This window comes from Thermoanaerobacter siderophilus SR4 (assembly GCF_000262445.1).
GTDB classification, from domain to species: domain Bacteria; phylum Bacillota; class Thermoanaerobacteria; order Thermoanaerobacterales; family Thermoanaerobacteraceae; genus Thermoanaerobacter; species Thermoanaerobacter ethanolicus.
The window spans coordinates 254186-311856 of record NZ_CM001486.1 but is presented as its reverse complement, the minus strand read 5'-3'; the positions used below and the strand labels follow the sequence as shown (position 1 = coordinate 311856).

51 protein-coding genes, 8 pseudogenes and 2 riboswitches (2 of these 61 running past the window's edge) are annotated in these 57671 nt (G+C 34.1%); of the genes and pseudogenes, 43 read left to right on the top strand and 16 right to left on the bottom strand.

Annotation, left to right across the window (positions count from 1 at the left end; genetic code table 11):
- Positions 1–1120, top strand: the 3' portion of a protein-coding gene (locus THESIDRAFT1_RS01545; protein WP_006569297.1) for a MalY/PatB family protein. 53 nt of this gene lie to the left of the window's left edge; 1120 of the gene's 1173 nt are visible here — the last part of the coding sequence; the start codon falls outside the window, past its left edge; its stop codon occupies positions 1118–1120.
- Between the two features lie 62 nt (positions 1121–1182).
- Here THESIDRAFT1_RS01545 and THESIDRAFT1_RS01540 read toward each other — a convergent pair whose 3' ends face one another.
- From THESIDRAFT1_RS01540 to THESIDRAFT1_RS01530, 3 genes are read right to left on the bottom strand one after another with little or no spacing between them, the layout of a single operon-like run.
- Positions 1183–1845 carry a peroxiredoxin gene (locus THESIDRAFT1_RS01540; protein WP_003869087.1) on the bottom strand — a complete coding sequence of 221 codons (663 nt, stop codon included), beginning with the start codon at positions 1843–1845 and terminating at the stop codon, positions 1183–1185.
- Positions 1846–1847: 2 nt separating this feature from the next.
- A complete protein-coding gene (locus THESIDRAFT1_RS01535; RefSeq protein ID WP_006569296.1) occupies positions 1848–2282 on the bottom strand; it encodes a Fur family transcriptional regulator in 435 nt (144 codons plus the stop codon).
- Positions 2283–2298: 16 nt separating this feature from the next.
- Positions 2299–2475 (bottom strand): MarR family transcriptional regulator, encoded by a 177-nt coding sequence (locus THESIDRAFT1_RS01530; protein ID WP_003867080.1) that lies wholly within the window; start codon positions 2473–2475, stop codon positions 2299–2301.
- A gap of 322 nt (positions 2476–2797) precedes the next feature.
- Between THESIDRAFT1_RS01530 and galT the strand changes: the two genes are divergently transcribed.
- The 5 genes and pseudogenes from galT (at position 2798) to THESIDRAFT1_RS01505 (ending at position 8313) form a co-directional block, all read left to right on the top strand.
- A complete protein-coding gene (gene galT / locus THESIDRAFT1_RS01525; RefSeq protein ID WP_006569295.1) occupies positions 2798–3769 on the top strand; it encodes a galactose-1-phosphate uridylyltransferase in 972 nt (323 codons plus the stop codon).
- Between the two features lie 24 nt (positions 3770–3793).
- A pseudogene (locus THESIDRAFT1_RS01520) lies at positions 3794–5370 on the top strand (hypothetical protein).
- Positions 5363–6529, top strand: coding sequence for a glycogen synthase (gene glgA, locus THESIDRAFT1_RS01515; protein WP_006569293.1), 1167 nt, complete (start codon positions 5363–5365; stop codon positions 6527–6529). The pseudogene THESIDRAFT1_RS01520 and the gene glgA overlap by 8 nt, the downstream one beginning before the upstream one ends.
- A gap of 81 nt (positions 6530–6610) precedes the next feature.
- Positions 6611–7231: a DedA family protein gene (locus THESIDRAFT1_RS01510; RefSeq protein WP_003869092.1), complete on the top strand. Its 621-nt coding sequence runs from the start codon at positions 6611–6613 to the stop codon at positions 7229–7231.
- Positions 7204–8313 carry a GNAT family N-acetyltransferase gene (locus tag THESIDRAFT1_RS01505; RefSeq protein WP_006569292.1) on the top strand — a complete coding sequence of 370 codons (1110 nt, stop codon included), beginning with the start codon at positions 7204–7206 and terminating at the stop codon, positions 8311–8313. The genes THESIDRAFT1_RS01510 and THESIDRAFT1_RS01505 overlap by 28 nt, the downstream gene beginning before the upstream one ends.
- 35 nt (positions 8314–8348) lie before the next feature.
- Here the strand turns inward: THESIDRAFT1_RS01505 and THESIDRAFT1_RS01500 are convergent, their stop codons facing one another.
- A complete protein-coding gene (locus THESIDRAFT1_RS01500; protein ID WP_006569291.1) occupies positions 8349–9095 on the bottom strand; it encodes a DUF881 domain-containing protein in 747 nt (248 codons plus the stop codon).
- A 172-nt stretch (positions 9096–9267) separates the two neighbouring features.
- On the bottom strand, positions 9268–9804 hold the full coding sequence (locus THESIDRAFT1_RS01495) for a hypothetical protein (protein WP_004400263.1): 537 nt from the start codon (positions 9802–9804) through the stop codon (positions 9268–9270).
- A 151-nt stretch (positions 9805–9955) separates the two neighbouring features.
- On the opposite strand from THESIDRAFT1_RS01495, the gene THESIDRAFT1_RS01490 reads away from it, so the two are divergent.
- The 4 genes from THESIDRAFT1_RS01490 to THESIDRAFT1_RS01475 all read left to right on the top strand — a co-directional run bounded on the left by THESIDRAFT1_RS01490 (position 9956) and on the right by THESIDRAFT1_RS01475 (position 13608).
- Entirely contained in the window at positions 9956–10891 is a 936-nt protein-coding gene (locus THESIDRAFT1_RS01490; RefSeq protein WP_006569290.1) for an L-lactate dehydrogenase, read from the top strand.
- A gap of 86 nt (positions 10892–10977) precedes the next feature.
- Complete coding sequence (locus THESIDRAFT1_RS01485) at positions 10978–11436, top strand: ferritin family protein (protein WP_019907263.1); 459 nt, start codon at positions 10978–10980, stop codon at positions 11434–11436.
- 1 nt (position 11437) lies between these two features.
- Complete coding sequence (locus THESIDRAFT1_RS01480) at positions 11438–12538, top strand: NAD(P)/FAD-dependent oxidoreductase (RefSeq protein WP_003870796.1); 1101 nt, start codon at positions 11438–11440, stop codon at positions 12536–12538.
- A 2-nt stretch (positions 12539–12540) separates the two neighbouring features.
- A complete protein-coding gene (locus tag THESIDRAFT1_RS01475; RefSeq protein WP_006569289.1) occupies positions 12541–13608 on the top strand; it encodes an NAD(P)/FAD-dependent oxidoreductase in 1068 nt (355 codons plus the stop codon).
- Between the two features lie 12 nt (positions 13609–13620).
- Here THESIDRAFT1_RS01475 and THESIDRAFT1_RS01470 read toward each other — a convergent pair whose 3' ends face one another.
- Complete coding sequence (locus THESIDRAFT1_RS01470; protein WP_003870798.1) at positions 13621–14049, bottom strand: PPC domain-containing DNA-binding protein; 429 nt, start codon at positions 14047–14049, stop codon at positions 13621–13623.
- 218 nt (positions 14050–14267) lie between these two features.
- On the opposite strand from THESIDRAFT1_RS01470, the gene THESIDRAFT1_RS01465 reads away from it, so the two are divergent.
- Positions 14268–14576 (top strand): nucleotidyltransferase domain-containing protein, encoded by a 309-nt coding sequence (locus tag THESIDRAFT1_RS01465; RefSeq protein WP_006569288.1) that lies wholly within the window; start codon positions 14268–14270, stop codon positions 14574–14576.
- Positions 14569–14964, top strand: coding sequence for a HEPN domain-containing protein (locus tag THESIDRAFT1_RS01460; RefSeq protein WP_006569287.1), 396 nt, complete (start codon positions 14569–14571; stop codon positions 14962–14964). The genes THESIDRAFT1_RS01465 and THESIDRAFT1_RS01460 overlap by 8 nt, the downstream gene beginning before the upstream one ends.
- Positions 14965–15273: 309 nt before the next feature.
- Here the strand turns inward: THESIDRAFT1_RS01460 and THESIDRAFT1_RS01455 are convergent, their stop codons facing one another.
- Complete coding sequence (locus THESIDRAFT1_RS01455; RefSeq protein ID WP_006569286.1) at positions 15274–17409, bottom strand: sodium-translocating pyrophosphatase; 2136 nt, start codon at positions 17407–17409, stop codon at positions 15274–15276.
- Between the two features lie 253 nt (positions 17410–17662).
- On the opposite strand from THESIDRAFT1_RS01455, the gene fbp reads away from it, so the two are divergent.
- The 8 genes from fbp to THESIDRAFT1_RS01415 all read left to right on the top strand — a co-directional run bounded on the left by fbp (position 17663) and on the right by THESIDRAFT1_RS01415 (position 28208).
- Positions 17663–18748 carry a fructose-1,6-bisphosphate aldolase/phosphatase gene (gene fbp / locus THESIDRAFT1_RS01450; RefSeq protein WP_006569285.1) on the top strand — a complete coding sequence of 362 codons (1086 nt, stop codon included), beginning with the start codon at positions 17663–17665 and terminating at the stop codon, positions 18746–18748.
- A gap of 193 nt (positions 18749–18941) precedes the next feature.
- Positions 18942–19949, top strand: coding sequence for a sugar-binding protein (locus tag THESIDRAFT1_RS01445; protein ID WP_039929451.1), 1008 nt, complete (start codon positions 18942–18944; stop codon positions 19947–19949).
- A gap of 9 nt (positions 19950–19958) precedes the next feature.
- Positions 19959–21467 (top strand): sensor histidine kinase, encoded by a 1509-nt coding sequence (locus THESIDRAFT1_RS01440; protein ID WP_003870804.1) that lies wholly within the window; start codon positions 19959–19961, stop codon positions 21465–21467.
- A complete protein-coding gene (locus tag THESIDRAFT1_RS01435; protein ID WP_006569283.1) occupies positions 21460–23073 on the top strand; it encodes a response regulator transcription factor in 1614 nt (537 codons plus the stop codon). Before THESIDRAFT1_RS01440 ends, THESIDRAFT1_RS01435 begins: the two co-directional genes overlap by 8 nt.
- Positions 23063–24142 (top strand): sugar ABC transporter substrate-binding protein, encoded by a 1080-nt coding sequence (locus THESIDRAFT1_RS01430; protein WP_003870806.1) that lies wholly within the window; start codon positions 23063–23065, stop codon positions 24140–24142. Before THESIDRAFT1_RS01435 ends, THESIDRAFT1_RS01430 begins: the two co-directional genes overlap by 11 nt.
- A gap of 174 nt (positions 24143–24316) precedes the next feature.
- Positions 24317–25462, top strand: coding sequence for a sugar ABC transporter substrate-binding protein (locus THESIDRAFT1_RS01425; protein ID WP_003870807.1), 1146 nt, complete (start codon positions 24317–24319; stop codon positions 25460–25462).
- A 17-nt stretch (positions 25463–25479) separates the two neighbouring features.
- Positions 25480–27003 carry a sugar ABC transporter ATP-binding protein gene (locus tag THESIDRAFT1_RS01420; RefSeq protein WP_004400238.1) on the top strand — a complete coding sequence of 508 codons (1524 nt, stop codon included), beginning with the start codon at positions 25480–25482 and terminating at the stop codon, positions 27001–27003.
- A gap of 14 nt (positions 27004–27017) precedes the next feature.
- On the top strand, positions 27018–28208 hold the full coding sequence (locus THESIDRAFT1_RS01415) for a sugar ABC transporter permease (RefSeq protein ID WP_003870809.1): 1191 nt from the start codon (positions 27018–27020) through the stop codon (positions 28206–28208).
- Positions 28209–28262: 54 nt separating this feature from the next.
- On the opposite strand, the pseudogene gcvPB reads toward THESIDRAFT1_RS01415, so the two are convergent.
- From gcvPB to gcvT, 4 genes and pseudogenes are all read right to left on the bottom strand, one after another.
- Positions 28263–29716 (bottom strand): annotated as a pseudogene (gene gcvPB / locus THESIDRAFT1_RS01410) (aminomethyl-transferring glycine dehydrogenase subunit GcvPB).
- A complete protein-coding gene (gcvPA, locus tag THESIDRAFT1_RS01405) occupies positions 29713–31056 on the bottom strand; it encodes an aminomethyl-transferring glycine dehydrogenase subunit GcvPA (protein ID WP_006569281.1) in 1344 nt (447 codons plus the stop codon). Before gcvPA ends, gcvPB begins: the two are co-directional and overlap by 4 nt.
- 4 nt (positions 31057–31060) lie before the next feature.
- Positions 31061–31441 (bottom strand): glycine cleavage system protein GcvH, encoded by a 381-nt coding sequence (gene gcvH, locus THESIDRAFT1_RS01400; protein WP_003870812.1) that lies wholly within the window; start codon positions 31439–31441, stop codon positions 31061–31063.
- A gap of 12 nt (positions 31442–31453) precedes the next feature.
- Positions 31454–32560 carry a glycine cleavage system aminomethyltransferase GcvT gene (gene gcvT / locus THESIDRAFT1_RS01395; RefSeq protein ID WP_006569280.1) on the bottom strand — a complete coding sequence of 369 codons (1107 nt, stop codon included), beginning with the start codon at positions 32558–32560 and terminating at the stop codon, positions 31454–31456.
- 74 nt (positions 32561–32634) lie between these two features.
- Positions 32635–32706, bottom strand: a riboswitch (glycine riboswitch).
- 2 nt (positions 32707–32708) lie between these two features.
- Positions 32709–32814: riboswitch (glycine riboswitch) on the bottom strand.
- 93 nt (positions 32815–32907) lie between these two features.
- Between gcvT and lplA the strand changes: the two are divergent.
- The 13 genes and pseudogenes from lplA (at position 32908) to THESIDRAFT1_RS01330 (ending at position 46066) form a co-directional block, all read left to right on the top strand.
- A pseudogene (gene lplA, locus THESIDRAFT1_RS01390) lies at positions 32908–33887 on the top strand (lipoate--protein ligase).
- A gap of 190 nt (positions 33888–34077) precedes the next feature.
- Positions 34078–35733 (top strand): dihydrolipoyl dehydrogenase, encoded by a 1656-nt coding sequence (lpdA, locus tag THESIDRAFT1_RS01385; RefSeq protein ID WP_006569279.1) that lies wholly within the window; start codon positions 34078–34080, stop codon positions 35731–35733.
- Between the two features lie 64 nt (positions 35734–35797).
- The gene (locus tag THESIDRAFT1_RS01380; protein ID WP_004400225.1) at positions 35798–36130 is read left to right on the top strand and encodes a carboxymuconolactone decarboxylase family protein; all 333 of its coding nucleotides are present in this window, start codon (positions 35798–35800) and stop codon (positions 36128–36130) included.
- 41 nt (positions 36131–36171) lie between these two features.
- The gene (locus tag THESIDRAFT1_RS01375) at positions 36172–36615 is read left to right on the top strand and encodes an OsmC family protein (protein WP_003870816.1); all 444 of its coding nucleotides are present in this window, start codon (positions 36172–36174) and stop codon (positions 36613–36615) included.
- A 110-nt stretch (positions 36616–36725) separates the two neighbouring features.
- Positions 36726–37892: a pyridoxal phosphate-dependent aminotransferase gene (locus THESIDRAFT1_RS01370; RefSeq protein WP_006569278.1), complete on the top strand. Its 1167-nt coding sequence runs from the start codon at positions 36726–36728 to the stop codon at positions 37890–37892.
- A gap of 143 nt (positions 37893–38035) precedes the next feature.
- On the top strand, positions 38036–40183 hold the full coding sequence (locus THESIDRAFT1_RS01365; protein ID WP_039929078.1) for a BglG family transcription antiterminator: 2148 nt from the start codon (positions 38036–38038) through the stop codon (positions 40181–40183).
- The gene (locus THESIDRAFT1_RS01360; RefSeq protein WP_003871552.1) at positions 40176–40766 is read left to right on the top strand and encodes a D-sedoheptulose-7-phosphate isomerase; all 591 of its coding nucleotides are present in this window, start codon (positions 40176–40178) and stop codon (positions 40764–40766) included. The genes THESIDRAFT1_RS01365 and THESIDRAFT1_RS01360 overlap by 8 nt, the downstream gene beginning before the upstream one ends.
- Positions 40763–41037: pseudogene (locus THESIDRAFT1_RS14705) on the top strand (PTS sugar transporter subunit IIB). Before THESIDRAFT1_RS01360 ends, THESIDRAFT1_RS14705 begins: the two are co-directional and overlap by 4 nt.
- Before the next feature lie 12 nt (positions 41038–41049).
- On the top strand, positions 41050–42396 hold the full coding sequence (locus THESIDRAFT1_RS01350; protein ID WP_006569275.1) for a PTS ascorbate transporter subunit IIC: 1347 nt from the start codon (positions 41050–41052) through the stop codon (positions 42394–42396).
- Between the two features lie 104 nt (positions 42397–42500).
- A pseudogene (locus tag THESIDRAFT1_RS01345) lies at positions 42501–43316 on the top strand (transketolase); the annotation flags it as partial.
- Positions 43317–44248: pseudogene (locus THESIDRAFT1_RS01340) on the top strand (transketolase family protein).
- Between the two features lie 55 nt (positions 44249–44303).
- Positions 44304–45134, top strand: coding sequence for a class II fructose-bisphosphate aldolase (locus THESIDRAFT1_RS01335; protein ID WP_006569272.1), 831 nt, complete (start codon positions 44304–44306; stop codon positions 45132–45134).
- A 26-nt stretch (positions 45135–45160) separates the two neighbouring features.
- Positions 45161–46066, top strand: a complete 906-nt coding sequence (locus THESIDRAFT1_RS01330) for an ATP-dependent 6-phosphofructokinase (protein WP_006569271.1) — start codon at positions 45161–45163, stop codon at positions 46064–46066.
- A 321-nt stretch (positions 46067–46387) separates the two neighbouring features.
- Here the strand turns inward: THESIDRAFT1_RS01330 and THESIDRAFT1_RS01325 are convergent.
- Positions 46388–47066, bottom strand: a pseudogene (locus THESIDRAFT1_RS01325) (transposase); the annotation flags it as partial.
- A 243-nt stretch (positions 47067–47309) separates the two neighbouring features.
- Here THESIDRAFT1_RS01325 and THESIDRAFT1_RS01320 point away from each other — a divergent pair.
- The 8 genes from THESIDRAFT1_RS01320 to THESIDRAFT1_RS01290 all read left to right on the top strand — a co-directional run bounded on the left by THESIDRAFT1_RS01320 (position 47310) and on the right by THESIDRAFT1_RS01290 (position 52714).
- The gene (locus tag THESIDRAFT1_RS01320; RefSeq protein WP_039929076.1) at positions 47310–48134 is read left to right on the top strand and encodes an SDR family oxidoreductase; all 825 of its coding nucleotides are present in this window, start codon (positions 47310–47312) and stop codon (positions 48132–48134) included.
- Positions 48135–48268: 134 nt separating this feature from the next.
- The gene (locus THESIDRAFT1_RS01315; RefSeq protein WP_006569270.1) at positions 48269–49228 is read left to right on the top strand and encodes a sugar-binding transcriptional regulator; all 960 of its coding nucleotides are present in this window, start codon (positions 48269–48271) and stop codon (positions 49226–49228) included.
- Between the two features lie 50 nt (positions 49229–49278).
- Positions 49279–49662: a transcriptional regulator GutM gene (locus THESIDRAFT1_RS01310; protein WP_003871420.1), complete on the top strand. Its 384-nt coding sequence runs from the start codon at positions 49279–49281 to the stop codon at positions 49660–49662.
- A 70-nt stretch (positions 49663–49732) separates the two neighbouring features.
- Positions 49733–50281, top strand: a complete 549-nt coding sequence (gene srlA / locus THESIDRAFT1_RS01305) for a PTS glucitol/sorbitol transporter subunit IIC (protein ID WP_003871419.1) — start codon at positions 49733–49735, stop codon at positions 50279–50281.
- Positions 50282–50430: 149 nt separating this feature from the next.
- The gene (gene srlE / locus THESIDRAFT1_RS01300; protein WP_003871418.1) at positions 50431–51435 is read left to right on the top strand and encodes a PTS glucitol/sorbitol transporter subunit IIB; all 1005 of its coding nucleotides are present in this window, start codon (positions 50431–50433) and stop codon (positions 51433–51435) included.
- A gap of 93 nt (positions 51436–51528) precedes the next feature.
- The gene (locus THESIDRAFT1_RS01295; protein ID WP_003871454.1) at positions 51529–51909 is read left to right on the top strand and encodes a PTS glucitol/sorbitol transporter subunit IIA; all 381 of its coding nucleotides are present in this window, start codon (positions 51529–51531) and stop codon (positions 51907–51909) included.
- A gap of 137 nt (positions 51910–52046) precedes the next feature.
- A complete protein-coding gene (locus THESIDRAFT1_RS15030) occupies positions 52047–52175 on the top strand; it encodes a transaldolase family protein (RefSeq protein ID WP_279625013.1) in 129 nt (42 codons plus the stop codon).
- Positions 52172–52714: a transaldolase family protein gene (locus tag THESIDRAFT1_RS01290; protein ID WP_279625012.1), complete on the top strand. Its 543-nt coding sequence runs from the start codon at positions 52172–52174 to the stop codon at positions 52712–52714. Before THESIDRAFT1_RS15030 ends, THESIDRAFT1_RS01290 begins: the two co-directional genes overlap by 4 nt.
- A 448-nt stretch (positions 52715–53162) precedes the next feature.
- Here THESIDRAFT1_RS01290 and THESIDRAFT1_RS14865 read toward each other — a convergent pair.
- Positions 53163–53669, bottom strand: a pseudogene (locus tag THESIDRAFT1_RS14865) (transposase); the annotation flags it as partial.
- Between the two features lie 404 nt (positions 53670–54073).
- Between THESIDRAFT1_RS14865 and THESIDRAFT1_RS13450 the strand changes: the two are divergent.
- Positions 54074–54238 (top strand): PTS sugar transporter subunit IIB, encoded by a 165-nt coding sequence (locus THESIDRAFT1_RS13450; RefSeq protein ID WP_208854062.1) that lies wholly within the window; start codon positions 54074–54076, stop codon positions 54236–54238.
- Between the two features lie 15 nt (positions 54239–54253).
- A complete protein-coding gene (locus THESIDRAFT1_RS01280) occupies positions 54254–54757 on the top strand; it encodes a PTS sugar transporter subunit IIA (RefSeq protein WP_006569268.1) in 504 nt (167 codons plus the stop codon).
- Positions 54758–54852: 95 nt separating this feature from the next.
- Here the strand turns inward: THESIDRAFT1_RS01280 and THESIDRAFT1_RS01275 are convergent, their stop codons facing one another.
- The 3 genes in view from THESIDRAFT1_RS01275 to THESIDRAFT1_RS01265 are tightly spaced (at most 15 nt apart) and all read right to left on the bottom strand, a layout consistent with a single transcriptional unit that may run on beyond the window.
- On the bottom strand, positions 54853–55305 hold the full coding sequence (locus tag THESIDRAFT1_RS01275) for an aconitase X swivel domain-containing protein (protein ID WP_244262701.1): 453 nt from the start codon (positions 55303–55305) through the stop codon (positions 54853–54855).
- Positions 55306–55309: 4 nt separating this feature from the next.
- A complete protein-coding gene (locus tag THESIDRAFT1_RS01270; RefSeq protein WP_006569267.1) occupies positions 55310–56599 on the bottom strand; it encodes an aconitase X in 1290 nt (429 codons plus the stop codon).
- Positions 56600–56614: 15 nt separating this feature from the next.
- On the bottom strand, positions 56615–57671 hold the 3' portion of the coding sequence (locus tag THESIDRAFT1_RS01265) for an oxidoreductase (protein ID WP_003869929.1). The gene runs 947 nt beyond the window's last position; the window shows 1057 of its 2004 coding nt (coding positions 948–2004); the start codon falls outside the window, past its right edge; the stop codon is at positions 56615–56617.

Sequence of the window (57671 nt, the reverse complement as noted above, 5' to 3'; positions counted from 1 at the left end):
ATGGGGAAATTTAAAAGAGACTTTTGGTGAGGAAGACATTTTGCCAATGTGGGTTGCGGATATGGATTTTAAAGCCCCTACTGAAGTTATAGAAGCATTTAAGGAAAGAGTCCAACATGGAGTATTTGGATATACATGGATACAAGATTCTTTTTACGATGCGATTATAAATTGGGTCAAAAGAAGGTTTAATTGGGATATAAAAAAAGAATGGATTTTATTTATTCCTGGAGTGATTCCAGGGCTTAGTATTGGAGTTAGAGAATTGACAAATGAAGGAGAAAAAGTTTTAATACAGCCGCCAGTATATCCACCATTTTATGAAGTTATCAACAATAATAACAGAGTTATAAATAAAAATCCTTTAAAACATAATGGGAAAAAGTTTGTTATGGATTATGAAGATTTGGAAAAGAAAATAGATGAAGAAACAAAATTAATGATACTTTGCAATCCTCATAATCCTGTCGGAAGGGTGTGGACAAAAGAAGAACTTGAAATATTAGGATATATATGTGTCAAAAATGATTTAACAATTATATGCGATGAGATACACAGTGATTTTATTCTAAAAGGTTATAAACATACACCTCTTGCGACAATTTCCAAAGAATTAGAACAAAGGACTATAACTCTTATGGCCCCCAGCAAAACTTTTAATATTCCGGGACTTGCTACAGCATTTGCCATCATTCCAAATCCAGATTTAAGAAATAAATATCAAAAGGCTATTAAAGCCTTGAGAATAGATAATATAACTATTTTTGGAGCTTTGGGATTAGAGACGGCATACAATAAAGGGGAAGAATGGTTGGAAGAGTTGCTAAGATATATTGAATATAATATAGATTTTGCTATAGATTATATCCATAAGAATATACCTGAGGTGGAAGTAGATAGACCAGAAGGCACGTACTTACTTTGGCTTAATTTTAAAAAATTAAATAAAACTTCTGATGAGATATACAAAGCTTTAATAGAAGTAGGTAAAGTAGCATTAAATGATGGAAGGCAATACGGAGAAGAAGGAGATGGATTTTTTAGGCTTAATGCAGGTTGTCCAAGAGCCATATTAGAAGAAGGTTTAAAAAGAATAGAAAAAGCAGTAAAAAGCTTATAAATTTAAGCGGGTCTATTAAAAGACCCGCTTTGTCGAAAAGAAGGGATATTTTATGAGTGACCTTATTTCAAAGGCTTGTGTACAAACCACCAGTCAAAAGCTTCAATTTCTTTTGATTTAATCTTTTCTTTTCTTTCATTTGCAGAAGCTTCATCAGTGGATGGTGGGACTATTACATGGTCTTTAATTAAGTAGTTATTTGGCCATTTTTCAGGGAGTGCCACGCCGTATTGGTCTGCTGTTTGCAATGCTTTTAATGCTCTTAATATTTCATCTACATTTCTTCCAACTTCTTGTGGATAATACATTATAAGTCTTATTGTTCCTTTGTCGTCTACTATAAATACTGCTCTTACAGTATTGGTGCCTTTGCCTGGATGAATCATTCCTAATTGGTTAGAGACTTTTCCTAAGTCATCAGCTATGACTGGGAAAGGAATAGCTATGTTTGTGTTGTCCTTTATCCACTCTACCCATTTTATGTGGGAGAAAACTTGGTCAACTGATAGACCTATTAATTCAGTGTTTAATTCTTTAAAGTCATTAGCTTTCCTTGCAAATTCTACAAATTCTGTTGTGCAAACTGGTGTAAAGTCTGCTGGGTGGCTAAAAAGCACAAACCATTTTCCCGCGTAATCCTCAGGCAGTCTCTTTACTCCGTGAGTGGTCACTACCTCCATAGATGGGAATTTTTCTCCTAACAATTTCATTCTAATTTCCTCCATTTTTAAACCTCCTTATTTTTCTCATTACATTTTTTGCATATGCCATAAACATTTATGTCAACATTTCTAATTATAAAGCCTTTTAATTCTTCTACATTTATAATTTCCTCTGATACGGGAAAATCGTATACGTTGCCACATATTTCACATTTAAGGTGTCCGTGAAAGTAAGTGTTTATATCATATCGCAATTCTTTTTCTTTCAAAGATAAAGCATTTACAACTCCTTTTTCCATAAACAATTCCAATGTGTTGTAAACACTGGTTTTTGAAAAGGTTGGTATTTCGCCTATCAAGTATTGATAAATGTCATCAGCTGTTGGGTGTATTCTATTGTTTAAAAGGTATTCTAATACTTTTATCCTTATGGTAGAAGGCTTTATATCATGTCTCTTTAAATAATCTTTTAATTGCTCTATTGTATAAGTCATTTTCATTACTTCTTTCTCACGATTATTTTGCTGCGTAGTAGCATCTTTTGGGAGACATTATCAAGTCCTCTTTTTTTAGCTCTTTTATAGCTTTGTCTACTTCTTTTTTGTCTAAATTAGCTTTTTGAGCAATATCTCCTGGTCTTAAAGGTTCAGAGGATTCTTTTAAAGTTTTTAGTACCAACTCTTTTACTTCCATTTATCCCACCTCGTTTGTATTAAATTTAATTTTGTATTAATTTCAATTTTATTATAATATTAATTTTTAGTTTTGTCAACAGTTTTTTGTTTTATTTTTTCCTTCATGAGGAGAAATTATTTAAAAATGAATTAGTAATCTTCAAAAAAACATTGACAATTTTAAAGGAAAAGTATATTATAATAGTAGAATGCATTCGGTTGCATAAAAGTTTTAGCATTTCTCCCCGATTTGATTAATTTTCATAATTAATCAAATTCTTTTTTTAATCTGACGATGCATTCGATTGCATTTACTAAAAAGAATAGGAGAGGTCTTACAAATGTCCGAAATAAGATATGACCTTATAACTGGTAAAAGGGTGATTATAGCTACAGAGCGAGGTAAAAGACCTTATGATTTTAACATAACTCATGAGGAAAAGAAAAATAATAATACTTGCCCTTTTTGCCCCGGGAATGAAGAGATGACTCCTCCTACTTTAGTTGAAATTAAGGATAAAAAAGGGAACTGGTTAGTGAGAGGATTTGAAAATAAATTTGCAGCCGTGAATAGGGATTTAAAGAGTTTTGAGGTACCATCCCTTTATAAAGCGGAATATGGCTATGGTGTAGCGGAAGTGATAGTAGAGTCACCAGAACACGATGTAACTTTTGGAAGTTTATCTTTAGGGCAAATGCAAAAAGTTTTTATGGCAATAATTGAGCGTTATAAAAAAATTGCTCAAGACGATAAAATAAAATACATTCAGGTGTTCAAAAATTTTGGAGCAAGAGGAGGAGCTTCCTTAGAACACGGGCATTGGCAGATTATAGCTACTTCTTTTATTCCAGATGTAGTAGAAAAAGAGGTAACAGGTATACAAGAATATATTAAGAAGAAGGGCAAATGTCCTTATTGTGAAATTGTCAAATGTGAAAAAGAAGAAGGTAAAAGGATAATAGGTGAAAATGAGAATTTCATTGTTATCGCTCCTTATGCATCTCAATATCCTTATGAGTCATGGATAATACCCAAAGAGCATCAAGAGCGATTTGAAGAGTTAAAAGAAGAAAATATTGCAAATTTGACCGAAATTTTGAAGTCTCTTATAGAAAAGTACGAGAGAGAATTTAACTTTCCGCCATATAATATTGTGGTTCATACAGTACCAATTTCTGATATAAGAAGTTACCATTGGCATATTGAAATCGCTCCAAGGCTTACTGTAGCAGCTGGTTTTGAGTTGGGGACAGGAGTTTATATAAATCCTGTGCCACCAGAATTGGCAGCATCAGTTTTAAGAATAGAATGAAATTCTATTGAAAGAAGTGGTCAAATGTATATTGGTAAAACCTTCAACTTTGAAGATATACCTACAAAACTGAAAGATATAGTTAAAAATATAGATAAAGACAATTTTAAAAAGTTTAGGTGGTTTCAGGAGAAGGCTTATAATATTTTAGATATATTTTTATTTGATTATGCAATATTGTCTAAAAAGGAAGCTGAGATTATAATTGCAGCTATTATAGCTTTTGTGGTGAAAGCTCCAACGAGTAAGAAAGAGATTACTTTGCTTTATTATGTGCCTTTAATTATAACTCCTTATTTTAGGAATAATGATTTAATAGATATTATTGAGAGTCCAAATTTAAAAGCTTTTATATACGATGGAATTGACGATATAAATTATGTTAAGTTTTTAAATAAAGCGTTAAGTGAAGAAACAGTTATAAAATTTGAGTCTGGTGCCCAATTAATTCCTTATAATCTTAAAAAAGACGATATATACAGTTCACGAAGGCTGAGCAATAAGTCCAGTAATAGTTTAACATTTTTACAAAAAGATGAAATAATAAAGACTTATAGAAAATTTGTAAAAGGAGTTAATCCTGACCTTGAAATGACTTTTGAACTTAAAAATGCAGGTTTTGGAAATGTTCAAGATATAAGAGGTTATTTTTTATATGAAGACAGTAGCGGAGATAGGTATACTGTTGCTATAATAGTGGAACACATTAAAAACATGGGAGACATGTGGCAATATACGCAAGAGTATCTGTCTTCTGTAATTTCTACTTTATCCGATTATGAGGAAATTGAAGAAAGTTACGTAGAAGGATACTTGAGCAATTACTTTGAAGAGGTAAGAGAGATAGCAAGGATAATTGCCGATATGCATATTAAATTGTCTTATATTGATAAAGAAGATTTTGCTAAAAGAAATGTTGAAATATCAGATGTTGAAGAAGTGTTGAAGAGCATAAAAAATAATTTCGCTAAACTTTTAAATTTTATAAAATTGTCTACTTTTGATGAACAAATAGCTTCAATGATAGAAGAGATTGTAAAGCAACAAGAGTTTTTAATGAGCAAATTAGAAGAATTTAAAGATACTGCTGTTTTTGGCAAATATATAAGATGTCATGGAGACCTACACTTAGAGCAAATTTTAAAGACTGAAGAGGGATATGTGATAATAGATTTTGAAGGGGAACCGACAAAACCTATTGAGGTGAGGAGAAAAAAATATCTCCCTTAAAAGATGTGGCAGGCATGGTACGTTCTTTTAGTTATGCTGCTTATGCTGCTTATTTTAATTATCTTAATGCAAAAGGTAAGTTGCAGGATGAAAAAATAGAAAAAGTGCTGTCAGTGTGGGAAGAAGCTGTCACGGAGACTTTTGTAGAAAACTATTTGGAATTGGTGACAAGGGAAGCACCAGACATTATACCAGAAGGTGAAAATTTCGATAAGGCTTTAGCTATTTTTAAATTAGATAAAGCTCTTTTTGAAGGAATTTATGAGGTAAATAATAGACCTTCTTGGTTTAAAATACCTTTAAAAGGTATTTTAGGGTGTATTGAGGATTTGAAATTAGAAAAACACGGATCGGAGGTAAACTATGGATAAGTTAAAAGTTACAATGTTTACAAATGAATACCCTCCTAATATTTACGGTGGAGCTGGTGTTCATGTAGATTATCTTGTTAGGGAACTGTCTAAACTGATGGAAGTAGACGTGAGATGCTTTGGTGACCAAGATTATACGGCTGATAATCTAAAAGTCCGTGGATATAAACAATGGGATAAGTTAAAGGAAAATTCAGATCCAAGATATCAGAAAGTTTTGGGGCCTTTTTCCATTGATTTGGCAATGGTGAAGGATGAGATAGACTCAGATATTTTACACTGCCATACCTGGTATACTTTCATGGCGGGCTTTTTAGCTAAAAAATTGTATGATAAACCCCTTGTAGTTACAGTTCACAGCCTTGAGCCTTTAAGGCCATGGAAAGAGGAACAGTTAGGTAATGGATATAAATTAAGTTCTTGGATGGAAAGAACAGGGATTGAAGCCGCCGATAGGGTTATAGCAGTATCACAAGGTTCGAAAGAAGATATATTGAAGTATTACAATATTCCAGAAGAAAAAGTTGAAGTTATATATAACGGCATAGATTTGAACCAATACCAGAAAACAGATAGAAATATTGCTCGCCAAAAATATGGAATTGAGGGTAAATACATTCTCTTTGTAGGAAGAATATCAAGGCAAAAGGGCATTACTCATTTAATAGATGCAGTAAAGTATCTACCTAAGGATATAAAGGTTGTACTATGTGCTAGTTCTCCGGATACACAAGAGGTTTTAGAAGAAGTAGAGCAAAAAGTTAAACTTTACGACAATATTATTTGGATAAATAAAATGGTGGAAAAAGAAGAAATTATAGAGTTATACAGCAATGCGGAAGTTTTTGCATGCCCTTCTGTTTATGAGCCTTTTGGCATAATAAACTTAGAAGCAATGGCTTGTAAAACTCCTGTTGTGGCAAGTGCTACAGGAGGAATTAAAGAGGTTGTAGTTCATGAAGAGACAGGATTCCTTGTAGAACCAGGCAATCCTGAAGAATTAGCAAAATATATAAACATACTTTTAAATAACAAAGATTTAGCTATAAAATTTGGAGAAAATGGGAGAAAACGTATTGAAGAGATGTTTAGTTGGGAAAGCATTGCTAAAAAGACTTATGAGATGTACAAGGATGTAATAGAGAAATATAAAAAATAAATGCGCTAAGGCAGGGGTGACAATTGCCCTGCTTTGTTTATTTGTGCTATAATAAATTTAAAAATAATGGATGGTGTGGCGATGGAAGGACAATCTTTTCTTTATAATGCAATAATAAATTATGGATATATAGCGCTTTTTATAGGGCTTATGATTGAAGGAACGGGAATGCCAGGCCCTGTAGAAATATTATTTTTTGCGGCAGCGTATTTAGTCACAAAAGGGGATATGAACCTTTTTTATGTTATAGTCATCGCTGCTTTAGGAAATGTGACAGGAAATGTGATAGCTTATTTGGTAGGCTATTATAAAGGTAGGCCTGTTGTTGAAAAATACGGTAAATATTTAAAAATAACAGTAAAAGACCTTGAAGCTATGGATAAATGGTTTGCTAAATATGGAGGATTTACGGTTTTATTAGGTAGGCTTGTAGGTCTTCCAAGGACGCCGGCTATTTGGGCTTCAGGTATAACCCGTATGAATTTTACTGTGTATGTGATATTTTCTGCTATTGCTGATTTTATATGGTCTACTTTTTGGGCAGTAGTGTCTTATCTTGCTGCTATGCAATTGATTAAAATAGACTTTTTTGCGAAAAGTCAACCGCCTTGGGTATATTTTGCTTCTACAATAGGCTTTATGATATTTTTATATATAGTTTGGAGGGTACTTCTTTGGATGAAAGAAAAGTATCTAACGTAATTTTTGAGAAGATAACAAATGTTTCTGACCTTTTAGATATAGAGGATATATGGCATGAATTAGAGAATGTGGCGGAAATTTATCCTTTTAATACTTTTGAATGGGTGTTAAACTGGTGGAAACATTTTGGATATGGTAAAAAAATGTTGGTATTACTGGTTTATGAAGAAAATATGCCCATTGGAATTGCGCCTTTTATGATAACATATTTTGAAAAAGGACTTTTGGTTAAAAGGATAAAATTTATAGGTTCTAACAATAGTGATTATCTTGATTTTATCGTGAGAAAAGGACATGAAAATGAATTTTATACAAGCTTAGTAAATTTTTTGGAAAGATATATAGATGCTTTTACTGTTTTAGATTTGGAACATATTCCTGAAAAGAGTGAGTTTTTCCCCTATATAATGGGTAGTAACCTTTATTACGATTATGATGTGCAAGATGTATGTCCTTATGTGGAATTACCTCAAAGCTGGGAAGAATATTTAAATAGTTTAGATGGAAAATTTAGACGAAATCTCAATTATGAAATCAGAAGATTTTTTAAGGAATATGACGGAAGTTTTTCAATGGTGAAGGATATAGAATCGATAGATAGAGCAATGGATAATTTAATAGTTCTTCATCAAAGGCGATGGAGACAAAGGCACATGCCTGGAGCTTTTTATTCTAAGAGGATAAGGGAGTTCCACAAGGATGTGGCAAAAGACATGTTATCAAAAGGAGAATTGAGTCTTTTTGAATTAAAAGACGGGGGAAAAACAGTTGCTAGTCTTTTAAGTTATCATGTAGGGGGTAAAAGGTATTATTATATAAGCGGTTATGACTTGGATTATAGCAAAAGAAGTGTTGGCACTATAACTTTAGGTCTTGCTATAAAGCAGTCTATTGAAGAAGGAGATAGAATATTTGACTTTTTAAGAGGAGATGAAGAGTACAAAAAAAACTGGACTTCTTCAAAAAAGCGAAATATGCGATTTGTGGCGGCAAGGCCCACAATGGCAGGTAAATTTTTCTGCTACTACATAATTGCGGAAAACAAAATTATCAAAAAAATTAAAGACAGGTTTAGTGAATAGAACCTGTCTTTCCTATATTAAGAAGGTAAGAGGGTTTAGGGAGTCACAGGCTTAGCGTAAAAGAATTTAATAGGGTCACTGTATTTAGGCACTACTATTTTATCAGAAGTTTGTATATCTACTTTGATACCATAAAATCTTAAAGTATCTACTATTCCGCCTTTTAAATTAAGGGCTGCTTGTAATGTGTCAGGGTCTCCTATTGCTTTTATTACGTAAGGAGGAGCGTACCTTGTAGAGTTTATGTTTATTGTGGGGCCTACACATCGTATCTCAGACATTGCAATTATTCTTTGGTCATTTATAGCTATTGCTTCAGCACCACCCGCTTTCAATTCATTTACAATATTTAATAAATCTTCATCGTGGACTAAGTACAAATTAGGGTCTTCGCCGTCTCGAGGCTGTAAGTCGCTGTCATTTACCGTTACTATAACTCCTGGGCCTACCATATCTGTAAGTCCTGCTAAAATTTTATATTTTTCAACATCCTGCTGTAGATTTTTTAAAGCGGCATCATCTTTTGATGCAGCATCTTCGTACTCTTTAAATCTTTTAGTGAGTTCTTCTAATTGCTGTTCTAAATTTGCCTTTTCTTCTTGAACTTTTTTGAGCTGCTGAGTAAGTTCTTCTAATCTTGCATAATTTGTAGCTGAAATAGAGGTAGGAGGTCTATTGCCGCCTTGTACAGTTTTAAATTGCATAGAAATCATGAGACCCATTGCAATAAATACAAGCATCAAGGATAAAGTTTGTAATGTCTTTCCTTTCAATTTCTCCACATCCTTTCTCTATATAAAAAGACGCATTCATCTTGCTTTTGGTTTCAGCTTATATACATTTCTATAAATAATTGTAACACTCTATAAATACTATAACACGGAAAATATTAAAATTTATTAAGAAATTATTAAGTTTTTATTACAAAAAGGTTACAAAAAACTCTGATACTTTTCATATCAGAGTTTCAGGAGAGTCTTCTTTTATTGCGTTTTCTATGGAGTTTTTAAGGGATAATATTTCCTCTAATTCTTTATTGTATTTATCTATTTTAAACATGGTACTTTTGTATATGCGTATATCTTCTTCGTTTTTTTGTATACATTTTTTAAGAGAGTTTTTTACGGTTTCAAAAAGCGCATCATAAGTGATGTAATTATGTATTTCAAGGTCGGAGATTGGAACTGCGATTAATTCCTCACTTTCTATTTTATAGTGATAAAAAATGTTGTCAGGTTTTAAAACTATTTTTTCATCTATGCTTTTATCGTAGATTATTATACCTTCTCCTATTTCAAAGGTTTTTCCGCTATAACTTCTAAGTTTTATATTTTCGACTCCTATGTATTTTTTTATTGCCAAAAGTATACTTTTTATTTCTGATATAGACTTTTCAAGCACTTCTTGCATTTTTTTACTTGCCATTTCTTTATCTTTTTCGCTTTTTATGAGTTCTTCCATCAAAGACTTTATTTCTTGTATATCTCCCATGAAATATCACCTCTTTCTTAATATTCCACAGAGAACTTATTTTAAACGTTGAATACATTAAATTATTAGAGGGAAAAATAGACTTGACTATTTTTTAAAGTTTGGTAGACTTTTATTAACGGAAAATTAATGTTGAAAAGGAGAAGATATTATGAGCAAAATATCTGTAATAGGATCTGGATTTGTCGGTGCTACTACTGCATACACACTGGCTTTGAGTGGTATTGCCAAAACTATTGTATTAATAGATATTAATAAAGACAAAGCGGAAGGTGATGCTCTTGATATAAGCCACGGTGTACCGTTTATTAGTCCAGTTGAAGTGTACGCGGGAGATTATGGTGATGCTGCAGGTTCTGACATAATAATTATTACAGCGGGAGCAGCACAAAAACCGGGGGAAACCAGACTTGACTTAGTGAAGAAAAACACAATGATTTTTAAAGACATAGTGGCAAAACTTATTAAAGTAAATGACACAGCAATATACCTTATAGTTACAAATCCTGTAGATATTCTTACATACGTTACCTATAAAATATCTGGTTTGCCATACGGAAGAGTGCTGGGGTCTGGCACAGTTCTTGACAGTGCGAGATTCAGATATCTTTTAAGCAAACATTGTAACATAGATCCGAGGAATATACACGGATATATAATTGGGGAGCATGGCGATTCTGAGCTTGCAGCTTGGAGCATTACAAACATAGCAGGCATACCAATTGATAATTATTGCAATTTATGTGGAAGAGTATGTGAAAAAGATTTTAGAGAGGAGATTTTTAATAATGTTGTAAGAGCCGCTTATACGATAATAGAAAAAAAGGGTGCGACATATTATGCGGTTGCTCTCGCAGTAAGAAGAATTGTGGAAGCTATTTTCAGAGATGAAAATTCCATTTTGACTGTGTCATCTCCGCTAACCGGCCAATATGGTGTTACAGATGTGGCTTTGAGCCTTCCCTCCGTTGTTGGACGAAATGGAATCGTGAATATACTTGAATTACCACTTTCACAGGAAGAAATTGCTGCTTTTAGAAGGTCAGCCGAAATTATAAAAAGTGTAATACAAGAGCTTGATATATAAGAGGGGAAACCCTCTTTTTTGCATATAAAAAGTCACAGTGTGAAAATATAATAATTAAAACAATGATTTTTTAGGATGTGATGGCTGTGCAAAAGATAACACAACAAGAGATTATACTAAGTTCTTTTGTTGAAGCTCAAAATTTGGAAAAAATATTATTGGACAAAGTGAGAGAATATGGGAAAGAAGTGATGGACAATCAAACAAAAGCATTGCTAAAACAAATTGAAATAATGGTCAAAAACCACAAAGAGGATATAAAGAAAGCAGAAAAAACTATGCATATTGGCTCGCTTTCCAAAAAGAACATGTCTCAAGAGCCTTTAGACATGCTTCAAGATTTACTAAAAAATTTAGTCAATATTCAGGCTTTTTACAACGAAAGTGTCGTAAATATAACTAATCCATATGTAAGGCAATTGTTTACTCAAATGAGGGATGATGTTATGAGATTTATTTCTATTCTTCAAATGGAGATTGAAAGTCTGGAATCGAAACCTTCTATTCCAAATAACACAGTTTTAAATACACCGGAGATGAGTTAACATGAAAGTGGCTATTATTGGCGCTGGTGTTTCAGGGCTGGCTGCGGCGATTACTTTTCAAAGATATGGTATTACACCAGATATTTTCGAAAAAAAGTGCAAAATAGGTGAATTATTTAACCATGTTGCGGGGTTATTAAAAGTGATAAATAGGCCTATAAAGGATCCGCTTCATCATCTTAAAAATGTTTATGGAATAGAGGTTAAGCCAATTAACACAATTGACAAAATAGTTATGAAGGGGCCAACTGTAACGGCTTCTGTTACTGGGAGTAATCTTGGGTATATGATTTTAAGAGGGCAGGACGCAAACTCTCTTGAAAATCAATTGTATAATAAGTTAGAAATACCAGTTAATTTCAATATAGAAGCTGATTATAAAAAGTTAAAAAATAATTACGATTATGTCATTATTGCTACGGGAAGTTCGCAAATTCCAAAAGAATTGGGGTGTTGGCAAGAGCTGGTGACGACCTGGGTGAGAGTTGCAAATGTATTAGGAAATTTTGATACAAAAACTCTTATAATGTTGATAAATACTTTATACACTAAGAGCGGCTATGTGTATTTGATTCCTTACAATGAAAAAAGAGCTGTTTTAGCTATGGTTATACCTTACATTTCAAAAGAAGAGCTGCAGTATTATTGGGATACCTTTCTAAAAGTAGAGAAAATGAATGTAGATATTGTCAATATGGTGGATTTGCAGCATACTTCGGGTAATTGTTTTCCACATCAATATGAAAACTTGCTTTTTGTTGGGAATGCAGGAGGGGCGATAGAGCCTTTTTTAGGATTTGGAACTTTTAACTCTATTATGAGTGGGGCAATAGCTGCTAAAAGCATAGCAGAGGGAATTGACTTTGAAAAAGAAATTAGTTTTTTGTCAAATGCTAATATAAAAATGTTGGAGTTTAGAAAAGCTTTAGACCTTATGGACAATGATAAATTGGACAAGTTTATAAAAATTCTTACTTTTCCTCCTGTGAAAAAACTTGTTTACAATACTAATTTCAATGCGATAAAATACGGTTCACTTTTTATGGAATATACAGTAAACAAGCTACACAATAAGCCTTATGAACATAGAAAGAGGGTATAAAAATGAAAGTGGCAATAATCGGCGCAGGAGTATCAGGCTTATGCTGCGCTTACATTCTTGAAAAATTAGGTGTACAGTGTGATATTTATGAAAGGAAGCATACAATTGGAAGCCTCTATTCTTTTGGAGAATTGCTGTTGCAAATTGTTCATAGGCCTCACAAAGATCCTCTTAAGTTTATGGAGAGTCAGTTTAGAATTTCTATTATACCTTTGACCAAAGTGAAAAAAATAATTATCAAATCTCCAAAAAACATAACAGTTATTAAGGGAGAAAATCTTGGATATATTGTGCAAAGAGGTCAAGAGCAAGAAAGTGTAGAAAACCAATTGGCAAAAAAAATAAATGCAAAGATAAATTTTAATATTAATGCGGATTACAAGGAATTAGCCAAATCTTATGATTATGTGGTAGTTGCTACAGGAAATAGTATGATAGCAAAACAACTTACAGAAGTTGAAAATATAGTTTCTTCAAGGATCAAAGGAGGAATTGCTTTAGGAGATTTTGAGCCTCATACTGTGTACTTATGGCTTAACACAATGTACGCGAGGTCAGGGTTTGGATATCTTGTACCTCTTAGTCAAAATAAAGCGTCAATAATTCTTGTGGCTACTTATACGCAAAAAGAAGAGATTGAAAATATGTGGCACACCTTTTTGCATCAAGAAAAACTAAATTATGAGATGATAGAAACTTTTGAGACGGAATTAGACATAAGTATAACAGATAGACACCAAATAGACAATATATATCTAATAGGAAATGCAGGAGGTTTTTTAGATCCTTTTTTAGGATTTGGACTTTTAAACGCTGTAGAAAGTGCGGTTTATTCAGCTGAATCAATTAAACATGGCGAAGATTATGAGAAAAAAGTAAAGAAAATAACAGATAAAGTTGATAAACTTGTAGATTTTAGGAAGATGATGGATAGTATAAAAAATGAAGACTATGATAGAATAGTAAAAGTGATTGGAAATCCTATAGTTAAAAGAGTGATGTACAAAACTAATTTAGATGTGATAAAATATTTACATTTTCTTGTGAAAATAACAAACAGGACCCAGTGATTAAACTGGGCCTTAAATATTCCACAATTGAAGTCCTGTTGTTTCATCGTAAACTCTTTCCAAATTATTGTCACCGTAATCTGTTATTACGAATTCTGCAGCAAATATTATTGTCCCTTCCATTAAATGACCGCCAAAAGCGTTTCCGTTTTTATCTGCTAATGTTATGTGGACATGAGCAAAGGGCTTGCCATCTTTTACTGAAATATTTCCTGTGGCATTTAGTATTTCCATGTGCTCGTCTTTTGATATGTATATGTAGTTTTTGCTTTGTGCATCATAGTAGCCAAATACTGCTTTTGATACAGCACCTATTATGCGTACTTCACCAGAACGTATATTTTCACTGGTGATGACTTTATTAATTTCTTCTAAAAGGTCTTTTCCGTATGGAAATTTTCCCATAAACCTTCTTTCAATTAATACACTTTTATACCCCATAAAACCACATCCTTCTAATTTTTATTTTTTACACTATAATTATATCACAAAAAACTTGTTTCAGCATGGCATTTGCATAGTACAAAATTTTGACCCATGACCGGTTGTTACAAAAAGTTGTAATATGAACTTAAGAATAGTATAATTAATTATTAAGAAGGAAAGATTGGTAAGGTAAGTTAAGGCATAGAAATTAAAACTTGTAAGGAGAAAGATGTATGAGACCTTATGAAAAAGAAATACAAAGCATAAAAAATCAGATAATTCAAAAATATAAGCCAGAGGATATATACCTTTTTGGTTCATGTGCGAGAGGTATAATAACTAAAAGAAGTGACATAGATATATGTGTGATTATTGCTACGGATAATAAAAGAAAACTCATTCAGCAAATGCTCATAGAACTTGATTACACCGTTGACATAGATATAATAGTTTACACTCCGGAAGAATGGAAAAAGTACAAAAATGACCCTTCAACTTTCGCTTATTTAATTAAATCAAAAGGAGTGAGTTTGCTTGGTTGATTCTAAAAAAATTGAAGACTGGTTTAATATGGCTAAGAAAGATTTTAATGGTGCAAAAATTTTGTATGAACATGGTGGCGATTATTATCTTATATGCTTTCACTGTCAACAAGCTATAGAAAAATATTTAAAGGGTTATTTAATATCAAAAACGGGTGTAATTAATGAAGGACATAGTTTGGTAAAACTTTGTAAAGAAGCACAAAAATATAATGAGAATTTCAAAAATTTTCTTAAGGATTGTGCATTAGTAAACTCATATTACATTGAAACAAGATATCCTGCTGAAGAACCTCTTTATGTGGAGGAAGAAGAGGTTTTGGAATGCATGAGAATAACAGAAGAAATTATGAATTTTATAGATAAATTAGTACAAGAAAAGAACTAAAAAGGCGGTTTTCCCGCCTTTCAGACTGCAGACAGACTTTCGTAAAGGAGATATTTTGCATAAGGAACGACTTGTGACAAAGCGGAAACAAAACTTAGCAAGACCGAGGATGGAGGCAGGGCCGAAGCCACGGATGGCGGAGGCGGGCACTAAGACAAGGACGTCGAATGTGCCCGGTACCCTGCCGGAGCCTGAAGGTCGAGCTTTAGTTTTGTCGCTTTGGAACATCGGAGCGACGATGCAAAATATCTCCTTTAAAATTTTTAACTTTGTCAACAAACTAAAAAGGCGGTTTTCCCGCCTTTTTTATCATCTAAATAGAGCCACAAAGACAAGGGTTATTGTGCTTATGAGCTTTATGAGAACGTGCAGTGAAGGACCGGCTGTATCTTTAAATGGATCACCTACAGTGTCTCCTACAACTCCAGCTTTATGAGCTTCAGACTTTTTACCACCGTAATTGCCAAGTTCTATAAATTTCTTTGCGTTATCCCACGCACCGCCGCCGTTGTTTAAGAATAAAGCCAGTATTACACCTGAAACAGTACCTATCATTAAGAAAGCTGCTGCGGCTTCCTTACCGAGGATTACACCTACTAATATTGGTGTTACTACTACGATAAGTCCCGGAATCACCATTTCTTTTAAAGCGCCTTTAGTTACAATATCTACTGTTTTAGCATAGTCCGGCTTTGCAGTACCTTCCATTATGCCGGGAATTTCTCTAAATTGCCTTCTTACCTCCAGAATTACATATTGTGCCGCTTTACCAACAGCTCTTATTGCAGTTGAACTAAAGAGATATACAATCATTGCTCCTATAAATGCTCCTATGAAAACTTCGGGCTTTCCTATATCTACAGCAAACCAAGAATCAATGGGTTTACCTAATATCTTTTTGACTTCATCCAGATATGCTGAGAAAAGCAGGAAAGTTGCAAGAGCGGCTGAACCTACTGCGTATCCTTTTGTCAAAGCTTTTGTAGTGTTTCCACAAGCGTCTAACCTGTCTGTCACATGTCTTACTGACTCTGGTGCTCCTGACATTTCAGTAATTCCACCAGCATTGTCAGTAATAGGTCCAAATGTATCCATTGCAAGTATATAGGCGGTTGTTGATAGCATGCCCATTGTTGCAATAGCTGTGCCGTAAAGTCCAGAAGTCCCTATATGAGGAAGTGCTAATTCACCAAGTTTATAAGCTATAAATATTGCTGCAGATATAAATATAACTGGAAGGGCAGTAGATTCCATACCCACAGAAATACCTGTAATTATGTTTGTAGCAGCTCCCGTTGTGGAAGCTTTGGCAATTTCCTGTACAGGACGTTTATTTACAGAAGTATAATAGTCTGTCAAGAATACAAAGATGTAACTTAGTACAACACCTGTTACTACTGCACCATACAGTAACCAATAATTAACTTCACTGCCATCAGGCAAATGTCCAGAAAGCATTATTTTTACTGCAAAGAAAAGAGCAATTAAATTTACAATTGTAGTGACAAAGTAACCTTTATTTAAAGCTATCATTGGGTCTTTTGATTCATCTTTTGCATTGACGAAAAAGATGCCTATGATAGAGGCAATTATACCTATTGCACGAGCTACTAATGGGAAAAGTATTCCTTTCCACCCGAATACAGGATAAAGACCTACTCCTAATATCATAGCGCCAATATTTTCAGCAGCGGTTGATTCAAAGAGGTCAGCTCCTCTTCCTGCACAGTCTCCTACATTATCTCCAACAAGGTCAGCTATAACTGCAGGATTTCTAGGGTCATCTTCTGGAATTCCAACTTCTACTTTACCCACAAGGTCAGCTCCTACATCGGCAGCTTTGGTATATATACCACCGCCTAGCTGGGCAAATAATGCTACGAAAGAAGCACCAAAACCAAAACCGACGATGAGAGAAGGAGCTTCTTTTATAAGCTCATCTTGTCCAGATAAACCACCATATGCCAAAAATAACGTAGCGACTCCAAAAAGAGACAATGCTGTTACTGCAAGACCTGTTACAGCTCCTCCTTTTAAAGCAATTTGGAGAGCCCTGTTAAGACCAGATTTTGCACCAGCAGCAGCCCTTACATTCGAATTTACCGCCATATACATTCCAATGTAACCCGACAGAGCTGAACAAAAAGCACCTGTAATAAAAGCGAGTCCTACATGCCATGCAAAACTTAACGCAGTACTTGTTCCTTCAGATAGATGTCCATAATAATTAGCTACAATAATTATTACAGCTACAATTAAGGCTAAAAACGCAATTGTTTTATATTGTCTGTTTAAAAAAGCCATAGCTCCTTCTTTTATAGCGTCTGAAATTTGCTGCATTTTTTCATCGCCTTTATCTTGTGCAAAGATAAATTTAATTAAACCAATTATAACGAGGGCTGCAATAATTATAACCCCGTAAATTAGAGCAAGATAGGAACCCAATTTATATCATCCCTTTCTTTATAATTTTGTCACTACTCATTAGTATTTCGACAAACTTTTAAAAATTCCTTCAATTATTTTTGAAATGTTTCTAATTTAAACGATATAAGTGAAATTAAGTGAAAGCACAAGAATCGCAAATAAATAGGACATACTATTGAAAAAATAGACATAATAATTTAAAATATAAGTATAAATAGTATAGCATTATTAATAAAATATAACATACTAATATAAAAAGGAGGAAAATTCTATGTCCAAAATAACTTTAACTGTGATTAAAGCAGATGTTGGTGGCTTTGTAGGGCATACAGACGTACATCCTGAACTTCTTGAAATCGCTAAGAAACATTTAAAAGAAAAAGGGAAAATGCTCATTGACTTTCATGTGACTAGAGTAGGAGATGACATTGAACTTATAATGACTCATAGAAAAGGAATAGATAACGAAGAAGTTCATAAACTTGCATGGGATGCACTTTGGTCTTGTGGTGAGAAAGCTAAAGAACTTAAATTGTACGGTGCAGGACAAGATTTGTTGAAAGATTCATTTTCAGGCAATATAAAGGGGTTAGGACCGGGAGTTGCAGAGATGGAAATTGAAGAAAGAAAAAGTGAGCCTGTCATAATTTTTATGGCTGATAAAACAGAGCCAGGAGCATGGAATTTACCACTTTACAAGATGTTTGCAGATCCTTTTAATACAGTAGGACTTGTAATTGACCCTAATATGCACCAAGGATTTAAATTTGAAGTTTATGATATGATTGGGCATAAAAAAATAATATTTGAAACTCCAGAAGATATTTATGATATGCTGGTCTTTATTGGAGCGACAGGACGATATTGCATACGAAGAGTGTATACAAAAAACAATGAAATTGCAGCAGTGTCTTCTACTCAAAGAATGAATTTTATGGCGGGGAAGTATATAGGAAAGGATGACCCTGTACTTATTGTGAGATGCCAAAATGGTCTTCCAGCAGTAGGCGAAGCGTTGGAACCTTTTGCTAATCCCTATCTTGTTGCTGGTTGGATGAGGGGGTCTCATAATGGACCTATGATACCTGTTTCATTGGAAGATGCTGTGCTTACCAGATTTGATGGGCCTCCAAGAGTATGCGCACTTGGTTTTCAATTAGCAGAGGGTAAGCTTATTGGCCCGCAGGACTTCTTTAAAGATGTTGCTTTTGACAATGCAAGGGAAAAAGCGTTAGAAATAGCCGATTACATAAGAAAGATGGGACCCTTTGAGCCTCACAGGTTGCCTTTAGAGGAATTGGAATACACTACCCTACCTCATGTTGCTGAAAAACTTCAAGGGAGATGGGAGGAATAATGAGGTGCAAATTGCGCCTCATTTTTACATTTTTTCAAGAAAGGATTTTTGAAAAGTTTATCGAATAAATATAATAAATATAAAAGATTGGACAATTTTATGTGACAACTATTTAATAATTTTGAATTGATATGTATTTGTTAGTGCTTTATTATTATTGTAAAGGATACGTAGGGAGGAAATAGTGATTTTTATGAAAACGTTAAATGAGAAGTTTTTTAAGTTAATGGACAGGGTCATTTTAATTTTGGTCATTTTGATAGCAGCATTGAGCATTTTTTTATATAAGCTTCAAAAGGTAGAAGAACCCATTTTTGCAAAAACGCCTCAATATCACTTTTACATGGTAGCCCAAAATTCTGTAGATCCTTTTTGGAAAGAAGTAAAAATTGGTGCCATGGATGCTGCAAAACGTTACAATGTTGCAATTGAATTTAATGCTCCTAAATTTAATAACATCCAAGAGGAACTTCAGTATTTGGATATTGCTATACTGTCTAAAGTTGATGGCATAATAACTCATGTTTCAAACAGTAAAGAATTTGTAGACTTGATTGAAGAAGCCTATAAAGAAAGTATACCAGTAATTACAATAGAAAATGACGCGAAAGATAGCAAAAGACAGGCTTTTATAGGTACTAACAGTTTTCAATTAGGAGAAGAAGCAGGAAAACTTATGATTCAAGCTACTAAAGGGAAAGCCAACATTGCTATAATTGTCAGTAATGATTATCAATTGGACACTGTAAATCAAAATTTGAAAATCAATGGTTTTTTAGATGCCATAAAGGATTATCCTCAAATGAAAGTAGTAAAAGTTTACACTTCAAAATTAGGTACTTTAAGCGCAGAAGAGATTACTCAGTCAATTATAAGCAGTAAACAAAACATAAATGCCATTTACACTACAGATTCTGTGGATACCATTGGTACTGCACAAGTAATAGTTGATTTTAACAAGGTGGGAGACATAGCGATTGTAGGGTATGGAGATACAGCGGATATTTTAAGGTATATCGACAAGGGAATAATATACGGTACAGTTATGAGTGACCCTTACAGAATAGGATATGAAAGTGTAAAATCTATGGTGGAAATTAAAGAAAAAAATAATGTTTCTACATTTGTTGATATAGGAGTAAATGTTATTACCAAGGACAATGTCAAAGAATATTTCAAAAGAATACAATCAATAGAATAAGGTGATGGCATGAAAAAAGATATGTGGAGATTTACGGGCATAAGGCGAAAATTGATAGTTTATTACCTCATAATCACTATTTTAATGGGTATCACAAGTTTTTATTCGTATTATAATGCAAAGTCAGTTATAAATCGTTTAAAATCAATTTTTGTGGATTATATATACCTTAACAATTTAAATGCGGATGTAAACATGTTGGAAACAGAAGTGGAGAAGTATTTATCTACCAAATCTTCGGACGCCCTTTTAAATTATTATACCCTCTATAACAAACTTCAAGAACAAGCCTCCGCTATTTTAAATGAAAAAAACTATGACCAGGATGGTTTAATGTTAAAGGATATAGGGAATATGATTGAAAGCCTTTTGAATGAAACTGACGCAGCAATAAATGCTAAAAGAGGCAGGATAAGCAGCGAGTACATTGCACATTTTACGAGGTCCAATAAAATAAGTGAATATATAAAACTTTATATTAATAATCTTCTCAACAGTAAATTGCAAGAGGGCTCTTTAAAATATGCATCTATAACAAAAAACATGGAGTTTATAAGCTATTTGAATGTGTTTTTGATAATAGGTTCTATTCTTTTTAACATATTTCTTGCAATATTTTTTACCTATCGAATTACAAAACCTCTTATAGACCTTTCCCATTTGGCAGTGAGAGTTTCAAAAGGAGATTTTGATGTAAGACCGCTTTCTATAAAGACAAACGATGAGATAAATATACTTGCAGAAGCTTTTAATAAAATGGTAGTAAGCATAAAAAATTATATAGGGGAAATCAAAAATCAGGCAGAAGTAGAGAAAAAATTAAAAGAACAAGAGATGCAAAATCTCAAAATGAGAAATATTTTAAAAGAGGCAGAACTTAAGGCTTTGCAGTCTCAAATAAATCCACATTTTCTCTTTAATACCTTAAATGCAGCTGCACAATTAGCGATGATGGAAGGGGCAGATAAATCTTCGGAGTTTATAGAAAACGTTGCAAACCTATTTAGATATAATCTAAAAAAATTGGATACTACAGTTACTTTGCAAGACGAGATAAACAATGTAAAGACATATATGTACATTTTGAAAACGAGATTTGGCGACAGAGTAGATTTTAAAGTAGATGTAGACGAAGGGGTTTTAGATGTAGAAATGCCTTGTACAATAATTCAGCCTGTAGTTGAAAATGCTTTTATTCACGGATTAGAAGATACAGAAAAAGGAGGTTTTATTAAACTTACGGTAAAGAAGGATAATGATAAAGTTTTAATAGAGGTTATTGACAATGGGATAGGAATGAGTGAAGAAAAAGTAAGGGCAATATTATCAGCAGACAATGAGGATTTATCTAAAAGGCATGTTACGGGTATTGGCATGCACAATATCATAAACAGACTAAGACTTTTTTATAACACTTCTGCTATAGAAGATGTAATTGAGATAGATAGCAAAATAGGAGAAGGAACAAAAGTTACTTTAAAAATTCCTTTAATGAAGGGTGATAAAGAAAATGATTAAATTGTTTATTGCGGACGATGAGCAAATAGTTATAGATTCAATTAAATTTATCATAGAAAAGAATGATGTAAAAGCTGATATAATTGGTTTTGCTAAATCTGGAAGAGAAGCCATTGAAAAAGTGGAAATTTTAAAACCTGATGTAGTTTTTATGGATATAAAGATGCCAGGAATAGATGGAATTGAAGCCATAAAGCAAATTAAAGAAAGGCATAAGGACATAATTTTTGTTATTATTACCGCTTACGAGTATTTTAATTATGCAAAAGAGGCAATAGACCTTGGAGTGTTAGATTATCTTTTAAAGCCTCTTAATAGAAATAAAGTCGTAGAAACTATAAAGAAAGCTATTGAGGTGATTGAAAAAAGAAGAGAGGCAATGTTAAAAGAGTTAGAGTTAAAGGAGAAACTCAATAAGATTATTCCTTATTTGGAAGGGCAATTTTTGTATACTACTCTTTTTAGTGGTATAACCTATGATGACTTGTCCTTTTATGAAGATGTATTTGGAATAGAATTAAAACGGGGTTATGCCATGATAGTGACAGTGGAGGATTTTGGTAAAAACATCAAAGATCAAAATCTAAAATTGAGCATAGAAAAACAAAATTTTTATGATTATTTTAAAACAATTGTAAAAAATATTAAAAAATGTTTGATAGGGCCATACTTTATTGACAAGTTATTTGTGTACTTTCCTGTGGAGGAGGGAGATTCATTTGAGATTAAAAATAATTCTATAGAAACAGCGCAGAAAATAATAGAAGCTATAAACCAAAAAGTGAAAATTCCTTACAGGATTGGAATGGGTAGAGTTTACAGTTTCGAGAATATTTTGAAGTCTTATTATGAAGCAGAAATGGCATTAAAAATGGCAAAAAATGAACTGATTGTACATTTTGATGATATTGCAATGCCACAAAATAGATTTAAGCCTTATCCTATTAATAAAGAAAGACTTTTTATTGATAGACTTATGACTGGGGACCTTCAAGGATCTTTCAGTATATTTAATGAAATTTACGAATGGATGGTTTTAGAATACCAAGAGGATGTAGATAAAATAAAGTCCAAACTTATAGAAATAATCGGTGTTATTAAAAGGAATCTTTCCTATTATGCTGAGGAGGAAAACTTTATTGAAAACCGAGAGCTGGAAGAAATTTTAAAAATAAACGATGTTGACAAAATAAAGTTTATATTTATCAATACTCTGAAAAATCTATTCGACAGCATAAAAACTATCAACAAAGAAAAAACGGATACCTTTATGGCCAAAATAATTAGATTTATAGAGGACAATTTCAATAAAGACATTACACTGGATGACGTTGCAAAAGAAGTCAATATGAGTTACTACTATTTTAGTAAATTTTTCAAAGATCAAACTGGAAAAAATTTTATCGATTACTTGACAAATTTGAGAGTAACTAAAGCCAAAGAACTATTAGAGGATGAAACTGTAAGCATAAAAGAAGTGTGCTACAAGGTTGGCTACAGCGACCCAAATTATTTTAGCAAGATATTTAAAAAAGCTACAGGGATGACGCCTACAGAGTACAGATTGGCTATTTACAAAAAAGGGGGTGTAGTTGGTGGAGAGTAAAAATGTAATCAAAGTGATAGTAGCAATTGTCCTGATGATTATTTTTGGTGTTTTAGTTTTTTTGACTGTTAAGCATGTAGTAGCGTATAGAGAGGTAAAGAATGTAAACTCTAACTTAGATAAAAAAGGGCATAAAATTAAAATTGGTTTTTCTCTTGGTACCTTAAAAGAAGAAAGATGGATTAAAGATAGAGATATAGTAATGGCAAAATTACGGGAATTGGGGGCAGAGGTTTTAGTGCAAAATGCTAATAATGATGACCAAGACCAATTAAAACAGGTGAGATACCTTTTGGACCAAAAAATTGACGTACTTATCATTGTTCCAAATGACCTTGAAAAAGCCTCTTATGCGGTATCATTGGCACAAAAAGAAGGAGTAAAAGTGATATCCTATGACAGGCTTGTTACAAAATCAAATGTAGACCTTTATATATCCTTTGACAACGTAAAAGTTGGAAAATTGATGGCGGAATATTTAGTGAAAAGAGTGCCAAGAGGAAATTATCTCATAATAAACGGTGCTACGACGGATAACAACACAAAAATGATAAAGGAAGGATATGACAGTGTTCTAAAGCCCAGAATTGAAAGTGGAGACATAAAAATTGTAAAAGAAGACTGGGCACCTAATTGGATGACAGAATATGCTTTTAATTCTACTGATGAACTGCTGCAAAAGGGCGTGAAAATTGATGCCGTAATAGCAGGGGATGATGCTTTAGCGGGAGGAATTATAGAGGCTTTATCAGAGCACAGAATGGCGGGAAAAGTATTGGTTGCAGCTCAGGATGCTGACCTTGCTGCATGTCAAAGGATAGTGGAAGGAACTCAGGCTATGACAGTGTACAAACCAATTGACAAATTGGCAGAAGCCACCGCAAAAATGGCTATGAAACTTGCGAGAGGAGAAAAATTAAACGTTAAAAATACCATATATGACGGGAAATATTACGTTCCTTATTATGTTCTTGAACCAATTGCTGTTGATAAAACTAATATAGATGATACTGTAATAAAAGACGGTTTTCACAATCGCGATGAGGTATACAGAAATGTTGCTAAATGATTATTCAGGCTTTAAGCCTGTATTTTTTTGTCTTAAAAAATTACAGATAAGTAAGTTAAAAAATTTAAGTTGCCAAAAAAGTAAAGGATAACAAAAAAAGTTCCAGAGGCAATTTGAGGGGGGAGGTAGAATTAATTATTAAAATAAAATTTTAGAAAGGAGAGGTAATGTACAATGAGTAACAAGCGCAGACTTATAGTAGTAGTAATAGCATTCCTATTGTTAGTATCTGCTTTTCTTGGTGGTTGTTCTTCTTCCTCAAAACAAACTTCTAATTCCTCAGAGCAAACTTCTGAGAAAAAACAATTGGCCGTTGGTATTGTATTACCGACAAAAGATGAACCCAGATGGATTCAAGATGAGACACGCTTTCAGGATGCATTAAAGAATACCCCTTATTCTGCTGAAATTCTTTTCAGCCAAGGTGACCCTGCTAAAGAAAAAGCTAATGTAGAAACTTTGCTAAGTAAAGGTATAAAAGTACTTATTTTGTGCCCTCACGATGCAAATGCGGCAGCAGCTTCTGCAGAGGCAGCTAAAAAAGCAGGTGTAAAGGTTATATCTTATGACAGGTTAATACTTAACACAGATGCAGTAGATTATTATGTCACTTTTGATAGTGTACAGGTAGGTAAAGAACAAGGTCAATATTTAGTTGATCATGCAACAGGTAAAGGCAATCCTCTATATCTCTATGCTGGTGCTTTATCTGATAACAACTCTTTCTTATTCTTCCAAGGAGCATGGGAAGTTTTACAGCCAAAGATCGCTGATGGTACTTTTGTAATTGCAAATTCTGACAAAGCAGTTGCATTAAAAGATAAAAAAGACTTAACTCGTGATGAAATGGCAAGTATTATAGGACAAATTACTACAAATTGGGATTTTAATACTGCTAAAAACCTTGCTCAGGCAAACCTTGCTAAGGCAACAAAAGATTTAAAGGGTAATGTATTTATACTTGCTCCTAATGACGGTACCGCAAGGTCAATAGCAGATACTTTTAAAGCAGATCCGGACATTAAAAGTTATGTAATTACTGGACAAGATGCTGAAAAACCATCTATTCAATACATTATTGATGGCAAACAATCCATGACTGTCTTTAAAGATGTTAGGGTTCTTGTTAAGGATGCGATAAATGCTGCTTTGACATATTTGGACGGAAAAACGCCAGAAGCTACGAAAACTTATAATAATGGTGTAAAAGATGTTCCTTCTAAACCATCTCCTGTACAAGTGGTGGATAAGAATAATGTAAAACAAGTTCTAATAGATTCTGGATATTACCAAGAAAGCGATTTTACTTGGCCTAAATAATGTTGGAGGTGTAAAGAATGGGTACCCCGCTTATAGAGCTTGTAAACGTAAGTAAAAGTTTTTCAGGTGTACAAGTATTATTTGGTGTAAATTTTAAAGTTCAACCAAGGGAGATACATTGTTTAGTTGGAGAAAATGGAGCCGGCAAAAGTACTTTAATGAAAATCTTAAGCGGGGTATACCCTTATGGTGAATACGAAGGAGAGATAAGACTTGAGGGATACCCTGTAAGATTTTTTAGCATAAAAGACAGTGAAAAAGCCGGAATTTCCATTATCCATCAAGAACTTTCTTTAGTTCCAGAGATGACAGTATATGAGAATATCTTTTTGGGAAATGAAATTAAAAAGGGAAGTATAGTAGATACTTTTGAGGAAATAGAAAGAGCACGACAACTTTTATTAAAAGTCAAAGGTGAAAATATTAATCCTACTGTAAAGGCTAAGGACCTTAGTGTAAGTATGCAGCAGCTTGTTGAAATAGCAAAAGCACTTTCAAAAAATCCCAAAGTGTTAATTCTGGATGAGCCAACTTCTGCTTTAAGCGAAACTGAAAGTGAAAATCTCCTTATTCTTTTAAAAGGACTTAAAGAACAAGGAGTTACAATTATTCTTATAAGTCATAGATTAAAAGAAGTTTTGAAAGTGGCGGATTCTATAACTGTTTTACGAGATGGGCAAACAGTAGCCTATTTTAATTGCAAAACTGAAGAAGTAGATGAAAAAAAGATAATAAAACATATGGTTGGAAGAGAGATTACAAATCTTTATCCAATGCCTATAGCCGAACCTCTAGATGAACCTATAATGGAAACTAAAAATTGGAATGTAGTTGAACCCAATACAGGCCGCTATTTAGTAAAAGATGCAAACATTGTATTAAAAAAAGGAGAAATAGTAGGGTTATTTGGATTAGTTGGTGCTGGACGTACAGAATTTGGACTTAGCCTCTTTGGGAATCCATATGGCTACATTATTTCTGGAGATATAATATTAAAGGGCAGAAAAGTAAAGTTTAAGACTCCGGAAGATGCAATTAAGCAGGGAGTGCTTTATTTAACGGAGGATCGAAAAGAAAAAGGGCTGATTTTGATAAACAGCATAAAGGAAAATATAAGTTTGGCGAATTTAAAAGCTTTGAAGAAAGGAATTACAGTTGATGAAGCCAAAGAAATAGAAATAGCCCAAGGTTTTCAGAAAAGACTTAATATAAAAGCTCGTAATGTTGAAGTTAATGTTTCTACTTTGAGCGGAGGGACTCAGCAAAAAGTTTTGGTAGCTAAAGGCCTTTTTGCTGAACCAGATGTCATTATTTTGGATGAACCTACAAGAGGTATAGATGTTGGCGCAAAATATGAAATATACACATTAATAAGAGAATTAGCAAGTGAAGGCAAAGCCATTCTCCTTATATCCTCTGAATTACCGGAAATATTGGGAATGAGTGATAGAATATATATAATGAGCAAAGGTAAAATTACAGGGGAATTGAAATCAGAAGAAGCCAATCAAGAAATCGTAATGGCTTATGCCGTGAGCTAAAGGAGGGTTTAAGATTGAAAGAATTTATTCGCCATTTAAAAGAATTTTTGAAAGATCATGTAAGAGATTATGCTATGTTTATAGCACTTTTTGCAATAATGGCTGTTTTTGCGGCCCTCTCTGGCGGCGATTTTTTATCACCTGTAAATATTAGTAATCTTGTGGACCAGACGGGATATATAGCTGTTCTTGCAATTGGAGAAACTTTAATTATTGTTATACGACATATTGACCTTTCGGTAGGATTTTTGTCTGGATTTTTAGGAGCAATTGCAGCTATATTGATGCAATTTTATCACTTTTCTGCTTTATCAGCCATTATAATAGTGCTAGGATTAGGAACATTAGCTGGATTACTAAACGGTTCGCTAGTAACCTACTTAAGAATCCCAGCTTTTGTTGCTACTTTAGCAGGTTGGTTAGCTTATCGTGGCGCTCTTTTGTTGGCTACAAAAGGATCTGGAACTATTATAATTACCAATAAAACTTTTAATGCTATAGGCAACGGTTTTATTCCAGACTTGCCTTTTATAAATAATATTTTACCTAATTATCATAAGCTTACATTGTTAGTGGGTATTGTAGCAGCAGTGCTAATTGTTTATTTTTCTCTTAAGAATAGAGCCCAACAAATTAAAAGAGGATTTGATGTACTTCCACTAGACATTTTCCTTATCGAATTGCTTTTTATTGATGCTTTATTGTTATATATAACTTTTATTTTAGCAGCTCATCGAGGGATTTCATGGACCCTTGTAATTATGATAATTACCACAGTTATTTATAGTTTTATTACTAATAGAACCGTTTTGGGAAGACATATTTATGCAGTAGGTGGTAATCCAGAAGCGGCTGCTTTAAGTGGAATTAATGTGAAAAAAATTACCCTTATTGTCTTTGCTTCGATGGGTTTTCTTTCAGGTTTATCAGGAATATTGTTTGCTTCCAGACTTCAATCAGCTACAACTACTGCTGGTACTCTTTTTGAACTTTATGCTATTGCTGGAGCTTATATAGGAGGAGTATCTGCAGCAGGCGGAGTGGGAAAAGTAATCAACTCATTGATTGGAGCATTTGTTATGTCAACTTTGACTAATGGAATGAATCTTCTAGGAGTGGATATTTCGCTTCAATATATAATTCTTGGAATAGTTTTGGCTGCCGCTGTCATATTTGATGTAGCAACTCGCAGCAAGGAAAGATAAAAAAGACGGGTATGTCCCGTCTTTTTTATCCCCCGCTTTTTCAATGGTCCCCCTCTATTTGCTCCACTTTAAAACAGGATTTCTTGCAGCCAGTACCTCATCAACCCTTCTTACAGGCGTGTTGTGTGGAGCTTCTTTTAAAAGTTGCGGATTTTCTTTTGCTTCCTCTGCTATTTTAATCATTGCTTCAATGAAAGCGTCTAATGTTTCTTTACTTTCTGCTTCAGTAGGCTCTACCATTATGGCGCTGTCAACAATTAATGGGAAATATATTGTGGGTGGATGGAAACCGTAGTCTATAAGTCTTTTAGCTACATCTAATGTTGTGATATCATTGACTTTTTCTAAAAGACCAGCTAAAACAAATTCATGCATGCATACTTTGTCAATAGCGACTTTGTAGTGATTTTTGAGTTTTTCTTTAAGATAATTAGCATTTAAAACTGCCATTTCGCTGGCTCTCTTAAGTCCTTCAGCTCCCATAGTTAAAATGTAGGAATAAGCTTTTATAAGCACATTGAAGTTGCCATAAAAGCTTCTCACTTTTCCAATAGAAAGCGGCCTATCATAGTTTAAGCTATATATGCCGTCTTTAAATTCTATTACAGGCACTGGCAAAAAGTCGGCAAGCTCTTTTTTGACACCTACAGGTCCAGAACCCGGGCCACCACCGCCATGAGGTGTAGAGAAGGTCTTGTGAAGATTTAGATGTACAACGTCAAATCCCATGTCTCCAGGACGCGTAATTCCCATTATAGCATTTAGATTTGCACCATCGTAGTATAGAAGACCTCCTGCTTCGTGTATTAATCTTGCGATTTCTACTATGTTCTCTTCAAAAAGCCCCAAAGTACTTGGGTTTGTCAGCATAAGTCCTGCTACTTCATCATTTAAAACAGCCTTTAAGGCTTCTAAATCTATAGCCCCTTCTTTGTTGGATTTAATTTCAATTACGTCAAAACCTGCAACTGCTGCACTAGCGGGGTTAGTACCATGAGCAGAGTCTGGCACGATTATTTTTTACGTTTTTTGTCATTTCTGTGTTCGTGATAGGCCTTAATTATCATGAGTCCTGTCAATTCACCATGGGCACCTGCAGCAGGCTGTAATGAAAATTTGTCCATTCCAGTTATTTCAGAGAGCATGTTTTCTAATTCATACATGAGTTTCAAAGCGCCTTGCACAGTTTCTACTGGTTGATAGGGATGTAGAGCTGTAAAACCGATAAGGGATGCCATGTCTTCATTTATTTTAGGATTGTACTTCATAGTACAAGAACCTAATGGATAAAAACCCGTATCGACGCCGTAGTTTTTATTTGACAAAAGGGTGTAATGTCTTATTATGTCTACTTCACTTACTTCGGGAAGCTCTATTTCTTCTTTTCTCATCATTTGTTGCGGAAGTATGTCTTCTAAAGGTTTTTCTTCTATATCCAACTTAGGGAGAGTGTAGGCTTTTCTTCCTTCCTTTGACAATTCAAATATCAATTTATTGTACTCTTTCATTCTATCACCTCCAACAGAGCTTTTAACTCATCAATTTCTTCTTTTGTCCTTTTTTCTGTAAAGGCTAGTAACATTGTATTTTTGTATTTGTCGTAATCTCTGTGGAGGTTGTATCCGCCTAATATGCCCTTTTCTAAAAGTTTTTTATTAATTAAGTCTACATCTACATCAGTCTTTAATGCAAATTCCATAAAGAAGGGTTTGTTAAAAGCAGGTTTATATTTTCCTGATGCGGTAAGCATTGAAAAAGCGTAATGAGCCTTTTGAGTGCACTGATAAGCCACTTCTTTTATACCTTTTTTGCCCATAGTTGCTAGATACACTGCAGCTGTTAAGGCATTTAATGAGTGGTTTGAGCATATATTCGAAGTGGCTTTTTCCCTTCTTATGTGTTGCTCTCTTGCTTGCAAAGTAAGCACAAAAGCACGTCTACCATCTACGTCTTTTGTCTGGCCTACTATTCTTCCTGGCATTTTCCGCACAAGCTTTTGTGTTGTAGCTAAAAAACCAAGATAAGGGCCACCAAAATTTAATCCATTGCCAAGAGACTGACCGTCTCCTACAGCTATATCTGCGCCAATTTCTCCTGGCGATTTAAGTATGCCGAGAGGTATTGGATGTACGTAAGTTATCAACATTGCTTTATTTTCATGGGTTATTTTCTCAATTTCTTGCAGGTCTTCGATGATTCCCATGAAATTAGGATACTGTACAATTACTGCCGCAGTGTTAGTCCCAATTTCCGCTTTTAATTTTTCTAAATCTGTTACTCCTTCATTATCGTCTATTTCAATTACTTGGATATCTCTAAAATGCATATAAGTCTTTAAAACTTTTCGCGTTTCTGGATTTACGGTTTTTGAAACTATTATAGACTTCCTTTTGGTGTTTTCACAAGCCATAATTGCAGCTTCTGCGCAGGCTGTTGCTCCGTCGTACATTGAAGCGTTTGTGACTTCCATTCCTGTAAGGTTTGTAATCATTGTCTGGTACTCAAAGATAGCTTGTAGTGTTCCTTGGCTTATTTCTGGCTGGTAAGGAGTGTAGGCCGTGTAGAATTCAGAACGAGATATTATGTGCTTTACCACAGAAGGAATGTAATGGTCATATACTCCAGCGCCTAAAAAACTTGTCAGCTCTTCAAGGCTTTTATTTTCTTTAGCGTATTTCTTTATGTGAGCTGTAAGCTCTATTTCTGACATAGGCTTACCTAAATTTAAAGGCCTTTTTAAGCGAACTTCTTGAGGTATGTTTTCAAACAGTTCTTCTATAGAATTTTTTCCTATTGTTTTTAGCATTTCTTTTTCGTCATTGGAGGAGGCAGGAAGGTAAGGAAACATGCTCTCACTCCTCATCTAAAAATTTTTTATATTCTTCGGCTGTCATCAAATTATCAAGCTGTGACTTGTCTTTGAGTTCTACTAATGCCATCCAACTGCCATAGGGGTCATTGTTTACTAAAGAGGGGTCGTCAACGATAGCATTGTTTACTTCAAGTACTTTTCCATCTACAGGTGTGTAAACATCAGATGCAGCTTTTACAGATTCTACAACTCCAAGTACATCGCCAGCCGAGAGTTCTGCACCTACTTCTGGAAGCTCAATGTACACTATGTTTCCTAAGGAATGCTGTGCATAGTCAGTTATTCCTATGTATGCTTTATCTCCTTCTACTTTGACCCATTCGTGGTCTTTTGAGTAATACAAGCCTTCTAAAACTTCCATACCAAAAACCTCCTATTTTTTATAATTTTTCTTGTAAAAGTTTTTGCTTATGATTAAAGCCTTAAGTGGCTTATTTCTTATCACAATTTCAATTTGATTTCCTAATTGGGCATATTTTGAATCAATCAATGCAAGACCTATATTTTTCTTTAGTGTAGGAGAGAAATACCCTGTTGTTACATAGCCGATTTTTTGATTGTGAGCACGCACTTCATAACCATGTCTTGGAATTCCATTGTCTATCATTTCAAATCCCACGATTTTACGCTTAAGCCCTTCTTCTTTTTGCTTTAGTAGAGCATCTTTTCCGATAAAATTGCCCTTGTCAAATTTGACGAAAAACTCAAAACCTGCTTCTAAAGGAGTTATTTCTTCTGAAAGTTCATTTCCGTATAGAGGTAAACCTGCTTCAAATCTCAAAGTATCTCTTGCCCCTAATCCTGCCGGTTTAAGTCCATATTCTTTTCCAACTTCCACTATTTTTTCCCACAATTCTACTGCGTATTTATTAGGCATGTAAATTTCAAAGCCATCTTCACCCGTATATCCTGTTCTTGATACCAGGCATTCAATTCCAGCTATTTTTACATTGTCTTTAAAGCAGAAAAATTTAATTTCTGAAAGATCAGTATCTGTAAGTTTTTGAAGTATTTCTTCTGCTTTTGGGCCTTGTATGGCAAGTTCTGCTACTTCATCTGAAATGTTTTCTATTTCTACCTCATATACGCCTTTATTGTCTTTCATCCATTTGTAATCCTTTTCTATATTAGCCGCATTTACAACCAAGTAGAAGTGTTCATCAGAATATTTGTAGACTAATAAGTCATCTACAACGCCGCCATTGTAATTGCACATAAAAGTATAAAGGACTTGATTGCCTTTTAGTTTTGACAAATCATTTGTTATGAGATTTTGCAAAAAGTTAAAAGCTTCTCTTCCTTTTACAGTTATTTCTCCCATGTGAGAAACATCAAAGAGTCCTGCAGCATTTCTCACTGCTTCGTGTTCAGAGATTATACTTTCAAACTGAACAGGGAGAGCCCATCCTGCAAAGTCAATAATTTTTCCATTATATTTTTTGTAAAGTTCAAAAAGAGGTGTTTTTTTGAGGTTATCCAAACATACCACACCCTTTCATAAAATTTAAAAGAGGAGTTATGATGAGCACAACAAGAGAATATGCCATCACAACTCCTCTGTTTTTTGACCTGAGAGCTTCTACTTATGTATTGCTCCTTCGGTGCTCTTGCGAGACTTTCCAGAGGTCTATCCGATAGCGATACTTTTGCCTGAGAGCTTCTATAAAGGCTTGGCGGGCCTTTATATTTCCCCTTCGGCTATCTTTTTACAAAGATATCTCTCGCTATCTTCATCTAGAACAGTATTAAATTTTTTTAAAATATGCTATACTTTTATTATATTATATTCCCTGTAATAGTCAATAATCAAAACGAGGAGAGGTGGATATGTTATATATTTACAATAAGAACACAAATCCCTATTTTAATTTAGCTGCTGAAGAGTACGTTTTAAAAGAATTCCAAGAAGAATGTTTCATGTTATGGAGAAATGAACCTAGCATTATAGTAGGCAAAAATCAAAACACATTAGCGGAAATAAATTTGGATTATGTGCGACAACATAAAATTCCAGTTGTCAGAAGATTATCGGGTGGAGGAGCGGTTTTTCACGACCTCGGCAATTTAAATTTTACTTTTATAGTAAATGAGGATGTCAGCAGTTTCAGTGATTTTAAAAGATTTACACAGCCAATTATAGATGTGCTTAGAAAACTTTCTGTTAATGCTGAGTTTTCAGGGAGAAATGACATAACAATTGACGGCAAAAAAATTTCAGGAAATGCGCAGTATTATTACAAAAATAGAATATTACACCATGGAACACTTTTGTTTTCTTCCAGCATTACAGATTTGTCAGCAGCACTGAAAGTGCGACCTGTAAAATTTGAAGATAAAGGTGTAAAATCTGTGTCTAAAAGAGTTACAAACATAAGTGAGCATCTAAAAGAGCCTATTACAATAGAACAGTTTATAGACCTCATTATGAATCACATTAGAGAACAAACCGGTGGAAGTGAAATGTATGAATTTACGCAGGAAGACATAAAAAAATAGAGAAATTGGTTAAAGAAAAGTATAGCACATGGGAATGGAATTTTGGAACATCGCCAGATTACAGTTTTAAAAATGAGAAAAAATTTACTGGTGGCACTGTAGAAGTAAATTTAAATGTAGAAAAGGGAATAATAAAAGATATAAAAATTTATGGAGACTTTTTTGGAAAATACGATGTTTCAGAGGTAGAAAACCTTTTAAAAGGAGTAAAGCATTCAGAAGAAGAGATAAGAAAAGTGCTTTCAAATATTGACATGAATGATTATTTTGCCAACATAACTGTTGACAATTTAATAGAAGTGATGTTCTGAGAGGTTAAAAATATTTTTAGGTTGTTGAACTTTTAACGGAAAAGTGGTAAAATATATACAAACGAAATTGTTAAATAATTATCGTTTTTATTTTATCAAATTTAACCCCCTCCCACCAGGGTACAGTTTGCCAAATGAGATATTGTTAGTGGTCAAAATTACTAAGAAAGACGGAAGTGGAGGTATATTGATGGATATAGAAATAAAGATGCCTGCTTTGTCAGATACCATGAAAAGCGGGCGAATTACAAAATGGTATGTTGAAGAAGGGCAATATGTAGAAAAAGGAGCTTGTTTGTGTGATGTAGCAGTAAATAAAATGAGCTTTGAAGTGTACAGTGATTATGAAGGCATTATTTCAAAAATTGTTTGTCCTGCTGGAACTACAGTCGAGCCTGGGAATATTATTGCAATTATTACACAGTCTGAAGAAGTCAAGCCTTCCGAGACGCAAAAAGAAATTAAGTATGAATACAAAGAATATGATTTAGCTGTCATAGGGGCAGGTCCTGGAGGATATGTTGCTGCTATTAAAGCTGCTAAAAAAGGTGCAAAAGTAGCTTTATTTGAAAAGGATAAATTAGGTGGTACCTGTCTAAATAGAGGATGTATACCAACAAAAGCTTATGCAAGAATTGCCGAAGTGTATGACATTTTAAAACGAGCTGGAGAATTTGGATTTGATGTAAAAGTAAACTCTTTTGATTATACTCAAGTTGTAAAGAGAAAAGATGGTATTGTAGGAGAGCTTGTTGAAGGCATTAATGCTTTGCTGAAGGCTAATGGAGTAGATGTTTTTAATGCTGAAGCAAAAGTTGACAAAGAAAAGAATGTACTATTTGGAGAAAACAAAATTAAAGCGAAAAACATTATTATTGCAACTGGGTCATCACCTGCTGAACTTCCTATTGAAGGCATTAACTCCAAAAATGTCATGAATAGCGATACTATTCTTGAAATGACCTCTTTACCTCAAAGTTTATGCATTATAGGTGGCGGAGTAATAGGCATGGAATTCGCCTTTATAATGAATCAATTTGGAGTAAAAGTTTCTGTTGTTGAAATGATGCCAGACATTCTTCCTACACTTGATAAAGAGATAAGTTCTTTTATTAGGGCCGTGGCTCAAAGAAGAGGGATTAAAATATATACTTCTTCAACGGTTGAGAGAATAGATGAAGAAGAAAACGGCGGAAGCATAGTATCTGTTAAAAATGGTGAAAATATAAAACACATATACGCTGATAAAGTATTTGTGTCAATAGGAAGAAAGCTAAATACAGATATTGGTCCAATTGTAGAACTATTAGAATTTGAAGGAAGAGCTATTAAAGTTGATGAACACATGAGGACAAATTTAGAAGGGGTTTATGCTATAGGTGATGTCACAGGCAAAATGATGTTGGCACATGTTGCATCAGCACAAGGGGAAGTAGCAGTAGATAATATTTTTGGAGAACAAAGTATATTAGATTATGCGAAAATACCTGCAGCAGTATTTACAGAGCCAGAGATTGGATATTTTGGCTATACTGAAGAGGAAGCGAGAAAGAAATTTAACGATATAAAAGTGGGAAGATTTAATTTTGAACACAATGGAAGAGCCAAGACTTATGGAGAAACAGAAGGCTTTGCAAAGGTAATTTCAAATGAAAAAGGAGAAGTAGTCGGTGCATGGGTGGTAGGTAGTGGAGCTTCTGAACTTATCCATATACTTTCAACAGCCTGCCAAGAAGGAGTGGATGTAGAAGCTTTGAAGAAAGTGGTTTATGCCCATCCTACCAGGAGCGAAACGATTATGGAAGCTGTTAAGGACATCTTTGGGGAGTCTATACACAAAGTGTAATTTACGTTTTCGAAGCTCTTAAAGAGCTTTCGAAATAAATCAAAATAAAAGGAGGCAGGTCAAAATGGCAAGCGAAGGCATGAAAGAATTAGAGAGAGGTATGGGAAAACTGGGACAAGAGATACCTTCAGTTATGAAAGCTTTCAATGAACTCCATCATGCTGCTACCACTAGTGGGGCTCTTTCTACTAAGGAAAAGGAGCTTATCGCTTTAGGTATTGCTGTAGCTATTCGCTGTTCTCATTGTATCCTTGCCCACGTAAATTCAGCTTTGCAAGCGGGAGCTACGCGTCAAGAGATTATGGAGACATTGGGAGTAGCTGTGCTTATGAGTGGAGGGCCTGGGGTTGCTTATGCTACTGAGGCTCTAAAAATTTTAGAAGAAGCTGGGAAGTAATTAGAATTGAAAATTAATATACTGATGAGGAGGAGTTTGAAATGGCAATTGAAACCTTTAAAGCGGTTTCAAGAAAATTACCAGAAGGTTTAGCAGTTGAAAGCGAGGTAAGAGGCTTTAAAATAATCTTAGATGAGCCTAAAGAATTAGGCGGTACGAATAAAGGAATGAATCCTGTAGAGGCTTTGCTTTGCGCTTTAGGTTCTTGCCAGACGATTGTTGCAGCTGCTTTTGCAAAGGCAAAAGGTATAGACCTACAAGGCTTTTGGGTTGAATTAGAAGGGGATCTTGATGTAGACGGATTCATGGGAAAAGCTGGTGTAAGGCCAGGTTTTCAAGAGATAAGATTTAAAATGCACATAAAGACAGATGCACCGAAAGAAAAAGTAGAAGAGTTTGCAAAGTTTATAGAAAAGACTTGCCCAGTAGGAGATTCTTTAGCAAATCCAGTAAAATTAGTTTTGTCAGATGTGGTCGTTGAATAATAATCAAAAAGCACTCCACCTTTTTGCGGTGGAGTGCTTTTGATTATAGAGGATTTTTAAGATTTTTGTAGAACTATAATAATAAAACTATTGTTTTAGGGGGATTAGAGATGAACTTTGAAGACAGAGTGGCAAAAAGAGCAAAGTCCATAGAAATATCTACCATAAGATATTTCTTTAACATGGCTAGAGAGGTACCGGGAGCAATATCCCTTGCTATCGGAGAGCCAGATTTTGTAACGCCTCAGCACATAAGGGAAGCAGCGAAAAAAGCCCTCGATGAAGGTAAAACAGGATATACTGTAAATCCAGGGCTTATTGAACTAAGGCAGGAAATTTCAAATTATCTCAAAAGAAGGTATAACCTTTCTTACAATTCGGAAACTGAAATTTTAGTCACAATTGGTGCTACAGAAGCAATATACGTCGCTTTAAATACTTTGGTAGAGGAAGGAGACGAAGTATTAATTCCAGAGCCTTCATTTGTGGCATACCATCCTTGTACAATACTCGCAGGTGCCAAATCTGTTTTTGTGCCAACATATGAAGAAGATGACTTTGTACTAAGGGCAGATGTTTTAGAAAAATACATTACAGAAAAATCAAAAGTATTAATTTTACCATATCCTAACAATCCAACTGGGGCAGTAATGCCAAAAGAGGCGATGGAAAAGATAGCTGAAGTGGTCAAAAAGTATGACCTCATTGTAGTTACTGATGAAATTTATTCTGAGCTAGTATACAGTGGTTTTGAACATGTAAGTTTTGCATCTTTGCCAGACATGTGGGAAAGGACGGTTACTATAAACGGTTTTTCTAAATCCTATGCGATGACAGGTTGGCGTCTTGGATATATAGCGGCACCAGAATATTTTATAAAACATATGACAAAAATACACCAATACGGCGTAACAGCAGCAGCAACGATGTGTCAGTATGCGGGCATAGAGGCTATAAAAAATGGGGACGGAGATATTTTAATGATGAGAGAAGAGTACGACAAAAGAAGAAAGTATTTGCTTCAAAGTGTGAGAGAAATGGGACTCGATTGTTTTGAGCCAAAGGGTGCTTTTTACATATTCCCTTCAATAAAAAAGACAGGCCTTACCTCAATGGAATTTGCTAAGAGACTCCTTTACGAAGCAAAAGTTGCAGTTGTGCCGGGAAATGCTTTTGGAGAAAATGGTGAAGGGTATGTTCGCATGGCTTATGCAACATCTATGGAAAACTTAGAAGAAGCAGTAAAAAGAATGAAAGAGTTTATGTCAAAGTTTTAAAAAATAAAATGCGGAGGGTGAATAGCATACCTTCTGCATTTTATTTTTATTATTATTATTATTTTTATTTAGTTTACTTTTGCCACATTTACATTGAAAAATGTTAAGCTTTTCATTATAGTATAAATAGAATATAATTTAAGCTGAAAGAGGTGATAATTATCACACTCAATGAAAGAAGTAAACAAATTCTTATGAAACTTATTAATTCTAATGAGCCTGTAAAAATCTCTGACCTTGCGAAAATATTCAATGTAAGCAGCAGAACCATAAGGTACGACCTTGATGCAATTGATGAATTTTTAAAGTACAACAGTTTGCCACAATTGATGCGCAAACCGAATGTAGGTGTGAAATTTTCTGAACTATTGGAATACAGAAATAAAGTTTTATCTTTACTTGATAGTCTTTCACCTTACTATTACAATTTATCGCAACAAGAAAGGGTAAATATAATACTCAGTGAACTTATACAACAAAGAGATTATATAACTATAAATGACCTGGCGGATAAACTAATGGTTTCAAGAAGTACAGTTATAAATGACCTAAAAAACGTAAGAAAGTGGCTTATAGAACATGGACTTCAGTTGAAGTCTGCACCGAAATATGGAATCAAAGTTGTGGGGGATGAAAAACAATTACGAAGAGCTGCTATAGAACTTCTGACAGAGGCAATTGACATTGATAAGGCGCTGGATATTGTAAAATCTCCAATTTATACCCGTTCTAGTGTGGGAATTGACAAACAAATTACTAAGCTATTTGAAGATATAGACATACCTTATATCGAGAATTGCATACAAATAGCAGAGAAGGAACTGGAAACTGTTTTTTCGGATGCGGCATTTTCTGGTCTTGTAGTACACATAGCAATAGCGATTAAGAGGATTCAACTAGGAAAAGACATAATTATGCCAAAAGAAGAATTAAAAGCTTTGGAAATTACAAAGGAATTTGCTGTAGCATCAAATATTGCAAAAATGCTGGAGGACCATTTTAAGGTTTCTATTCCACATGATGAAATTGGATATATTACAGTTCATCTTCTAGGAAGCAATGTAACAAAAACGCGACCTTATGCTAATGAAAATTGGGTTGGGTATCAGTTATTAACAGAAAAAATTATTAGAAATGTCAGCACCAAAATACATCAAGATTTGTCAGGAGATAGACAGCTTTTTGAAGGGCTTTTGGACCATTTGAGACCGACAGTATACCGGTTAAGGCACGGCCTTAAATTAAAAAATCCTATTTTGGATGAGATTAAAGCGAATTATAAAGAATTGTTTGAAATAGTCAAAGAAAGTTTAAAACCTTTAGAAGATTATACAGGCAAAGCATTAAACGACGAAGAAATAGGTTATTTTACAATACATTTTGGTGCTGCGATTGAAAGACTAAAAGCTACTAAAGCACCTAAGCCTAATATCCTCGTTGTATGTGGTACAGGAATAGGTACGGCGAAACTTCTTTCTTCGAGATTACAATTAGTTTTTGATGTAAATATAGTAGATACTGTTGCATACCATCAGGTAAAAGATATATTAAAAGAAAAAAATGTAGATTTAATAGTGTCTACTGTTCCAATCCAATATGAAGGGATTAAAACTATTGAAGTAAATCCTCTTCTTACAGAAAAAGACATAGAATTATTAAAAAATCTTGTTATTAAACCTAAAGTACAACATACAGTTATTGACGATTTAATAAAAATAATAGAAAAGCATTGTGTCATAAACAATCGTGAAAAATTGATGGAAGATTTATCAAAATTTTTAAATATAGCATCATATGAAAATGCGAGAGGAGTTGTGCAACCAGTGTTAAAAGACCTTTTGACTGAGGATACTATAAAACTGAATGTTGAAGCAAAAGATTGGGAAGAAGCAGTGAGGATAGGAGGTGAGTTATTAGAGAAAAGCGGAGCAATTGAGCCAAGATATATTGATGCAATGATAAACACTGTAAAAGAGATAGGCCCTTATATTGTCATTGCACCAGGAATAGCAATGCCTCACGCAAGGCCAGAAGCAGGGGCAAAAAAAATAGGCATGAGCTTAATCACACTAAAAAATTCTGTTAACTTTGGAAACAAAGAAAACGATCCAGTAAAAATTGTAGTTTCTCTTTGTGCAATTGACCATTCTTCACACCTTAAAGCATTATCCGAACTGGTAGAACTTTTGGGGGATGAGAAATTTGTGTCTTTATTAGCAACAGCCGAAAGAAAGGAGGAGGTTTTGGAATATATTAGTAAATATAAAAAAGGAGGAGAGGAAATTGCTTGATGCAAGAGAGGCTATAAAAAAGAGAATAAGAGTTTTAAATTATGTTGACAATGAAATGATAGCCAAGATTCATTTAATTAGCTCAGAAATAGTAGAATGTATTAAAAATGGTAATAAAGTTTTAACATGTGGCAATGGTGGAAGTGCAGCTAATGCCCAACATATTACAGGAGATATAGTTGGTAGATTTAAGAGAGAGAGGAGAGGGTTTGCAGGGGTAGCTTTAACTGTAGATACAAGTACTTTAACAGCGATAGGAAATGATTATGACTATAGTGTAGTTTTTGAAAGGCAGCTGGAAGGAATAGGTAAAAAAGGAGATATACTTATCGCGCTTAGTTCAAGTGGTAATTCTCTAAATGTTATAAAAGCAGTCGAGAAAGCAAAAAGAATGGGTATTAAGACAATAGGCTTTTTGGGAAATAATGGAGGCAAATTAGGTGAACTAGTAGATATAAGTATTACGATACCTGATAAAGAGTCTGATCTCTGTGAAGAATTTGCAATGGCTCTTAGCCATATAATAATGGAAGAAGCTGAGGCAAAATTGTGTGAGCTAATTGATAAAGGAGTGATGGTATGAATATTGTAACGGTTTGTGGCATGGGATTTGGCACTAGTTTAATTCTCAAGATGGCTGTTGATGAAATTTTAAAAAAAATGGAATTGCTGCTAATGTAGAGGCGTGTGACCTTGGTTCCGTAAAAGGGAAAGTAGCGGATTTAGTTGTTTCAACTTCCGAATTAGAATCCGAGTTAAAAAATTTGAATTTTAATATAGTATTTGTAAAAAATGCAATAGACAAAAAAGATATTGAAGAAAAAGTGTTAGAAGCAATAAAAAAATTAAAATAAAGGAGGATAAGTATGGAATTTATAGTCAGTTTATTTAGTCAACCAGCAATAATGGTTGGCATAATGGCCCTAGTAGGTTTAATTGCTTTGAAAAAATCTGTGCAAGAAATTATTAATGGTACTTTAAAAACAATAATTGGTTTTATTATTTTACAGATTGGCGCTGGAGCAATTGTTGATTCACTTAATGTATTAGGTCCATTGTTCCAAAATGCTTTCCATTTACAAGGAGTTATTCCAACAAACGAAGCGGTAATTGGACTAGCACAAAAAATGTTTGGAACAGAAATGGCTTTAATGATGGCATTTGGATTTTTAGTAAACCTAATTATAGCAAGACTTACACCTCTTAAGTATGTATTTTTAACAGGGCACCATATATTATTTATGTCAGGTCTTTTGGCTGCAGTATTGAGTACAGCTGGTTTTAGAGGAACTGAATTAGTTATAGTTGGTTCATTAATTTTAGGTTCTACAATGGTGCTTACACCAGCAATTGTGCAACCATATTATAGAAAAGTTACAGGAAATGATAGTGTTGCAATGGGTCATTATAATGCTTTGACATATTTTATTTCCGCATATATTAGTGGTTTGGTTGGAGACAAAAAACGGTCAACAGAAGATATTAAGGTACCACAAGGATTAAGCTTTTTCAAAGATAATACTATATCAACAGCAATAATTATGATGATAATTTTCTTAGTAACGCTATACTCCGCAGATAGAAAACTAGTTTTAGAAGCATCGGGAAATCAAAACATTTTTATATTTGCTATTATTCAAGCATTAACATTTACAGCAGGTTTTGTAGTTGTTCTCCAAGGTGTTAGAATGATGCTTGCCGAAATTGTGCCTGCTTTTAAAGGTATTGCAGAAAAGATAGTTCCAGATGCCATACCTGCTCTTGACTGTCCTGTAATTTTCCCATTTGCTCCTAATGCAGTAATTGTTGGTTTCTTATCATCTCTTGTAGGTGGAATAGTAATGTTCCTTATATTACCCCATATAGGATTACCAGTTATTATTCCTGGTTTGATACCGTTGTTTTTTGTAGGTGCAGCTGCCGGCGTATTGTCTAATGCAACAGGAGGTTTAAGGGGAACAATTATAGGAGGTTTTGTCAATGGCTTAATCTTGACTTTCCTTCCTGCAATTTTATTACCAGTTATGGGTCAACTTGGATTTGCAAACACGACTTTTGGTGATGCCGATTTTGCAGTAACTGGAATTATTGTAGGATATGCGGCAAAGCTTTTTTCTAAGACGGGTGTGTATGTTTTGATTGGAATATTGATATTACTGTTTATTATAATTTCTCTTGTTGCTAAACCTCAAAAAATAGCAAATGCAAAGTAAATTAATCTAATTTTTACAAAATTGGCCAAGGAAATGTTCCTTGGTCAATTTTCAATAAATTTTTAAAATTAAAGTGGAAGGGAAGATATTTTTAGCATGAATAAAAAGAAAATTTAAAAAGAATAGCAAGGGAAATACGATTAGCTATAATTAATATGATTTCAGAAGCGGCTCATGGACATCCTGGAGGTTCGCTCTCTTGTGTAGATATTTTAACAACACTCTATTTTGACAAAATGAATGTAAAACCAGACAATCCTAAATGGGAAGACAGAGATAGAATTGTACTGTCAAAAGGTCATGCGGCACCTGCACTTTATGCTACTCTTGCTAAAAAAGGTTATTTTTCAGAAAAGATTTTATCTACTTTAGATAAGCTTGGCTCAATACTTCAAGGGCATCCCGATATGAAATCCACACCGGGACTTGATATGACCACAGGGTCATTAGGGCAAGGACTTTCTGCTGCAAATGGAATGGCATTAGCAGGTAAATTAGATAAAAAGGGCTATAGAGTCTATGTAATATTAGGAGATGGAGAATTACAAGAAGGGCAAATATGGGAAGCAGCTATGACAGCAGCCCATTACAAACTCGACAACTTGACTGCAATACTTGACTTTAACGGCTTACAAATAGATGGCCCAAACAGAGAAGTAAAAAACATAGAACCAGTAAATGAAAAATTCAAAGCTTTTGGATGGCACGTAATAGAAATAGACGGCCACGACTTTGACCAAATAGACAAAGCCATAGAAGAAGCAAAAGCTACAAAAGGAAAACCTACATTGATAATAGCTCATACAATAAAAGGGAAAGGCGTATCCTTTATGGAAAATCAAGTAGGATGGCATGGCAGTGCGCCTAATGAAGAACAAAGACAAAAAGCTATACAAGAACTTGAAGGGAGTGGAGTATAAATGGCTATGGCGACAAGAGAAGCCTATGGGAAAGCCTTAGTAGAATTAGGCGCAAAAAATAAAAATGTAGTGGTATTAGACGCAGACTTATCAAAATCTACAAAGACGGCAGATTTTCAAAAAGTATATCCAGATAGATTTTTTAACATGGGAATATCAGAGCAAGATATGATGGTAACAGCAGCAGGACTTGCTACCTGTGGGAAAATTCCTTTTGCCAGCACTTTTGCCATATTTGCAACAGGAAGAGCTTATGAGCAAGTGAGAAACTCCATAGGTTATCCACACTTAAACGTAAAATAGCAGCTACCCATGCTGGCATAACAGTAGGAGAAGACGGGGCGACACACCAATCAATAGAGGATATATCCCTTATGAGAGGAATACCTGGGATGGTGGTAATAAACCCAGCCGATGCAGAAGAGACGAGACAAGCCATATTTGCGGCGGCAGAGCACTATGGACCAGTATACATAAGGTTGGGGAGGATGGCAGTACCAGATATACACGATCAAAACTACAAATTTGAATTAGGAAAAGGTGAAGTAATAAGAGAAGGGAAAGACGTAGCGATAATAGCGACAGGGATAATGGTAGCCATAGCGATTGAAGCAGCAGATAAACTAAAAGAAGAGGGAATAGAAGCGACAGTGGTGAACATCCACACCATAAAGCCGATAGACAAAGATTTAATAGTAGAAGTAGCTAAAAAGACGGGCAAAGTTATAACAGCAGAAGAGCACAACATAATAGGAGGACTTGGGTCTGCTGTGGCAGAAGTTCTTTCAGAAGAATACCCAGTAAAGATAAAGAGAATAGGTATAAAAGACCAATTTGGCCAATCAGGTTCACCTAAAGAGCTTTTAAAGTATTATGGATTGACAGCGGAGGGTATTGTTAAAAACTCCAAAGCTATTCTTAAAATATCTTAACGAATAAATTTAGGAAGTAGAAATTAGAAAAATTGCGAAAAAGGGGGCCCATAATTTGAATGATTTACTTATAGCGGCGAGAAAGAATAAGTATGCTATTGGAGGTTTTAATTTTAATTTTTATGATGATGCATTAGGCATAGTTTTAGGAGCATATGAATTGAGTTCTCCTGTATTTTTGATGGCTAGTGAGGGAACAGTTAAATTTTTAGGAGTTAAAAAAATAGTTAATTATGTAAAACAGCTAAAAGAAGATTTTAATATTCCTATTGTTTTACATCTTGATCACGGTAAAAATATAGAAATAATAAAAGAGTGTATAAACGATGGATTTGATTCTATAATGTACGATGGCTCACTGCTTGATTTTGAAAATAATATTAAAAATACCAGAATGATAGCTGAGTTATGCCATGACAGAGGAATACCATTAGAAGGTGAATTAGGCAGAATATCAGGAATAGAAGAAAATGTTCGAAATATTGATGATGCATTAACTAATCCGGATAGTGTAGTGGAATTCATAGAAAGGAGTAAAGTAGATTCGTTGGCAATAGCTATTGGGAATGCACATGGATTATATAAAGGTAAACCTAAGTTAGACTTTGAAAGACTCTCAAAAATTAATGATATTTCATCAGTGCCTTTAGTTTTACATGGAGGCACAGGTATACCTTTAGAAGATATAAAAAAAGCTATAAAATTAGGTATAAGCAAAGTAAATATTGGAACTGAAATAAAGATAACATATTTTAAAACTATAAAAAGATATATTGGAACTATTAATAAAAATGATGTAAGACATTTAATTTCTACTATTCAGAATGATATCAAAGAACTTGTAAAACAATATATTGAGATATTTGGTAGTTTTAATAGGATATGATTATCGATATCTCCGAGGTGAATTTCATGAAGATAGGTGTAGTAACAAGTGGAGGGGATTGCCCCGGAATGAATGCGTTTATATTGGAATTAGCAAAATTATGTAGCAAAACGGATTGTGATTTGATTGGATATATTGGAGGGTATAAAGGGGTAGAGGAAAATAATTTTATCGATCTTAATTTTAATAGTATAAGTGGTATGTCATTAGGGAAAAGAGGAGGAAGTATATTATTCACAGGTCGATATGAAAATTTAAAAGATGACAAAAAAATGATTTATTTAAAGCAAAATTTGAACAAGAGTGGAGTAGATTGGCTGGTGGTATTAGGCGGAGATGGCTCTTTAAGAGCTGCTAAAAAATTGTCTGATTTAGGAATAAAGGTAGTTGGAGTCCCAGCCACTATAGATAATGATGTCAAAGGTACAGATTATACACTAGGTTTTGATACCGCTATTAATAAAACACTGGAGGTTATAAATGATATTGAAGATACTGCTACTGCTATGCCTGGCAAAATATACATAGTGGAAACATTAGGAGGCGATTCTGGAAATATAGCAAAGGCTGCATTTGATCAAGGTGCAGCAGATATAGCATTGATACCTGAAATGCCAATTAGTGATGAAGAACTTGTTAATATGGTAAAGGAAAAATTTAGTAATGGCAATAAATACATAATAATAACAATCTGTGAAGGACTAAAAAGAACAATGCATTATAGCGAATTGTTACAACAAGCTTTAAACAGAAAAGTACATGTAACAATCATAGGACATAAACAAAGAGGAGGAAGTCCCACTGCATATGATAGATATATGGCAAAACAATTTGCAAAGCAAGCCTTTGATTTAATTAAAAAAATGATTATGGGAAAATGGTTTGCTATACATTGGGTAAAATTGGGAATTGCAATTTATAATTATTTCTAATAGTTTCTTTTTCGCTCTTTTGTACTATATTTTAGGTTATATAATAATATATTGAGGGCAGGTAGAAGTGACCTTGTTTGAAGTATAAAGCACTTATTTTGAATGTCTATTATATATATATTGTTTAGATGCTAAAATTTAGGCATACAGAATAAGTGCATTAAATACTCGAAAAAGTTTTGTTATATAATTCTGCCATGATGTTATTACCCACTTTCTCACTTCTCATTGATATTGTTTTTTCTCATTCATTAATACAAAAAAGAAGTAAGTCCTTTTTATTTCAATCTCTACATTTATTTTAACACCAACCGGAGGATTAGGGTCTATACCCTTTCTCCATAACCATGTTGCCATTTTCTTTAAATTCATGGCAGCAAAAACAAGCATCGCTTGCATGGACAATTTTTCTTTCCCTCTTAATGTGTCCATCTCAAACCATGCTTCTCTTTCATGTTTGCAAATACTCTCTCTATTGTCTCTTTCCTTCTCTCATATACTTCCTTGCTGTAAGGTGTATGCCTTAAGTGCTCTGCTTCTTCTACATATTCTTCCCATATGTGTCTGAATCTCCTCTTTGTGTAGTCTTTACTTAGAGTGTACTTCTCCCTTAAAGGACAATTCCTGCATTTTTCTGGATTTGATCTGTACTCTCTATATCCTTCTCTATTCGTCGTGACGTATGTCAATATCTCATTTTGCGGGCATATGTAACAGTCATAATATTCATCATATACGTACTGATTTTTTTCATAAAACCGTCTTTTTTCATTGGTCTTGTATATGGCACTGCTGGCATTATTCCTTTATCAAATATTGTCTTTAGTACGTATGGATTTTTATAGGCCGCATCTACTGCTATTGCTTTTGGTGTTCCTACTTTCTTTTCAACTTCTTCTAATACTTCTTCAAACATTACGCTGTCGTGGACATTTGCTGCTGTTATTTTTACTCCTAATACAAATCCATTTTTATCGCAGGCTGTGTGAAGTGAATAGGCTTTGTAGTGAATAAGAGATTGATAAGACTAATAAAAAAATTTTTTATCATAAGCAGGAATTTTAAAATTTATAGCGAATATATATAATATAAACTCCTGCACAAATTACATTATATCGCACAAATGTGCAAATTTGATTAAGATACGACTAAAATATATCATGCAGTAATAATTTAGAAGAAACAAAAATATAAATAAAAAGCCTGATGACAATTAAAACATATATAGTTGGAGGTAGATATGATGGGAGAATCGTGGTTAAATCTAGAAAACAAAGTTGCGATAATAACAGGAGGTGCTTCTGGTATAGGTAAAGAAATAGCAATTAAGTTAGCAGAACAAGGAGCATCAGTAGTTATAGCTGATATAAATTCTGATGGTGAGAAGGTCATAAATCAATTAAGTGGGGGAAGAAAAAGACATCTATTTTTACAAACAGATGTTGCCAAAAAAGATAGTGTTAGGAAGATGGTAGAGAATGTTATTAAGATATTTAGAAAAATTGATATATTGGTTAATAATGCTGGTATAAATATTCCAAGACTTTTAGTAGATCCTAAAGATCCAAACGGAAAATATGAGTTAAACGAGCAAGATTTTGACTTAATGGTAGCAGTAAATCAAAAGGGCACTTTTTTCTGCACTCAGGAAGTAGCGCGAGAAATGATAAAAAATGGATACGGTGTCATAATTAATATGAGCTCGGAAGCAGGTCTTGAAGGTTCAGAAGGTCAGAGTTGCTATGCAGGAACAAAAGGTGCTATTTATGCTTTTACAAGGTCATGGGCAAAGGAATTGGGCAAATATGGAATAAGAGTTGTAGGAGTTGCTCCAGGGATTATTGAAGATACAGGATTAAGAACTTTAGAATATGAAGAGGCTCTTGCTTATACGAGAGGTATCACTGTAGAAAAATTAAGAGAAAATTATGAAAATAAATCAATACCTCTAGGAAGAGCTGGTAGAGTTAGTGAAATAGCAGATTTGGTTTGTTTTTTGGCTTCAGAAAGAGCAAGTTATATTCATGGAGTTACTTACAACATTTCAGGTGGAAAATCTCGTGGTTAAGTTGCTCAACATATAATTTTCTACTCTCATCACCCCTCATGTTTTGCGTTTTATAAATCAAATATTACACTATTGCACATTTGTGTTAAAAAGTTTATACTACTAAAGTAGAATAAAAAATGAGGGGTGATGCTATGAGTAAGTGGGAAGAAACAAGGCTTCTTGCTAAAATTGCTCAGATGTATTATATTGAAAACTTAACTCAAAGTGAGATATCCAAAAAATTAGGTATTTATCGGACAACTATAAGTAGACTTTTGAAAAAGGCAAGAGAAAAGGGAATAGTAGAAATCGTGATCAAAAGCGATTTTGGTGAGTGCTTAGAATTGGAAAAATTATTAGAAAGTAAATTTTCTTTAAAAGAAGCAGTTGTTATACCATCTACAGATGAGCAAAACGAAATAATATTAAAACAAATGCTTGGTAAAGCCGGAGCAGAATATTTAAAAAGAATTGTTAAAGATGGAGACGTAATAGGGTTTGCATGGGGTACTACCATGGCTGCAGTTGCAAATGCATTGTCGGACTGTAATAGTATATCTGCTAATATTATTCCCCTTGTAGGTGGACCAGGAAACATAGAAAGTGAATACCATGTTAATACAATAGTATCAAAAGTTGCGTCTGCCTTTAAGGCTAAAGGACATTATCTCTATGCTCCGGCTATTACTGCAGAAAAAGAAACGAAAAAAGCTATTATGAATGATAATAATTTAAGATCAATACTAGAATTATGGAATAAAGTTAATATTGCAGTGGTAGGAATAGGCGCACCTATTAAGTCTTCTAATCTAATATGGTCAGGTTATTTTGGAAATAAAGATATTGAATTTTTGAAAAAGGTAAATGCAGTTGGTGATATATGTTCTAGATTTTACGACATAAATGGTAATATTATAAATTCGGATTTAAATGATAGAACAATAGCGATAGATTTAGAAAAACTGCGAAATATTGAATATTCAATAGGAGTTGCTGAATCTCTTGAAAAGGTTCCCTCAATATTAGGAGCGTTAAATGGTAGATTTATAAATGTGCTTATTACTACAGAAAGAACTGCAAAATTATTAATTGAATTAAATAACAATATGTAAAAAATGTATTATTAAATAATTTTAGAAACAATTTTTAAAAGAGGGATTTTATGGTTTGGCATATAGTTATATTGCTGGGAGCTGCATGGTTTATACAGAGTATTTTAGGATATTTGCAAATAAAACATTTTAATAAGCATTTTAAAAAAATGAGAGAATTAGGAAGAGTTGCAATAGGGAAGAACAAAGGCAAAATAAGAGCTGGGGTAGTTGTTCTAATTGCGGTCGACGGAAATGGTAACATTATTCGAGTTGAAAAAATGAAAGGTGTTTCGGTCTTTGCCAGAATGAAACCTGTGAAAGGATTAGAAGACAAAAATATTCTCAGTATAGATAATAACACACTAAAAAATTTTGACAAATTGACAGCTAAAGCTATAGAGAATGCAATAGAAAATTTTAAAAAATTTTCTGGTGAAGGAGGTGAGGAATAGAAGAAATGTTTTAAATAGTTTATAAGTAGTTATGCAAAATTAAATAAAAGAACAAAAAGGAGGTAATTTTATGGAAGTATTGACACATGCGGCGGAAGTTTTTATAGGTTTATTTCAAGAAGGTGGGAAAACATTTGTAAATATGCTTTCTGGGATAGTTCCCACATTAATAATGCTCCTTGTTGCGATGAATGCATTAATAAAATTTGTTGGTCCTGAAAAGGTTGAAAAATTAGCAAAAGCTAGTTCAAGAAATGTATTTACAAGATATCTTATACTACCTGTGGTTGGAACATTCTTTTTCTGCAATCCCATGACATTATCATTAGGTAAATTTTTACCAGAAAAATACAAACCTAGCTATTATGCAGCAGCATCCTTTTCATGTCATACCATGAATGGACTGTTTCCGCATGTAAATCCAGCTGAACTCTTTGTGTTTTTAGGTATAGCGAATGGTATTACTCAACTAGGTTTGCCAACAAGTGACTTGGCTTTAAGATATTTTTTGGTAGGAGTTGTAACGAATTTCTTTAGAGGTTGGATAACAGATTTCACAACTTCTTGGGTTGAAAAGCAACAAAATGTTAAATTAAAGACGGTAATTTCTCTTAAATAATCTTGAGTGATAAAAAATAAGTTATCTTAGATAAATTGCTTAACAGAAGAAATGAAGTTAAACAAAAATATTTATGAAGCCTTTACTAAGGAAATTTTTAGTTAAAATACTTTTAATAACACAAAATTTACAATAAAGGAGGATGAAAAATGAGCAAATATAGGAGTATAAAGATAACTGCGGGGCCAGGTGGATTTGGTGGACCTTTAATTATAACGCCTACAGAGAAAAGAAACAAAGTTGTGACGATTACAGGAGGAGATATTTCACCTGTTGCGAAAAGGATTGCTGAGTTAACGGGTTGTGAACTGATAGACGGTTTCAAAACTACAGTTCCAGATGATGAAATTGCATGCGTAATAATAGATTGTGGTGGAACATTAAGGTGTGGTATATACCCTCAAAAAAATATACCAACAGTAAATTTGACACCTGCTGGCCCAAGCGGTCCGCTTTCACAATATATTAAACCTGATATATATGTCTCAGGAGTTAAAACGAACAACATAGAACTATTTAATGGGCCTATAGAAGAGATAAAAGCTAACATTGAAGAAGTTGCAGCAGCAACTCCAAAGCCAAAGTATGATACAAGTAAAAAAATTAGTGAACAATCAAATACAGGAAATTTAATGGTTAAAATAGGTAAAGGCATGGGATACTTAGTTGGGGTACTATATCAAGCAGGGCGTGATACTATAGATACAGTATTAAGGACGATTCTTCCATTTATGGCTTTTGTATCTATGTTAATTGGCATAATATTAAAATCTGGAATAGGCGATGCGTTGGCACATGTATTAACGCCTCTTGCTGGTACATTACCTGGATTGTTACTGATATCAGCAATTTGTTCTTTTCCATTTCTTTCGCCGTTCTTGGGACCTGGCGCGGTAATAGCTCAGGTTATAGGTGTATTAGTTGGTGTTGAAATAGGCAAAGGCCATATTCCTCCACAATTATCTTTACCTGCTTTATTTGCAATAAACTCACAGGCAGCATGTGATTTTATACCTGTGGGGCTTGGACTTGCAGAAGCAGAACCGGAAACAGTAGAAGTTGGTGTACCATCTGTGTTGTATAGTAGATTCTTGACTGGTCCTACCACTGTATTTGTTGCATGGCTTGCAAGTTTTGGCCTTTATTCAAAATAAAATGGTAAAATAATAAGGGAATAGAAGATAGTACCACTATCTTCTTTCCTTATTATTAATTAATGTTAAGAATTTTATTAGGAGGAGAGCAAAATGAATACTATTTATGAAACGATAGTTACTAAAATAGGTGCAAAAGCGCAAGATTTTTATTCAGAAAAAATTGTTATATTATTTGGAGATAATGTTCCGGATGAATTAATTGAGTATTGTGTACTACATAATAATAACATAGATAAAGCGCATATAGATTATAAAAATATAGAAGTTGGAGATATACTTAAGATAAATGAAGAAAAATTTAAAATAACAGCAGTGGGTGAATTGGTCAATATTAACCTTAAAAATCTAGGACACATTACTATAAAATTTGACGGAAGTACGATAGCAGAACTACCCGGAACTTTACATGTAGAAAATAAAAATATACCAATTATAAATGTAGGGGATGCAATAGTAATTGTGAGGGAATAATAATAATTAATTTACCATAAAACCAAGTAGAGATGTGTGTTTAACTTTGCTTTTCATAGATTTTCTCCGTTTCGTTTTGTTTAGTTTATGAAAAATTTAAGGTTATACAAGGACAAAAAGAAGGGAGGAAAATTATTATGTTATTATTAATGGATACAGCTAACATAAAAGAAATTAAACAAAGCATTGAAATGTATCCGATAGATGGTGTAACGACAAATCCTTCTATAATAGCAAAAGAAAAAGGGATTTTATTGAGTTATTGAAGGAAATTAGAGATATAATAGGATATGATAAAATGCTTCATGTACAGGTTATTAGCCAGAAAGCAGATGAAATTGTAGAAGAAGCAAAATATATAAATAAAGAAATAGGAGGAAATTTATATATAAAAATACCCGTAATACCTGAAGGAATAAAAGCCATAAAAATGCTTAAAGGAGAAATAAAAACAACGGCAACTGCTGTATTTACACCTCAACAGGCTCTTATAGCGGCTAAATCTGGTGCCGATTTTGTTGCGCCTTATGTAAACAGATTAGATAATATATCCGCAAATGGCATTAAAGTTGTATCAGATATTGTAAAACTTATAAATATATATAATTTTAATACTAAAGTTATTGCCGCAAGTTTTAAAAATGTCGAACAAATTTATGGAGTATGTATGGCTGGAGCTCATGCTATTACGGTTAATTATGATATGATAAATCAATTGATTTTCCATCCAATGACTGATTGGAGTGTGTTGCAATTTGTTAAAGATTGGGAAAATTTTTATGGTAATAAAAAAATACGAACATAGGAAATTATATTTAGAAGTAATTACAAATAGGTAAAATTTAGGATAATACGAAAATATGAAATAACATAATTATAAATAAATTGAGATTGCGGCTTTAAAATATTGAAAGATGAAATTTGATGACTACATTACAAAGGAGAGTTACTCTGTTAATATAAACTAAATAAGAGTTTTACCAATTGCTATGACAACGGGGCAAATGACAGAGACCGTGGCGAGTAGAGCAGCATGAGAAATATTTTATTAAAACAGGGAGCTTTTTAAAAAAGAGGCATCAGAATAGGTCAAGTCCAAATTTCTGTATAAAAATTTCGGTGGATACAACCAGATGCTCATATTACCGCTGCACGGCCTATTATACTGCCTCCGGACATGTAGGTGTCAAAGATACGCTATCGCCGGGCCTTGACAGCCCTTGACACCAAGAGCCTTCAGCAGTTATTAAAAGCTACCGGTGGTGATAATGGTTAACTATCTTTTCTCTTGTTTTTTTTTGCCATTTAAAATACTCGGCCGTATCCAAGTACTTTTTGCCACAAGACCATTTTTTCATCTTGTTGTTCCATTAGTAAAGTTCCGATTAGGAGAATAGCAGATTCTCGACTGGGGAATATCCTTATCACTCTTTCACGGCGGCAAATCACTTCATTTAGCCGCTATAACATATTAGTAGTGCGAAGTCTCCTTTGGTAAAGTTCAGCAAGTTCTAAAATCCGTATTGCATTTTCAAACCCCTCTTCTAAAACTTCCATTGTCATAGGTGCTTTATTTCTATATTCATCTAATACTTGTTTAGTACCATTCTTGCTGTTTTGGCATATGGTGCTTCAAATATAGCTCTTACCTTGGCATGGATTTCTTTTTGTAAAACTTTCGGAGTTTTGTCAAGAATATTACGCATAAAGTGGGTTTGACATTCCTGCCAAGTAGCTCCTTGAAAATATCGACGAATAGAATAGCCTGTATAAGCTATTGCTATATGGTATACACGCGGAATTAGCAGGTTTTGCATATTTTCTGACATATTTATTTAAAGTTAATATACCGGGCTCTACAGCTTTTGGTGGACTATTTTTAAGCTTTGTATTCAATGGAATAATTCAGCAAGGTAAAGGTTCCAATTGGATCTACGGATTAATAATCGGTATTGTGTATTTCTTTGTATATTATTTCGTTTTTCGTTTATGATAGAAAGGTATAATTTACAAACACCTGGCTGTGAAATCAGTATTATAGATACCCTTAATGACAATATACAATCGGTGCAAAAGAAATCAGTTTCAAATGACATTATTAATGAAATAATAACAGCACTTGGTGGTGCTGAAAATATTTAATGTAGATGCTTGCTTCACGAGGTTGAGAGTAAAGGTAAAAGATGTAGCCCGCGTCAGCGATGAAAAAATATGGCGCGAACTTGGTGCTAGTGGATTTTTAAAAGTCGAAAATGGGGTACAGGTTATTTTTGGTACAAAAGCAGATGTCTACAAGAGCAAAATAAAAGATATTCTCGGACTTGAATAAAACAGGGTGTTCATTGTGTTTAGAAATTTATTTGGTAAAAAGAAAAGTGACAACCAGGAAGAAATAATTACATCTCCGATGTCCGGCGATTTAGTTGATATTACAAATGTTCCCGAGCCGGTATTTTCACAAAAAATGATGGGAGACGGAATTGCTATAGTGCCGACCGATGGAGTGGTTGTATCACCTGTAGATGGTGTTGTCATAAATGTTTTTAGAACAAAGCACGCTATCGGCCTCCGTTCAAAATGTGGTGTCGAAATTATGATTCACATAGGCCTTGAGACTGTTGAATTAAACGGTGAAGGCTTTGAAATGTATGTAGAGGACGGTCAGGATGTTAAGAAAGGCGACAAATTGTTAACATTTGCTCTTGAAAAAATACATAGTAAATCATATAATCTGATATCGCCGGTAGTAATTACGAATATGGATGAAAAGGTAACGAAAATGGAAAAGTTAAATTTAGATAATACGGTTATTTGCGGTACACCAATTATGAGAGTTTTATTGAAATAATTTTAAAGAGGAAGACATTTTAAGAATTTTGTCGGACTTACTCAGAACTTAAATTAACAAGTAAGTCCGACATTTCATCGTTGCTATCGTAGCTTCTAACTTACAATCACAGTACCATCTTCACTTATTTCAATATGCTGTCCATCTTTTACAAATTCTAAAAATTCATCTCCTAATTGGTCAATAGTTACAATTTTTTTATTATTCCATACATAACAAAGTATAATCCCCGCAGCTGCAAGAGAATCTATATGCTTTGAAAAGAGCATTGCTTTTGGACCTATACCCAGTTCTGTAACGCTCTGTAGAATCATACCTCCGGTGGTGGAACCAATAGTTTGTGGAAGACAGATTATTTTACCCGCTAGATCCTTGTTGTAAAGATCTTTATTATTCTGATCGGAGCAAATTGCCTTTCCATTTCTATCATTAAGGCTTTTTAAATATGATGCGAGTATATTTAATCCTTGATGAGTTACAATGCTTTCTCCACTTACGTTTCCGCCAAGAACAACTCTTCCCTTAAACGTCCTTGTCAAATTCCACACCCCCTTATATATTCCCATTTACTATTATGTCTAATATATCATCGTCAAGGAAGAATCTGGCCGTAGAATAAGTTCTTAATTTATTTGAGTTTGTTATAATTGGTTGCTTTGCACACTCAGGATTACTCATGTACATAAGCGGGCATATATAAGTTAGATGCAATCCCATGTCAACCAATTTCTTATATGCCTCATTATCTAATTTAAACTTTGAAATAACGTCTGGAGCTGCGCATAATACAGTATTTATTGAAACCTTATCTTTCCCTGCTTTTGAAAGTCTATCAGAAATCTTTTCAACCCAACCATAAATTTGTCCAAGTGATAGATGGGGACATCCTATAAAGCACATAGTAGGCTTTGCATCTAAATCTTTCCAGAGTATCGGGTACGAATCAATTACTCTTTTAATCTCATTATCATCTATAGTATATATGCGGTAGTTTTCAACCAAAAGAGATCTCCCTTGCTCAACCGCTTCTGGAGTTATATTTTCCACATGATATAAACCCACGGCACCATTTGATGCACTAGCAGCACCCATATCTTTAAGGTAATCTAAAGTAGTACTATTAATCCCTTTTCCAAGGAATCTATCAAGACCCACAATATACGGTACATCCTCCATAACTTTCATACCTATTGCACTTCCTAAAACTTGTGCGTTTGGAAGTGTAGAAGTTTTGACTTCAACAAGCCATGTTGCCCGTCTTCCCTCATCCGTTACCAGTCCAAATTCTGGCACTTTACCAATGATACCGCATAAAAGCTCTATAAGGGCAGACATTCGATTAGTTCTCGCACCTATTATAGAATTTGCATATACTACAGCAGAAGATTCAGCCCACGAGAGAATCTGCCCCTTTTTAGGAATGTTCCCGACTTCTGGCATGTAACATGTGCATGTAAATGCGCTATCATCCTTTAGGCCTAATTTTTTGAGCTGTATCTCATATCTTTCCTGATTTTCATACATAGCATTAAATATCTTTTTTTGTGCTTCGGTACATTCTACATTATCATAATCAATAGGTCTTGGATCTACCGTAAAAGGTTCTTTTGTTTTCAATCCTGCATTTATTAGTTCATCCATCATATCAAATACGCTTTCTATCCCTGTCAGCGCAAATGATGTAACCAAATGTACTGGACCATCAATAGGGAGAAGCCTTCTAGCTTCAAAGGCTTCTCCGTAAAGCACTACAGACTCCAATACTTTTCTCATCACTTCGCCATGTTTTCCCTCCAGTATCTCCTTTTCTTCATCGGTAAGTTCCATCTTATACTGCTTCATGGCTTATTCACCTCCTCAAATGTTCCTAGCAACTTCATAAGCATCCCAGATGGCATTCATGATATTTTGTACTTTTCTTGCATCACCCAGAAGGTAAGTTTCGGCCTTATACGGTGCTATTTGTTTATATAATCTGTTATCAGGATCATAACCTATTGCCATAATCACGCTGTCTGCTGCTATAATTTCTTCACCAGTTTCGGTCTTTACAACAGCTCCTGTATCATTTACTGCAGCTATAGAAGTATTGGTTCTTATTTCAACATTGTAGAATTTTAACAAATCCTTCAGCATTTCTGAATTCATATGCGGTATCGGCATTCCAGCTGATAATATGTCTTTCAATATTTCCACAATAATAACCTTCTTGCCTTGTTTAGCAAGCCACAGTGCCAGTTCGCATCCTACAAGACCACCTCCGATCACAACTACTTTATCTCCTACTTTCTTTTTCCCAAGCAGTACATCTGTGGCTTGCAAAGTTCTTTCAATACCCGGTATATTTAATTGTTTTGGAGTAGAGCCTGTAGCCACTACAACAACATCTGGATTAATTTCATCTACTAGTTCTTTTGTAACTTCTGTATTCAAATGCACATCGACTTTAAGATCTTTAAGTTGCTTTTCATACCAGTGCACCAATCTTATGTCATCCTTTTTAAAATCAGGAACCCCTGCTGCTAAAAGTACTCCGCCTAAAGTATCGCCTTTTTCGTAAAGACTCACTTTATGTCCTCTTGATGCGCAAATTCTTGCAGCTTCCATGCCTGCTACTCCACCGCCTATAACCATTACATTTTTTGTTTTTTCAGCAGGTTTTACCCCATATTCAGCTTCTCTGCCAACTTGTGGGTTAACAGCACAGCATAGTGGCTTTACCTGAGCTATTCTTCCCATGCAACCGTCGTGACAACCAAGGCATGGACGAATATCGTCTACTTTTCCTGATTTTATCTTATTGGGCAATTGAGGATCTGCTAAAAGGCCCCGCCCAATAACAATAGCATCGGCTTTTCCTTCCTCTAATGCACTGCTTGCTAACTCTGGATCCTCCATTCTTCCCGCCACTAAT

What these genes read in the sequence shown, in the direction of transcription:
- srlA (WP_003871419.1), top strand. Translation starts at nt 49,733, where the DNA reads ATGGAAGTATTGACACATGCGGCGGAAGTTTTTATAGGTTTATTTCAA.
- gcvPA (WP_006569281.1), bottom strand. Translation starts at nt 31,056, where the DNA reads ATGTTTCCTTACCTTCCTGCCTCCTCCAATGACGAAAAAGAAATGCTA.
- glgA (WP_006569293.1), top strand. Translation starts at nt 5,363, where the DNA reads ATGGATAAGTTAAAAGTTACAATGTTTACAAATGAATACCCTCCTAAT.
- fbp (WP_006569285.1), top strand. Translation starts at nt 17,663, where the DNA reads ATGTCCAAAATAACTTTAACTGTGATTAAAGCAGATGTTGGTGGCTTT.
- THESIDRAFT1_RS15030 (WP_279625013.1), top strand. Translation starts at nt 52,047, where the DNA reads ATGTTATTATTAATGGATACAGCTAACATAAAAGAAATTAAACAAAGC.
- galT (WP_006569295.1), top strand. Translation starts at nt 2,798, where the DNA reads ATGTCCGAAATAAGATATGACCTTATAACTGGTAAAAGGGTGATTATA.
- THESIDRAFT1_RS01350 (WP_006569275.1), top strand. Translation starts at nt 41,050, where the DNA reads ATGGAATTTATAGTCAGTTTATTTAGTCAACCAGCAATAATGGTTGGC.
- lpdA (WP_006569279.1), top strand. Translation starts at nt 34,078, where the DNA reads ATGGATATAGAAATAAAGATGCCTGCTTTGTCAGATACCATGAAAAGC.
- THESIDRAFT1_RS01315 (WP_006569270.1), top strand. Translation starts at nt 48,269, where the DNA reads ATGAGTAAGTGGGAAGAAACAAGGCTTCTTGCTAAAATTGCTCAGATG.
- THESIDRAFT1_RS01270 (WP_006569267.1), bottom strand. Translation starts at nt 56,599, where the DNA reads ATGAAGCAGTATAAGATGGAACTTACCGATGAAGAAAAGGAGATACTG.
- THESIDRAFT1_RS01370 (WP_006569278.1), top strand. Translation starts at nt 36,726, where the DNA reads ATGAACTTTGAAGACAGAGTGGCAAAAAGAGCAAAGTCCATAGAAATA.
- THESIDRAFT1_RS01435 (WP_006569283.1), top strand. Translation starts at nt 21,460, where the DNA reads ATGATTAAATTGTTTATTGCGGACGATGAGCAAATAGTTATAGATTCA.
- THESIDRAFT1_RS01475 (WP_006569289.1), top strand. Translation starts at nt 12,541, where the DNA reads ATGAAAGTGGCAATAATCGGCGCAGGAGTATCAGGCTTATGCTGCGCT.
- THESIDRAFT1_RS01540 (WP_003869087.1), bottom strand. Translation starts at nt 1,845, where the DNA reads ATGGAGGAAATTAGAATGAAATTGTTAGGAGAAAAATTCCCATCTATG.
- THESIDRAFT1_RS01420 (WP_004400238.1), top strand. Translation starts at nt 25,480, where the DNA reads ATGGGTACCCCGCTTATAGAGCTTGTAAACGTAAGTAAAAGTTTTTCA.
- THESIDRAFT1_RS01490 (WP_006569290.1), top strand. Translation starts at nt 9,956, where the DNA reads ATGAGCAAAATATCTGTAATAGGATCTGGATTTGTCGGTGCTACTACT.
- THESIDRAFT1_RS01295 (WP_003871454.1), top strand. Translation starts at nt 51,529, where the DNA reads ATGAATACTATTTATGAAACGATAGTTACTAAAATAGGTGCAAAAGCG.
- srlE (WP_003871418.1), top strand. Translation starts at nt 50,431, where the DNA reads ATGAGCAAATATAGGAGTATAAAGATAACTGCGGGGCCAGGTGGATTT.
- THESIDRAFT1_RS01440 (WP_003870804.1), top strand. Translation starts at nt 19,959, where the DNA reads ATGAAAAAAGATATGTGGAGATTTACGGGCATAAGGCGAAAATTGATA.
- THESIDRAFT1_RS01330 (WP_006569271.1), top strand. Translation starts at nt 45,161, where the DNA reads ATGAAGATAGGTGTAGTAACAAGTGGAGGGGATTGCCCCGGAATGAAT.
- THESIDRAFT1_RS01375 (WP_003870816.1), top strand. Translation starts at nt 36,172, where the DNA reads ATGGCAATTGAAACCTTTAAAGCGGTTTCAAGAAAATTACCAGAAGGT.
- THESIDRAFT1_RS01445 (WP_039929451.1), top strand. Translation starts at nt 18,942, where the DNA reads ATGAAAACGTTAAATGAGAAGTTTTTTAAGTTAATGGACAGGGTCATT.
- THESIDRAFT1_RS01535 (WP_006569296.1), bottom strand. Translation starts at nt 2,282, where the DNA reads ATGAAAATGACTTATACAATAGAGCAATTAAAAGATTATTTAAAGAGA.
- THESIDRAFT1_RS01495 (WP_004400263.1), bottom strand. Translation starts at nt 9,804, where the DNA reads ATGGGAGATATACAAGAAATAAAGTCTTTGATGGAAGAACTCATAAAA.
- THESIDRAFT1_RS01320 (WP_039929076.1), top strand. Translation starts at nt 47,310, where the DNA reads ATGGGAGAATCGTGGTTAAATCTAGAAAACAAAGTTGCGATAATAACA.
- THESIDRAFT1_RS01380 (WP_004400225.1), top strand. Translation starts at nt 35,798, where the DNA reads ATGGCAAGCGAAGGCATGAAAGAATTAGAGAGAGGTATGGGAAAACTG.
- gcvH (WP_003870812.1), bottom strand. Translation starts at nt 31,441, where the DNA reads ATGGAAGTTTTAGAAGGCTTGTATTACTCAAAAGACCACGAATGGGTC.
- THESIDRAFT1_RS01530 (WP_003867080.1), bottom strand. Translation starts at nt 2,475, where the DNA reads ATGGAAGTAAAAGAGTTGGTACTAAAAACTTTAAAAGAATCCTCTGAA.
- THESIDRAFT1_RS01510 (WP_003869092.1), top strand. Translation starts at nt 6,611, where the DNA reads ATGGAAGGACAATCTTTTCTTTATAATGCAATAATAAATTATGGATAT.
- THESIDRAFT1_RS01470 (WP_003870798.1), bottom strand. Translation starts at nt 14,049, where the DNA reads ATGGGGTATAAAAGTGTATTAATTGAAAGAAGGTTTATGGGAAAATTT.
- THESIDRAFT1_RS01310 (WP_003871420.1), top strand. Translation starts at nt 49,279, where the DNA reads ATGGTTTGGCATATAGTTATATTGCTGGGAGCTGCATGGTTTATACAG.
- THESIDRAFT1_RS01465 (WP_006569288.1), top strand. Translation starts at nt 14,268, where the DNA reads ATGAGACCTTATGAAAAAGAAATACAAAGCATAAAAAATCAGATAATT.
- THESIDRAFT1_RS01480 (WP_003870796.1), top strand. Translation starts at nt 11,438, where the DNA reads ATGAAAGTGGCTATTATTGGCGCTGGTGTTTCAGGGCTGGCTGCGGCG.
- THESIDRAFT1_RS01425 (WP_003870807.1), top strand. Translation starts at nt 24,317, where the DNA reads ATGAGTAACAAGCGCAGACTTATAGTAGTAGTAATAGCATTCCTATTG.